At 34.6% G+C, this 57,671-nt stretch carries 55 protein-coding genes, 2 pseudogenes, 2 CRISPR repeat arrays and 1 other annotated feature; of the genes and pseudogenes, 15 read left to right on the top strand and 42 right to left on the bottom strand.

Translation table 11 applies throughout. From position 1 onward, the window contains the following. Nucleotides 1–112: 112 nt before the first annotated feature. Nucleotides 113–331, bottom strand: coding sequence for a hypothetical protein (locus ACVWXS_RS17815; RefSeq protein ID WP_456959448.1), 219 nt, complete (start codon nucleotides 329–331; stop codon nucleotides 113–115). A gap of 350 nt (nucleotides 332–681) precedes the next feature. Here ACVWXS_RS17815 and ACVWXS_RS17820 point away from each other — a divergent pair, with 350 nt between their 5' ends. Then, nucleotides 682–1,587 carry a DUF4261 domain-containing protein gene (locus tag ACVWXS_RS17820; protein WP_456959449.1) on the top strand — a complete coding sequence of 302 codons (906 nt, stop codon included), beginning with the start codon at nucleotides 682–684 and terminating at the stop codon, nucleotides 1,585–1,587. 264 nt (nucleotides 1,588–1,851) lie between these two features. On the opposite strand, the gene ACVWXS_RS17825 is transcribed toward ACVWXS_RS17820, so the two are convergent. The 4 genes from ACVWXS_RS17825 to ACVWXS_RS17840 all read right to left on the bottom strand — a co-directional run bounded on the left by ACVWXS_RS17825 (nucleotide 1,852) and on the right by ACVWXS_RS17840 (nucleotide 4,515). Next, a complete protein-coding gene (locus tag ACVWXS_RS17825; RefSeq protein ID WP_456959451.1) occupies nucleotides 1,852–2,283 on the bottom strand; it encodes a GNAT family N-acetyltransferase in 432 nt (143 codons plus the stop codon). A gap of 181 nt (nucleotides 2,284–2,464) precedes the next feature. Beyond that, entirely contained in the window at nucleotides 2,465–2,605 is a 141-nt protein-coding gene (locus ACVWXS_RS17830) for a hypothetical protein (protein WP_223556757.1), read from the bottom strand. Between the two features lie 130 nt (nucleotides 2,606–2,735). Next, nucleotides 2,736–3,218 (bottom strand): CcdC family protein, encoded by a 483-nt coding sequence (locus tag ACVWXS_RS17835; protein ID WP_456959453.1) that lies wholly within the window; start codon nucleotides 3,216–3,218, stop codon nucleotides 2,736–2,738. Between the two features lie 292 nt (nucleotides 3,219–3,510). Beyond that, complete coding sequence (locus ACVWXS_RS17840; protein ID WP_456959454.1) at nucleotides 3,511–4,515, bottom strand: phosphotransferase enzyme family protein; 1,005 nt, start codon at nucleotides 4,513–4,515, stop codon at nucleotides 3,511–3,513. Between the two features lie 990 nt (nucleotides 4,516–5,505). Here ACVWXS_RS17840 and ACVWXS_RS17845 point away from each other — a divergent pair. After that, a complete protein-coding gene (locus tag ACVWXS_RS17845; protein ID WP_456959455.1) occupies nucleotides 5,506–6,408 on the top strand; it encodes an aminoglycoside phosphotransferase family protein in 903 nt (300 codons plus the stop codon). Nucleotides 6,409–6,543: 135 nt separating this feature from the next. Here ACVWXS_RS17845 and ACVWXS_RS17850 read toward each other — a convergent pair whose 3' ends face one another. The 13 genes and pseudogenes from ACVWXS_RS17850 to cas6 all read right to left on the bottom strand — a co-directional run bounded on the left by ACVWXS_RS17850 (nucleotide 6,544) and on the right by cas6 (nucleotide 20,435). Continuing rightward, nucleotides 6,544–7,104 carry a GNAT family N-acetyltransferase gene (locus ACVWXS_RS17850; RefSeq protein ID WP_223556763.1) on the bottom strand — a complete coding sequence of 187 codons (561 nt, stop codon included), beginning with the start codon at nucleotides 7,102–7,104 and terminating at the stop codon, nucleotides 6,544–6,546. 118 nt (nucleotides 7,105–7,222) lie between these two features. Continuing rightward, on the bottom strand, nucleotides 7,223–8,122 hold the full coding sequence (locus ACVWXS_RS17855) for a DnaD domain protein (protein ID WP_456959457.1): 900 nt from the start codon (nucleotides 8,120–8,122) through the stop codon (nucleotides 7,223–7,225). Nucleotides 8,123–8,371: 249 nt separating this feature from the next. Beyond that, nucleotides 8,372–8,791, bottom strand: coding sequence for a hypothetical protein (locus ACVWXS_RS17860; protein WP_374966849.1), 420 nt, complete (start codon nucleotides 8,789–8,791; stop codon nucleotides 8,372–8,374). A 421-nt stretch (nucleotides 8,792–9,212) separates the two neighbouring features. Continuing rightward, entirely contained in the window at nucleotides 9,213–9,521 is a 309-nt protein-coding gene (locus ACVWXS_RS17865) for a hypothetical protein (protein WP_456959459.1), read from the bottom strand. 529 nt (nucleotides 9,522–10,050) lie between these two features. Next, nucleotides 10,051–10,476: a CRISPR direct-repeat array (repeat unit 29 nt; unit sequence ATTCACATTCCACTTAGTTGATGAAAAAC). Between the two features lie 743 nt (nucleotides 10,477–11,219). Continuing rightward, a CRISPR array of direct repeats spans nucleotides 11,220–12,162; the repeat unit is 29 nt; unit sequence ATTCACATTCCACTTAGTTGATGAAAAAC. Nucleotides 12,163–12,345: 183 nt separating this feature from the next. After that, nucleotides 12,346–12,609, bottom strand: a complete 264-nt coding sequence (cas2, locus tag ACVWXS_RS17870) for a CRISPR-associated endonuclease Cas2 (RefSeq protein ID WP_456959461.1) — start codon at nucleotides 12,607–12,609, stop codon at nucleotides 12,346–12,348. Between the two features lies 1 nt (nucleotide 12,610). Beyond that, nucleotides 12,611–13,463, bottom strand: a pseudogene (gene cas1b / locus ACVWXS_RS17875) (type I-B CRISPR-associated endonuclease Cas1b). 127 nt (nucleotides 13,464–13,590) lie between these two features. After that, nucleotides 13,591–13,857: a Dna2/Cas4 domain-containing protein gene (locus tag ACVWXS_RS17880; RefSeq protein ID WP_456959463.1), complete on the bottom strand. Its 267-nt coding sequence runs from the start codon at nucleotides 13,855–13,857 to the stop codon at nucleotides 13,591–13,593. Then, nucleotides 13,752–14,096, bottom strand: a complete 345-nt coding sequence (locus ACVWXS_RS17885; RefSeq protein WP_456959464.1) for a Dna2/Cas4 domain-containing protein — start codon at nucleotides 14,094–14,096, stop codon at nucleotides 13,752–13,754. The genes ACVWXS_RS17880 and ACVWXS_RS17885 overlap by 106 nt, the downstream gene beginning before the upstream one ends. A 13-nt stretch (nucleotides 14,097–14,109) precedes the next feature. Then, a complete protein-coding gene (cas3, locus tag ACVWXS_RS17890; protein ID WP_456959466.1) occupies nucleotides 14,110–16,329 on the bottom strand; it encodes a CRISPR-associated helicase Cas3' in 2,220 nt (739 codons plus the stop codon). A gap of 43 nt (nucleotides 16,330–16,372) precedes the next feature. Continuing rightward, on the bottom strand, nucleotides 16,373–17,110 hold the full coding sequence (cas5b, locus tag ACVWXS_RS17895) for a type I-B CRISPR-associated protein Cas5b (RefSeq protein ID WP_456959468.1): 738 nt from the start codon (nucleotides 17,108–17,110) through the stop codon (nucleotides 16,373–16,375). Between the two features lie 12 nt (nucleotides 17,111–17,122). Beyond that, a complete protein-coding gene (cas7i, locus tag ACVWXS_RS17900; RefSeq protein WP_456959470.1) occupies nucleotides 17,123–18,001 on the bottom strand; it encodes a type I-B CRISPR-associated protein Cas7/Cst2/DevR in 879 nt (292 codons plus the stop codon). After that, nucleotides 17,994–19,685 carry a type I-B CRISPR-associated protein Cas8b1/Cst1 gene (gene cas8a1, locus ACVWXS_RS17905; RefSeq protein ID WP_456959472.1) on the bottom strand — a complete coding sequence of 564 codons (1,692 nt, stop codon included), beginning with the start codon at nucleotides 19,683–19,685 and terminating at the stop codon, nucleotides 17,994–17,996. The genes cas7i and cas8a1 overlap by 8 nt, the downstream gene beginning before the upstream one ends. A 12-nt stretch (nucleotides 19,686–19,697) precedes the next feature. Then, a complete protein-coding gene (cas6, locus tag ACVWXS_RS17910) occupies nucleotides 19,698–20,435 on the bottom strand; it encodes a CRISPR-associated endoribonuclease Cas6 (RefSeq protein ID WP_456959474.1) in 738 nt (245 codons plus the stop codon). A gap of 646 nt (nucleotides 20,436–21,081) precedes the next feature. Here cas6 and ACVWXS_RS17915 point away from each other — a divergent pair. Beyond that, the gene (locus tag ACVWXS_RS17915; RefSeq protein WP_456959476.1) at nucleotides 21,082–21,258 is read left to right on the top strand and encodes a hypothetical protein; all 177 of its coding nucleotides are present in this window, start codon (nucleotides 21,082–21,084) and stop codon (nucleotides 21,256–21,258) included. 99 nt (nucleotides 21,259–21,357) lie between these two features. Here ACVWXS_RS17915 and ACVWXS_RS17920 read toward each other — a convergent pair whose 3' ends face one another. Beyond that, nucleotides 21,358–23,391, bottom strand: a complete 2,034-nt coding sequence (locus ACVWXS_RS17920) for a YfaP family protein (RefSeq protein WP_456959478.1) — start codon at nucleotides 23,389–23,391, stop codon at nucleotides 21,358–21,360. Between the two features lie 45 nt (nucleotides 23,392–23,436). Here ACVWXS_RS17920 and ACVWXS_RS17925 point away from each other — a divergent pair, with 45 nt between their 5' ends. The 3 genes from ACVWXS_RS17925 to ACVWXS_RS17935 all read left to right on the top strand — a co-directional run bounded on the left by ACVWXS_RS17925 (nucleotide 23,437) and on the right by ACVWXS_RS17935 (nucleotide 25,302). Next, nucleotides 23,437–23,574 (top strand): hypothetical protein, encoded by a 138-nt coding sequence (locus tag ACVWXS_RS17925; RefSeq protein ID WP_456959479.1) that lies wholly within the window; start codon nucleotides 23,437–23,439, stop codon nucleotides 23,572–23,574. A gap of 861 nt (nucleotides 23,575–24,435) precedes the next feature. Next, nucleotides 24,436–24,852 (top strand): YjdF family protein, encoded by a 417-nt coding sequence (locus ACVWXS_RS17930; protein ID WP_374966879.1) that lies wholly within the window; start codon nucleotides 24,436–24,438, stop codon nucleotides 24,850–24,852. A gap of 225 nt (nucleotides 24,853–25,077) precedes the next feature. After that, entirely contained in the window at nucleotides 25,078–25,302 is a 225-nt protein-coding gene (locus tag ACVWXS_RS17935) for a hypothetical protein (protein WP_456959481.1), read from the top strand. A 148-nt stretch (nucleotides 25,303–25,450) separates the two neighbouring features. Here ACVWXS_RS17935 and ACVWXS_RS17940 read toward each other — a convergent pair whose 3' ends face one another. Together ACVWXS_RS17940 and ACVWXS_RS17945 are read right to left on the bottom strand one after the other, a co-directional pair. Then, nucleotides 25,451–25,798 (bottom strand): hypothetical protein, encoded by a 348-nt coding sequence (locus tag ACVWXS_RS17940; RefSeq protein ID WP_456959483.1) that lies wholly within the window; start codon nucleotides 25,796–25,798, stop codon nucleotides 25,451–25,453. A gap of 375 nt (nucleotides 25,799–26,173) precedes the next feature. Beyond that, on the bottom strand, nucleotides 26,174–26,458 hold the full coding sequence (locus ACVWXS_RS17945) for a hypothetical protein (RefSeq protein ID WP_456959485.1): 285 nt from the start codon (nucleotides 26,456–26,458) through the stop codon (nucleotides 26,174–26,176). A 421-nt stretch (nucleotides 26,459–26,879) separates the two neighbouring features. Between ACVWXS_RS17945 and ACVWXS_RS17950 the strand changes: the two genes are divergently transcribed. Beyond that, on the top strand, nucleotides 26,880–27,014 hold the full coding sequence (locus ACVWXS_RS17950; RefSeq protein ID WP_368638657.1) for a YjcZ family sporulation protein: 135 nt from the start codon (nucleotides 26,880–26,882) through the stop codon (nucleotides 27,012–27,014). Between the two features lie 228 nt (nucleotides 27,015–27,242). Here the strand turns inward: ACVWXS_RS17950 and ACVWXS_RS17955 are convergent, their stop codons facing one another. Both ACVWXS_RS17955 and ACVWXS_RS17960 read right to left on the bottom strand, forming a co-directional pair. After that, nucleotides 27,243–27,533, bottom strand: coding sequence for a DUF5316 domain-containing protein (locus ACVWXS_RS17955; RefSeq protein ID WP_368638658.1), 291 nt, complete (start codon nucleotides 27,531–27,533; stop codon nucleotides 27,243–27,245). Between the two features lie 413 nt (nucleotides 27,534–27,946). Further along, nucleotides 27,947–28,927 (bottom strand): ABC transporter substrate-binding protein, encoded by a 981-nt coding sequence (locus ACVWXS_RS17960; RefSeq protein WP_456959486.1) that lies wholly within the window; start codon nucleotides 28,925–28,927, stop codon nucleotides 27,947–27,949. A gap of 156 nt (nucleotides 28,928–29,083) precedes the next feature. Here ACVWXS_RS17960 and ACVWXS_RS17965 point away from each other — a divergent pair, with 156 nt between their 5' ends. Genes ACVWXS_RS17965 through ACVWXS_RS17975 form a run of 3 tightly spaced genes read left to right on the top strand, consistent with a single transcriptional unit; the run spans nucleotide 29,084 to nucleotide 31,952 of the window. Further along, the gene (locus ACVWXS_RS17965) at nucleotides 29,084–30,085 is read left to right on the top strand and encodes a FecCD family ABC transporter permease (RefSeq protein ID WP_456959487.1); all 1,002 of its coding nucleotides are present in this window, start codon (nucleotides 29,084–29,086) and stop codon (nucleotides 30,083–30,085) included. Next, the gene (locus ACVWXS_RS17970) at nucleotides 30,085–31,140 is read left to right on the top strand and encodes a FecCD family ABC transporter permease (RefSeq protein WP_423490013.1); all 1,056 of its coding nucleotides are present in this window, start codon (nucleotides 30,085–30,087) and stop codon (nucleotides 31,138–31,140) included. Before ACVWXS_RS17965 ends, ACVWXS_RS17970 begins: the two co-directional genes overlap by 1 nt. 14 nt (nucleotides 31,141–31,154) lie before the next feature. After that, nucleotides 31,155–31,952: an ABC transporter ATP-binding protein gene (locus ACVWXS_RS17975; RefSeq protein WP_068985468.1), complete on the top strand. Its 798-nt coding sequence runs from the start codon at nucleotides 31,155–31,157 to the stop codon at nucleotides 31,950–31,952. Between the two features lie 57 nt (nucleotides 31,953–32,009). On the opposite strand, the gene ACVWXS_RS17980 is transcribed toward ACVWXS_RS17975, so the two are convergent. From ACVWXS_RS17980 to ACVWXS_RS17990, 3 genes are all read right to left on the bottom strand, one after another. Further along, a complete protein-coding gene (locus tag ACVWXS_RS17980; protein WP_456959488.1) occupies nucleotides 32,010–32,282 on the bottom strand; it encodes a hypothetical protein in 273 nt (90 codons plus the stop codon). A gap of 182 nt (nucleotides 32,283–32,464) precedes the next feature. Next, nucleotides 32,465–33,166 carry a Type 1 glutamine amidotransferase-like domain-containing protein gene (locus tag ACVWXS_RS17985; RefSeq protein ID WP_456959490.1) on the bottom strand — a complete coding sequence of 234 codons (702 nt, stop codon included), beginning with the start codon at nucleotides 33,164–33,166 and terminating at the stop codon, nucleotides 32,465–32,467. A gap of 141 nt (nucleotides 33,167–33,307) precedes the next feature. After that, entirely contained in the window at nucleotides 33,308–34,045 is a 738-nt protein-coding gene (locus tag ACVWXS_RS17990; RefSeq protein ID WP_456959492.1) for a polysaccharide deacetylase family protein, read from the bottom strand. 334 nt (nucleotides 34,046–34,379) lie between these two features. Between ACVWXS_RS17990 and csaA the strand changes: the two genes are divergently transcribed. After that, nucleotides 34,380–34,712 carry a chaperone CsaA gene (gene csaA, locus ACVWXS_RS17995; RefSeq protein WP_423471716.1) on the top strand — a complete coding sequence of 111 codons (333 nt, stop codon included), beginning with the start codon at nucleotides 34,380–34,382 and terminating at the stop codon, nucleotides 34,710–34,712. Nucleotides 34,713–34,905: 193 nt separating this feature from the next. On the opposite strand, the gene ACVWXS_RS18000 is transcribed toward csaA, so the two are convergent. The 7 genes from ACVWXS_RS18000 to ACVWXS_RS18030 all read right to left on the bottom strand — a co-directional run bounded on the left by ACVWXS_RS18000 (nucleotide 34,906) and on the right by ACVWXS_RS18030 (nucleotide 43,363). Continuing rightward, nucleotides 34,906–35,778: a phosphotransferase gene (locus ACVWXS_RS18000; RefSeq protein WP_456959495.1), complete on the bottom strand. Its 873-nt coding sequence runs from the start codon at nucleotides 35,776–35,778 to the stop codon at nucleotides 34,906–34,908. Between the two features lie 334 nt (nucleotides 35,779–36,112). Then, nucleotides 36,113–36,826 (bottom strand): UDP-N-acetylmuramyl pentapeptide phosphotransferase, encoded by a 714-nt coding sequence (locus tag ACVWXS_RS18005; protein WP_456959496.1) that lies wholly within the window; start codon nucleotides 36,824–36,826, stop codon nucleotides 36,113–36,115. Between the two features lie 410 nt (nucleotides 36,827–37,236). Then, nucleotides 37,237–37,752, bottom strand: coding sequence for a DUF6985 domain-containing protein (locus ACVWXS_RS18010; protein ID WP_456959497.1), 516 nt, complete (start codon nucleotides 37,750–37,752; stop codon nucleotides 37,237–37,239). Between the two features lie 285 nt (nucleotides 37,753–38,037). Continuing rightward, entirely contained in the window at nucleotides 38,038–38,412 is a 375-nt protein-coding gene (locus ACVWXS_RS18015; RefSeq protein ID WP_368637757.1) for a DUF1761 domain-containing protein, read from the bottom strand. A gap of 532 nt (nucleotides 38,413–38,944) precedes the next feature. Further along, nucleotides 38,945–39,793 (bottom strand): MBL fold metallo-hydrolase, encoded by an 849-nt coding sequence (locus ACVWXS_RS18020; RefSeq protein ID WP_456959499.1) that lies wholly within the window; start codon nucleotides 39,791–39,793, stop codon nucleotides 38,945–38,947. A gap of 196 nt (nucleotides 39,794–39,989) precedes the next feature. After that, nucleotides 39,990–41,804 carry a methyl-accepting chemotaxis protein gene (locus tag ACVWXS_RS18025; RefSeq protein WP_456959500.1) on the bottom strand — a complete coding sequence of 605 codons (1,815 nt, stop codon included), beginning with the start codon at nucleotides 41,802–41,804 and terminating at the stop codon, nucleotides 39,990–39,992. Between the two features lie 818 nt (nucleotides 41,805–42,622). Further along, nucleotides 42,623–43,363, bottom strand: coding sequence for a YwqG family protein (locus tag ACVWXS_RS18030; protein ID WP_456959501.1), 741 nt, complete (start codon nucleotides 43,361–43,363; stop codon nucleotides 42,623–42,625). Between the two features lie 603 nt (nucleotides 43,364–43,966). Between ACVWXS_RS18030 and ACVWXS_RS18035 the strand changes: the two genes are divergently transcribed. Next, the gene (locus ACVWXS_RS18035; protein ID WP_423490006.1) at nucleotides 43,967–44,140 is read left to right on the top strand and encodes a hypothetical protein; all 174 of its coding nucleotides are present in this window, start codon (nucleotides 43,967–43,969) and stop codon (nucleotides 44,138–44,140) included. Nucleotides 44,141–44,529: 389 nt separating this feature from the next. Then, the gene (locus tag ACVWXS_RS18040; RefSeq protein ID WP_402988059.1) at nucleotides 44,530–45,720 is read left to right on the top strand and encodes a multidrug effflux MFS transporter; all 1,191 of its coding nucleotides are present in this window, start codon (nucleotides 44,530–44,532) and stop codon (nucleotides 45,718–45,720) included. A 313-nt stretch (nucleotides 45,721–46,033) separates the two neighbouring features. Here ACVWXS_RS18040 and ACVWXS_RS18045 read toward each other — a convergent pair whose 3' ends face one another. From ACVWXS_RS18045 to serS, 3 genes are all read right to left on the bottom strand, one after another. After that, on the bottom strand, nucleotides 46,034–46,447 hold the full coding sequence (locus tag ACVWXS_RS18045; protein ID WP_456959504.1) for a hypothetical protein: 414 nt from the start codon (nucleotides 46,445–46,447) through the stop codon (nucleotides 46,034–46,036). Nucleotides 46,448–46,468: 21 nt separating this feature from the next. Continuing rightward, nucleotides 46,469–46,723 (bottom strand): hypothetical protein, encoded by a 255-nt coding sequence (locus ACVWXS_RS18050; RefSeq protein ID WP_456959506.1) that lies wholly within the window; start codon nucleotides 46,721–46,723, stop codon nucleotides 46,469–46,471. Between the two features lie 172 nt (nucleotides 46,724–46,895). Next, nucleotides 46,896–48,176 (bottom strand): serine--tRNA ligase, encoded by a 1,281-nt coding sequence (serS, locus tag ACVWXS_RS18055; RefSeq protein ID WP_456959508.1) that lies wholly within the window; start codon nucleotides 48,174–48,176, stop codon nucleotides 46,896–46,898. 122 nt (nucleotides 48,177–48,298) lie between these two features. Then, nucleotides 48,299–48,513 (bottom strand) — a binding site (T-box leader). A gap of 476 nt (nucleotides 48,514–48,989) precedes the next feature. Between serS and ACVWXS_RS18060 the strand changes: the two genes are divergently transcribed. Beyond that, entirely contained in the window at nucleotides 48,990–49,463 is a 474-nt protein-coding gene (locus ACVWXS_RS18060) for a DUF2975 domain-containing protein (RefSeq protein ID WP_456959509.1), read from the top strand. Nucleotides 49,464–49,665: 202 nt separating this feature from the next. Here the strand turns inward: ACVWXS_RS18060 and ACVWXS_RS18065 are convergent, their stop codons facing one another. The 5 genes from ACVWXS_RS18065 to ACVWXS_RS18085 form a co-directional block, all read right to left on the bottom strand. Further along, the gene (locus tag ACVWXS_RS18065; RefSeq protein ID WP_456959511.1) at nucleotides 49,666–49,950 is read right to left on the bottom strand and encodes a hypothetical protein; all 285 of its coding nucleotides are present in this window, start codon (nucleotides 49,948–49,950) and stop codon (nucleotides 49,666–49,668) included. A 548-nt stretch (nucleotides 49,951–50,498) separates the two neighbouring features. After that, nucleotides 50,499–50,876: a hotdog family protein gene (locus ACVWXS_RS18070; RefSeq protein ID WP_402988045.1), complete on the bottom strand. Its 378-nt coding sequence runs from the start codon at nucleotides 50,874–50,876 to the stop codon at nucleotides 50,499–50,501. Between the two features lie 335 nt (nucleotides 50,877–51,211). After that, nucleotides 51,212–51,580, bottom strand: a complete 369-nt coding sequence (locus ACVWXS_RS18075; protein ID WP_456959513.1) for a hypothetical protein — start codon at nucleotides 51,578–51,580, stop codon at nucleotides 51,212–51,214. Nucleotides 51,581–51,779: 199 nt separating this feature from the next. Then, nucleotides 51,780–52,433 (bottom strand): hypothetical protein, encoded by a 654-nt coding sequence (locus ACVWXS_RS18080; protein ID WP_456959515.1) that lies wholly within the window; start codon nucleotides 52,431–52,433, stop codon nucleotides 51,780–51,782. Nucleotides 52,434–52,547: 114 nt separating this feature from the next. Next, complete coding sequence (locus ACVWXS_RS18085; protein ID WP_456959517.1) at nucleotides 52,548–52,931, bottom strand: hypothetical protein; 384 nt, start codon at nucleotides 52,929–52,931, stop codon at nucleotides 52,548–52,550. A gap of 509 nt (nucleotides 52,932–53,440) precedes the next feature. Between ACVWXS_RS18085 and ACVWXS_RS18090 the strand changes: the two are divergent. Further along, nucleotides 53,441–53,716, top strand: a pseudogene (locus ACVWXS_RS18090) (DnaA N-terminal domain-containing protein); the annotation flags it as partial. Between the two features lie 108 nt (nucleotides 53,717–53,824). Here ACVWXS_RS18090 and ACVWXS_RS18095 read toward each other — a convergent pair. Continuing rightward, nucleotides 53,825–57,604 (bottom strand): S8 family serine peptidase, encoded by a 3,780-nt coding sequence (locus ACVWXS_RS18095; protein WP_456959518.1) that lies wholly within the window; start codon nucleotides 57,602–57,604, stop codon nucleotides 53,825–53,827. Between the last annotated feature and the right edge of the window lie 67 nt (nucleotides 57,605–57,671).

Here is a 57,671-nt window from a genome sequence, read left to right on the forward strand (position 1 = left end):
ATTGACCGGTGTACCCGAGCGATAAAGCTCGACTACTGTTTGTTTGAATTCTTTATTGTACTTTTTTTGACTCATGGTCGGACACGTCCTCTCTTTACTCAATTCTATTGATTTAACCGAGGTGTGTCCACTCATCTATAATACATCCATCTAAATCTTGAAAGTCCCCTGTACAGGTTTCATTTCTTTTTATATCCTCTGGAACAACATTTCTTAACATAAAACCTATCTCTTCAGGGTCATAAATCATACTATTTTTAATTTCGTTTTGAAGCCTATTTGCAATAGTGGTTTTACCCACACCAAATGCTCCATTTATCATGATAATCATTACACGTTCTCCTCTTATTTCTTGTAGATTTACATATCATTTTTACTAATTTATCCTACCTTGTTAGCTTAATCACTGAATAATCAGATGTTTTATTCTAGCATAACACATTTACAAATATTGGTGTTATGTGAATCTGTATGACGACCAACTCCTAAGTGGCCCTAAAAAAGTGATAAATTATTTTATATAAAAAATTGAAGGATGTAAAACATATGGGCACTCACAATTGGTAATGATAGGGAAAAAGTATGATGGGCGGTTGGTAATCTTTCGTGTATTCTTGATGAAGTTGATGAACACATCAATATATGATTAAGAAAACAATATTGAATGAAGGAGAGTGCCTTATGAATGAAATCATAGAGCAGGAGAAAGACTTCGGATTTGCTAGAGTTTATGCTATTGAACTGCTGTTTAAAGAAAAGCCAGTAGTGGACCGCGAACTACTCTACAGCAAGATAGAACAATACATGGGGAAAACAGATCTACCACAAAATGAAAAGAGTGGTTCGCTGGCAGTATGGGAGCCCTATGAGGAACATGAGAAAGGCGAAATGCTTCACTTCTTTCATTTGAATTATATGGTGAAATATGCGGAAGGAGAATTGCCTGCACAAACAACGCTTACTGGCATGAAGGTAGGTCCGATTTCTGATTACGAAGCCGCTTTGCAGCAAAGTTGGCATTGGAATGAAGCACGCCAAACGTTGCAAGAGTGTAGTCACGCGTTGTTACTTGTCGATATGATGGCATCTGGACTGGAGCCCCAAAAAAGATTGGAGCTACATACGAATGTTCTTCGTGCAATAGTGGAAACGGTCCCTTGTGCTGCGATTTATTTTAGAGAAAGCAATAAGTTGGTCGAGCCATCCGTGTTTTTGGCTGCTATTGATGAGGGCGAAATGTTGTATGGAGCAATGAACATTCGATTCTACAATGTTGAGGGTACTGGCAGTGAACGCCAGGAAGGTCTCATGGATTCCATTGGGCTTGCGGCACTAGGCATTCCTGATTTGCAATGCCACTTCTATGATATGGAAACCAATGAGGTTGCAGACTGCTTGACTAACTTTGCTTATTATTTGTTTAATCAAGGCGATATTATTACAGATGGAGAAACGATCGGTTTTACAGAGGAGATGCGTTGGCGCTGCGAGCATCAATATGCATTGGCTGTTCCGCACCGCATAGTCATTGATCTTGATCCCGGTGAGGCCAACTATGCAGGTCACCAGGGTGGGTCTGAAAAATAGTTGCTCCTTTGGGTATGTAGTGATGTAGGTCCTTTCAATACAGCCAAAAGTGCGGAGCCTAATTTCAATGGTTTTAAACCTTGAGTACTAGTTTTATCAAAATTTGTTTCTAATGCTTAGATTTTATTAATGAGGCCCTTAGATCATCGTGGTTATCATATGTTATCAAGATCTAAATCGAAAAAAATCAGGGATGCTACATATTTATACATGGCTAATATGTAGCATCCCTTTTCCTAACATTTCCCTTCCTATTCTATTAGATTAACATTTATTTAAATCTTTTTTTAAATAGTAATGCTTATAATCTCTACCGACGTTATCTAAACTCCCAAACACTTTATATCCATTTTTTTCGTAAAAACCTAACGCTTGAAAACTTAACGTATCTACCTTTATGAAATCACATTCTTTTTCTAAAGCTATCTTTTCAAGCTCTTTTAATAATCTCGTTCCAGTTCCCGATTTTCGTAAATCTTCATCTATGATAAAGGTGTGAATTTCTAACCAATTCCAACACACTTCAGCAAGTATACCGCCACGTACAATGCTGTTTTCGTCTTTAATAATTAAATTGATTTCTTCGTATCGACCTCTTAAATCTACTGCAAAATGTTTTAAATTAAACCTATAAAGCTCATCATTAATTTTCCGTTTATCCTCTTTATTTATTTCTTTCGTAATATACAAACTCACTATTCATTTCTCCTTTTTTATTATTCTTTTTATAAGTGTTGATTTGATTATAAGCGGATTACCTTACTTGAAAAAACCTCATAGTTGTTTCATAAAAGAAAATAAGCCAATGCGGTAAAAAACCACATTGGTTTATTTCAATGTGTTTCCAAACTTTCACATTCGGGAACGTTTATTATGTTTATTTTGTATACGTTATAAATACTTGTTGCATTAAATCCTCCATTAAATTAAAGAAGAAAAGTGAAGATGACGATACACCGTCGTCATCTTCGGAAATTGGTGGATTAAACATTTCGTTCCTCGCACGAGAAAACTTCATGGAGAAATCCCTTATACAGGATATCTTCTTCGAGGCATTTTATGCTATATGACAACTCCTCATCGCACTTCAGCTCTTCTAAACTTATACTCCTTATTTCATTTTGGTGGTATTAGAGATATACGAAGTTCTACAAACTGATCACATTTTTTTGTTTAAGAACCTTTTTATATTTTATATAGCAAGCTATTCTCCAAGGAATTAAATAACAAATAATAAGTAAGTAAATTAGCATATTGAGTGTCCCTGGTTCGATAGAAGAAATATGTTGTCGAAAATAATAACGTAAAGCAATCATAATGGAGAAAGTAATGATAAAAGCAGAACTTTTCTTAGCATAAATTAAACCATCATTTCGTATTTCATAATCTGACCATAAAATAAGAGGAATCGAAAAACCCACTCCTAAAAAAATTGCTATAGATAATTGAAGGTATGTGACATGCCCAGAAGCGTTCAGAAAAAGTGAAAACCCTGGGGTTAAAAATAGAAGAGGAAAAATTAATCGCCCTCCTCTGCCTTTGGTTGGTTTGTACATAGAACGGATTCTACGAACTAAAATGAACAATCCAATAATTAGAAACATAGAAGTATCTGGTATTGCAGTTTGCATAAAAACCTCCCTGAATTACGTTTTTTTAATATTTCTATTATTGCATAAATTTAAACAAAAACCATGTTTTTCCTTTTATAACTAAACTGCGCCGTTTGGTGAAAAAAAATAAGAGCTGTCTAAAAAGCTCAATATTCTTCAAGTACAGCACCTGTTAGTTTAAGTACATTTTTTCACTATCCCTATAATAAAATTAACATCATTGTCTAAATAAAATAATTCTACTTTATTATTCATTTATTTATGAGATAAAAGTAAAAGCCACTCCAAAAGTTTGGAATGGCTTATTAATTTATTTCACTTTATCTTGTTGCCATGGTTTTTGAAAGCTTCGTCTTAATTCCTCTGCAACACGAACTAATTTATCCCTCAATCCAACAAACCAAGATGGCGTTTCATTTATTTCACCATAATCCAAAGACTTTAATATTCTGGAGAACTTATATAAGTTTGCATATCTTTGAAACTGCGGAAATTGAGCCACTACATCATTTTCTAAATCCATTTTGGAACGATATCCGTTCAAAAAAGATTGAATCAGTAATTTTGAATGAGGATTGTCATCTTCAATAAAATCATCAAGTGCTGTTACAATATCAAGTGCATACCAATGATATATTGCATCATCAAAGTCGATTATATTGAAACTATGATCCTTATCCTCTTCCAAAAAGATATTATCCAATTGAAAATCATAGTGTATCAATCCGAACACATTTTTGTTAGTAGGTAACGATTGAAGCCAATTTGACACCCTACTTAGCTCTTGAAGGGCTATTTGTTCTCCTGGATGCTTTTTAAATACACTTTCCATGAATTGTACTGTGTCCAGCCAACTTTTTCTTCTTTCTGTCACAGGCTCAAAAGTTTTTGACAAAAAATGAAGTGAGGCAAGTGATCTTCCCCATTTCTCCATCTGTTTTGCAGTAATAGTATCGGCATCCAAATTGATTCCGTTTGCTGCACTAAAGACAACGGCAATATACGTTCCTTCTGGTGTTTTTAGTGTTTCAATTAGTTCTCCACTTATTGATTGAATTGGTGTTACCGATGGAAATCCATTTAATCGTAAATATTGCATAAACTCTAACTCAGCTTTTATTTGTTCAATAGATTGATCCTGCTCAAAACTAACTCTCAAAAAATATTGAACTTGATTACGTTCAAAAGCGTACACAAAGTTTGAACTTGCACGCCACAACTCCAAAGTGCCCTCGTCATATCCCCAGAATTGAACGAGACTCTGAGCAACAGCATCAGAAGCTACTCCTCTTACCATGTTTCCTAAATTCATCATCTTTTATTTTTCCTCCCATTACCTTTGAGAGGATTAAACCTTAGTTAAGAAGTAATGCCTCTCATTAGCATGCTTTTTTGAAATTCTATCATTTTCAATATGTCACCCCTTCCTTAAGTTTCGGCTATAAAAACTAAATAGCCCCATATATACTAATTATACATAAAATAACAAATACCTCTTTTGTAATTTCTGCCCTACTAGATCAATAAGACTTACTTCAATAAGAAAAAGAGCTGCTGTATCATGTTTGTTCAGCAACTCTTGCACCGGTTGTTTAGAATGATAAACCCTACATTCTTTCAATGTATATTTTATGCGTCACAACGTAGTGTTTGACTAACCTGCTCCGTTAGCCATCCATGTAGCGCAAAATACAGCGCTACATCACAGAAAATGAAAGATGATCAAGTTCTTTCGTGGGAGTTGAATAGGAAATTATTGTTTATATTTACTCATTCATCGTCCTTATTCCACTTATACGGAATTTCTGCCCATTTATATAACAGAATAAACAAGAACATTATAAAACTGGACATTATGTTTTCAAATCAATTAACCTCTTTGTTAGAAATAAACTTTAACGCGGTTAATACTACAAAATATATTAATGGCAATCTGATACTTTGCTTAAACATACGATCACCGACTTTATTGGAGTAGAAAAACAGGGGGTACAAACGCAAAAGCGATTGAATACAAAAATGATGCAAATTTATCTGTCATGTTACTAAGTTACATTGAAGGAACTCCTGCAGATGAGCTCATTAATAATCTTTCAGATATGGAGCAATTTACTATTGACCTCGCTGCCGGCAAAGAATGAAGAAAAATTCACAAAATACAAGCCCCACCTCCGATGAAACGGGAATCTTCACAAAGAAATTCAACTTAACCATTCCTTCAATTTACAATACAAGAAAATAATTGACAACTACTTCTACGCATAGTATCATTCACCTTCTGAATTGTGAAAGCGAGGAAGTAATAATGATAATTGAAGATGTTATAAACAACATATCGAGTCTTAAAGGTTATTCATTGCTAGAGAAAATTGATAAAGGCTATTCACCAGATGAAAAATACATAGTAACAATTGGTCAAACCAAGTATTTTATACGCTTATCGGACATGAAATATCATGAAAAGAGAAAAATAGAATTCTCATTGCTTAGAGAGTTAGAAAAACAAGGTGTACAAACGCATAAAGCGATTGAATACAAAACTGATGCAAATTTATCTGTCATGTTGCTAAGTTACATTGAAGGAACTCCTGCAGATGAAATCATAAAGAATCTTTCAGATATGGAGCAATTTACGATTGGCCTTGCTGCCGGCAAAGAATTAAGAAAAATTCACCAATTACAAGCCCCACACCCTTTGAGTTGGGAAGCTGCACAACGAAAGAAATTCAACTATTATTTAAGTGAATATCAAAAGGATCGCTTTAAAATTCCACAGGAGCAGAAAATACTCGATTTTATTAACCATAATTTTCACCTGCTAAAAGATAGACCTGTAACCTTACTCCATGATGATTTTCATCTCGGACATATCATCATATTCAATCGTGATTTCAATGGAGTAATTGATTTTAATGGGTATGATTTTGGAGATCCCTATCATGATTTTTATAATCTTTCCTTGTTTAGCAGAAGACTTAGTATTCCTTATTGTATTGGACAAATTAATGGTTATTTCTCAATGTCACCTGATGATACTTTTTGGCGGATATATGCCTTATATGCAGCCATGAATATATTTTCCACTATCGTGTGGACTAAACATTACGACCCTTCATCTTTTGATGATGCTTTAGAAAGAATTCATTTGATTATCCAAGATCATGATGATTTCAATTCCGCTAAACCTTTATGGTATAAAGCTCTTTAATTATTCAATTATCCTATTGCTCAGATAATTTGGATGTCAGAAAGTGATGGTATAATTTTTTCAACCTCAAGGATCGTAGTACTATTCTTGAGGGTTTATATTCAAAAAACCACACCTTCTGACAGAGAGAACATATTATAGATATTCCCTTTTCAATTTTGAGAAAATAACAAGATCAACATACTGACCTTTCTCAAATTCATGCTCTCGTAAAATACCTTCTTGTTGAAAATTTAATTTTTCCAACAATCTTAGCGATGATGTATTTTCTGGTTCAACTTTTGCTTCTATTTTATTAATGTTCATCTTTGTAAAAGCAAAATGTATGATACTTTCTAAGGTCTCTTTCATAATGCCCTTACCCCAATAAGTAGGCATTAAATCATAACCAATTTCTATACGATTATGGGCCTTTTCATAATGTAAAAATCCACATGTTCCAATTACTTTTTTAGTCATAGGATCTTCAATTACCCACCTTAACCCAATCTGTTCTTTAAAAATTTTTTCATACCAATTCATTTCATGTTTTGCATCCTCAATTGACTTAAACGGTGCCAATGGTATGTATTTCACAACACTTTCATCGGAGTAAAGCTCAAAAAGGTCAAAACAATCATTTTCCTGTGCTTTTCGAACAATAAAACGTGCCGTTTCGAATTCAGGAAAAGTTGTAAAAGTAAAATTTGTGCTCATTAATGTGCCCCTTTGCTTTATAGTAAACTTCCATTTTATAGTATCATATCATGCATAAGTCGGTATATTTCCTACATTGATACAAAAGCTTTTGCTTTGGGATTGAATTGAAAATATCTCACCTTTTACTCCTTTTAGCCTCCCTTAAAGTTGCCAAAATTTTTTGACGTTCAGCTTCAAAATCAATAGCTTTGCCCGCTTCCGTATCATTGTTATCCTCATGACGTTGATGGAACCATTCAGGAACAATTTCTTGACGCCCTTGTTGATTGGATCGGATTGAATGATGTCGTTGTTTTTTTTGAGCGGTATATCGAAGTCGGTGCGCTTCTACCTCCTCAATCGTTCTAAATTTTTTGTTAGTCCAATCGTGTAGAATTTTCTCAACGTAATTCCAACGAAGTATATTGTTTTCTACTGCTAGTTTCATAGCATGAATAACAAGCTCTTCCGAAAGGTCATCAATCCAGTGACCGATTTTGTATGCAACATGAGCAGCTAAAGCGCCAAAGCCATTTTGCTCATAAAACTGGAAGGCTGTTTGTATTTTTGAAAGATTTTCTGTTGACAAATGGCTCCTATCTTCATTGTTATTTTTATTTAGTAAATTATTATTTAGTAAATTATTATTTAGTGATTTATTAATTAGTAGTGACGGATTTTCCGTCAGTGGACTTTCCGTCAACGGGTTTTCCGTTACCTGATTTTCAGTAAACGGTGCAGCTTGCGGTGCTTCGAACACTAAGAGATCCATTTTGCCAAACTTCCCTATATTTGTTCTGCCCTGCTCCTTGTGAATATAGCCAGCATTCGTTAGCTCCTTGATAATGTTAGCCGTTGTATCACGACCACACTTACTTCGAATGGCTAAATCAGAAATAGAAAATAACCAATCATTTGGCAATGACAACATGTAAGCAAGTAAACCTTTTGCTCTCCAACTTAAACGATTGTCATTCAAAAATCCTTTATCCAACACGACATAATTATCTTTTTTTTGAACTCTAAATATGACCATGATGCCCCTCCTTTTGTCTTTGAGATCTATGGACAATTGCGTTTCAACCAATCACACTTCATCGCAATTCCGCTTTATTAACTTATATACAGGTTTTGACAACAATAAGGGACAAAGCTTTACTATTTTTTTTTGCAAGATGAACTACTTTGCTTTAGAAAGCAAAAAAAATTAGGACATGCTTCAGGGGCATGTCCTAAACCTTTGCAATTAAATGCAACGTTGCTTTTTTTTCAGTCTATAAACGTTCTATTGATATAACTCTTTATAAACAATTACTTTTAGTGCCATAATTTCTTCTTCAGTTAATTTACCTTCCATTTCTTGAATGACCTGTTCTTTTGTCATCGAACCGTTTTGTACTTTAACTCTTATATTATTAAGCTCCGAAATACCAACTTTTTGAATTAATACTTTTGTAGCTTCTTCTTTAGTCGTAAACGGCAATTTGCTGCTATCTGCAGTTTTAGCCTCTTCCATATATGTTTTTAGTTGTGGGTCACTTTCAATCACATTCTTAATTTCATCTTTTTGTCCGCTGTTCTCTAATTCTGTTGTTACTGTATCTGCTATCTTATCAGATGCAATTTTTGTACCATAATGATAAACCCCATAACCAATAACACCTAGGAAAATTAAAATGATCAGAAGGAATTTCATGAATCTCATATTCTCACACTCCTTAATTCTACACTTTATCAGGTACGTATTATCCTCCCTAATTAAATAAAAGGCTCTGAATTCCGCTACGGGCTACTCGCTTTCCTGCGGGAAGTTTTGCTCTGCGATAAAAGCGAAGCGACAGGATCAACACGCCTGAAACTTTATAATACTATATAGTGTAGATAAATGAGAAATGATAACCTTGCATATATCATTCCTCATTTATAAATCCAAGCTCATCAAGTTTTCACTTCTTTTGGCAGCAATCAAACACGAATGAAGACAAAATGAAAAGGACTAAGTTCAAGACGATACTGAACTCAATCCTTACAAAATGTTTACCTTTTTGGGTTTATAACCTTTACTATGCAAAGAGAACTTGAGCTAAAATTAATCCTCTACTATTTCTTTTACCCGGGAGCTTTTTTTATTTTACATACTTCAAATACGCTTTAACAAAATCTACAACGTAATGCACTTCTTCATCTGTCATTTTTAATAACTTGCTAACTTTTTGTATTTTTGCTGGTGATTTCAAATGTTCACGCACTTGATCAATCCACATATATTTACACTTTCGGGGATTTACACTATTTCTAATCTGTTTGTAGCGACGATAAGCATAGCGAGCAAATGCATTTAACATTTCTCGGTCCTGCTCATCTCTTACTATCTTATTTGCGACCTTATCGATCACTTCTGTATCAAAAGTCCATGCACCGTCTGTTATTTGCATAGTACCACCTCTTCTGTTCCGTAAAGTTGATAACAAACATGACTGCAGTATTCGAATGCCCTCATTCTATTCACTCTCTATTAGATGCATAAGAAAAAGCCACACCTAGTTAGATGTGACCTCTTTTTGTATTTTTGTTAGGTTTGTTCATCCTCAATCATCAACTTTACAACAGCTGTAATCCGTTTAACTTTTAGCTTCCGCTTCTTTACATGATTTTTGTGTACTACCCTTTTCTTGGCTTTACTAATTAAAATACCCCTATTAATTCCCAGAAAGAAACCGTTTCGCTAACCGTGAAGCCCTACATAATATTCTTTCTTCTTTCTTTTCTCCACTCCCCATCGATTTTTATTGCTTATTCCCATATGTACCCAAAAACAACAGATTATGAATAGCTATTTCAAAAATGTGTTATTAATATAAGCTAGTTTTCGCTTCAAATTGAAATAATCCTGTTGCACACTTTTCATTAAACTTAGTTGTTGAAAAACTGAACAGAATCATTACGTTGGCCATTTTCGTCACGATTCACATTCCACTTAGTTGATGTAAAACAAAACCGTGCAATAGTGTCGTTCGGTATTTTACTAACATTCACATTCCACTTAGTTGATGAAAAAATAAATGATTTAACATTTGAAAACTATGCTTTACCAAGATTCACATTCCACTTAGTTGATGAAAAACTTGCTTCTAATAAAGATTCTTTTGCTTCTTCTGACATATTCACTTTCCACTTAGTTAATGAAAAACAAATGCGTCAAAAATGGAGAGTGTAGCACCTATAACATTCACATTCCACTTAGTTAATGAAAAACTCAATATCGGTAAGGACATTGTTCAAGAGTTAATAAAATTCACATTCCACTTAGTTGATGAAAAACGTAAACGATAGTCAGCGTGCTATGTCGTACCATAAGCCATTCACATTCCACTTAGTTGATGAAAAACTCACCCTAAAAGGATTTTAAAAAACCTTTATTACCAAGGGTTCATAGAGTCTTTTTTATTATATCATTTATCATTTTTGCAGTACATCGCTGATGATCATTTTCAAATCAGTGAAAAAACAACTACAAACTTTGGTATATAAGGCTTTAATCAAATTATATATAAATAGATTCACTGCAATTTATAAAAACATGCTTTCAAAATCTTTCTCAATACCGTAAATTACCTTTTTAAGTAACCCTTGAAGTCACTCCAGTTTTGAGTGCACATAATCCAGTAGGAAGAGCATTAATTTTTCATGATTCCCAAAAAAATAATAAAAATCCAATTGTAATTAAGAAAAAAGTACTTTTAAAGTGCCATCTATAGCTACTTTACTTCCAATGATAGCATTTGCAAATGTTCTCGCCCTACTATTTCTGCAACATCTCAAAATTCTCATAGTCGAAATTTTGACAGTGAAACATCTATTCTTTTGGTGGCGAAGTTTATACTAAAGGGATGCGTAAAGATGCATAGATCCGACTATAAACCGATTTCCGCATCCGGAGAAACCGCAATTACTAAGTACTGAAAGACAAAATACTGGTTAGATCTACGGACAGTTATCTGTGATAGAATCTCACAGAGTAGTTTTTTATAGGTTATTAAACTAAAGCGCCATTTAGCTTAATAAGACTTAGCTATCCTCTAAAATAGAAGTGAAAAACGAAACTATAAAATCAAACAATACTGCTTTACAAAATTCACATTCCGCTTAGTTGATGATAAACGTTGTGTCACTATCGTTAAAGACATTGACCACATTGTTATTCACATTCCACTTAGTTGATGAAAAACAAGAACAAAAAACACTACTACAACAACCTACTCAAAATTCACATTCCACTTAGTTGATGAAAAACACAGGTGTTTGGTCCAATCATTATCAGTATCTACAAAATTCACATTCCACTTAGTTGATGAAAAACAGTAAGACATTTAATTTTTCTCTTTCCTTTTCATATATTCACATTCCACTTAGTTGATGAAAAACCTAAACTACCTTTATTCACACCTAATGATATAAGTAAATTCACATTCCACTTAGTTGATGAAAAACTTTATACGTTGATGAAGATGGTCAAGAAGTACCCGAGATTCACATTCCACTTAGTTGATGAAAAACCAGAATCATTGAGTAAAATCGGCATCCCACACAGATTCACATTCCACTTAGTTGATGAAAAACAAGTTACCATCTTCATCGAATCTTAATCCTTCTTTTAAATTCATATTCCACTTAGTTGATGAAAAACCGGTGCTTATCATCGCTATAGTAAAGACAAGAAAAATTCACATTCCACTTAGTTGATGAAAAACCCATTCGGTATTACTGACGTAGCAGTGACGCATATATTCACATTCCACTTAGTTGATGAAAAACGGATTCCGTCAAATCCTTGCTACACAATATCCAACATTCACATTCCACTTAGTTGATGAAAAACTGCGTCCCATATTAAAAACGTAGCTGACGGATATTAATTCACATTCCACTTAGTTGATGAAAAACTTCATGTGGATATTGATATAGTAGATTTTCGTATGACTATTCACATTCCACTTAGTTGATGAAAAACTGTAAGCGATGTTAAGCAAGTCTTAGAGTTAATGCAATTCACATTCCACTTAGTTGATGAAAAACCCACCCTAAAGGCATTTTAAAAAACCTTTATTACCAAGGGTTCAGAGAGTCTTATTTATTATATCATTTATCATTTTTGCAGTACACCGCTAATGATCATTTTCAAATTAATGAAAAAACAACTACAAACATTGGTATATAAGGCTTTAATCCAATTTTATATAAAAAATGATTCACTGCAATTTATAAAAACATACTTTCAAAATCTTTCTCGATTCCATAAATCACCTTTTTGATATGCTTAGGATTTGCAATTCGATAGACATAAATAGAATCAACAGATGGGTTTGCTTTTGATGCAATTTCAGCCATGCATTGCTTTAATAAGCCTTCTGTAATTTCACCTTCAAACAATGAATTTTGTGTCCAAGTTAAATATTTCTTTAATACTTTATGCACTTTGGCGACACGCTTTGCATCCACATCATACGCAACTAATACATACATCCTACCACCATGCCTTCAAAGCTTTATAATCTTCATCTCCAATTAAATGCTTGATGAGCTTATAACACTCTAAACGAATTAAAAATCGATAGGATGTTTGACGATTTAGTTTACGATGTTTTATGGTTGTACGCATACGATTTTCAAATTCTGTTATAAAAATTTTGCGTCCTGTAGCATTTAAAAAGCAAATGTTTTCTTCCACATATTCAAAATGTTCAAGACGTATCATCTTCTTATTAATTAATGTGAAGATTAGATTATCCATCAGCAAAGGTTTGAAAATTTCAGCTAAATCTAAAGATAATGAAAATCGCCGCGAGCCTGGTTCATGTAAATAACTTATCGTTGGATTTAATTGTGTTTTATACATCTCTGACAATACGGCTGTGTACATCAAACTATTCCCATACGAAATTAACGCATTAATCGGATCTGTCGGTGGCCGCTTCTCTCGTTTTCTAAAATTAAAATCCGGATTTTTAATAATATGATTAAAACTTCGGTAATACGTATAACGCCCTTTCCCTCAATGCCCATTAAAGTTTGTATATCTTGTGCATCAGCAACCTTTTCCTTCAAGGCAATAATCTCCGAAATCAATTCCCCGACTTCTTCTTTGTAACGTCGCATATTCCGGAGCATATGGTGGATAGCACTATAGACAAATTGTTGTACGATATATAACCTTTTATTTAAATCAAGTACATGTGCTGCTTGATTGACATCGACAAAACCAGATACCTTTTTTCGACGCGGTATATACTGCCAGAATAGTAACCATAATAATTATAGAAATGTAGACTAACATCTTTTTGATTTAGTAAATTAATAAAAGATGTATTAAAGTCCATTTCCGCAAAGATATGTAAATTTTCTACTTGTTCAATGGGTACAGTTTTTTTGTACCATCCTCCAATACTAAATAAATCGTAGAATCTTTGCGTTGCACTCTTCCATTATTGAATAAATATAAATCTTTCATCCTTCTTCACCTACCCAGCAAAAAGAGTAGTATGCACATTTCGTGCAATACTTAAGTTTTTTCTTTATCGGTGGCTTCTCTAGTTGAATGATTTTTTGAATTTGTGCAAGCCATTTAGGGATTTCTTGCTTATCCTGCTCTGTTAATTCAAGTTCATCTACACGCTTCTCCTTTGGATAATGTATTTTACCCTTTCGTTGGATGCCCATTTGATCCAGTACAAATAAATAGTACAATAACTGCGCTTGGTCAGCCCCCACCATCTCGATTTCACTTTCCCAACATAATCCCCATCCAACAGATCTATTCGAATTAAATTATCGATTAGAACTTCCTTCGATTTTTTACGCTGATACGATGTTTCATGTAATACTTTCCCTTGTTGTACTTTGTCATATTCATCTTCAAAGCCAATTTGATGAGCATGTAGCCATAGCTTTCGTTCACATACTTTTAAATATTGCACTTGTAAACCTGTTACTTTCAAATCACCCCACTGCATTATGTCATCCCCCTTATAAGAAATTAGCACCTTCCTCTATTTCATAAATAAGACCCTTTTCTTTTGTATATCGAAAAGCATTTATCGGATAGTTTGTATATTTATCAATTGCAATAGCATCATACTTAAATTCTTTTTCAGCCATTTTATACGCCCATTTTGGAATAGATATTGTATACTCTTGCAACTGATTAAGAAGCGTTATTCGTTGTTGCAAATTCGGCTTCTCCTTCAACTCCTTTTGTATTTTCTGTATTTCCTCTTTCTTTTCTTGATATACCGCAAGAGGAATAATCGTTTGATTTTCAATATCACGTAATGTTGGCTTCTCTTTTTCTTCATACGGTAAAACATTTCCAAGCTGTGTTAGCGTTATATCAAATACCCTTAAATAGCTGCAATTATCACCAAGCGCTTCTCTACTATATATTTGATTGATAATATCCATTTTTGTTTTTTCTTTTAGAAGTTGATTGTTGTATTGCAGTAACACTTCTCTTGATTTTTGATAAATCGTATAATCTACAACGGATCGCTTATCACTCTCTGATACCCCAGATGGCAATTCATGACCAGTAAATACATAAACATTCGGTGTTGTACCGTTATAGTCGCGTCCACGATAGACACGCCCCATCCGTTGAAACAGCCCTGTCGCTTCCGATAATTCCGTAAATAAAATATCAAAATCAATGTCTACACTTGCTTCTACTAATTGAGTAGTAATCCAAATACCTGTCTCATCACAATCTCTTTTACCTAATTTCTTGATAGACTTTTCCTTTTCGGATCTATCATTATTGATGAATCGACTATGAAGTAAATTCACTTCACAATCCGCATCAATAAATGCATCATATAATTCTTGTGCTTTCTTAACTGTATTGACGATAATTAGCACTTTTTGATTTAGCGAATGTGCAGCTACTTCTTCAACTGTTAAATCTCGTTCCATTATTCGTATAACATGACGATTCATCACTTTTCCATGTTCATTCAACTTTAAAAATGGATTATCAGGTTGCTTAAAAGGGATTTTTAATTTATTCATCGCCTCAACAAACAATGGAGGCAAAGTTGCTGTCATAATTAAAAATTTCCCACCCATATCTGTAATGTACTTTAACCCCATTAAAATGAATGCAACTAGACGAGGGCTATACATTTGTATTTCATCAATAATGAACTTGCTGTATGAAAAAATGGCTAATTTCAATTCAAATCCTGGATATAATCCGACAAAGTCAATCACTTGGTCAATTGTTGTAATGGTTAACGGCTGTGCCAATTGTTTCGTATGATTGATTGCAAATAAATCTAAATCTTGATCCCCTGCTCGTTTTGCATATTCCGAGCGCATATCGCTATGGAGTAATCCTACTTGCTCATAGCCGAAATCCTTATAAATTCGATCATATATCGCATTTATCGAAACCTTTAATGGCAGTGTAAAAATACCTTTATCTTGTCCTAACCAATAAAGAGCCCCTTCTGTTTTTCCTATCCCCGTTGACGCAATGACCACATGATTATCATTTTGATATTGGAATAAATACTCTTGCAAATCGTTTTTTCTATAGCCTAATGATTTAAAATACTTATCCACTTTACCGAATACGTCCCCTGGCGCGATTTCTACATCAAGATGACCACTAGCAGCATAATCCAACTTATTTAACAATCCTTTGATACGAACAAAGTGATATAAATTTTCGCGCACCCGTAAAAATTCTTTATCAGTGAACTTCCCAAAATTATGTTTAGGTATTTCATTTACATTAAATCCTTCGTCTGCTAATGCGGAAACATAGTTTATCAAATCTTGTTCAATTACTTTTTTACAATCTTCTAATCTCTCTTCACTCCTTTCATGATGATAGTATACGGCTAACATCAAAATATGAACTTGTTCTTTACCATATCGTTTTAACATTTCCCTCAACGGCATATATGCACAACTTAAATAGGCATGAGGTATTTCTTCTATACCTTCTAATAAATCCAATTGTTTATTCTCTATTTTTCGTACCTTATTTTGAAATTTGGTATTTGCTTTCCCAACATCATGATATTCGGCCGCTTCTGCTAAAAGTGCCCAATCTTCTTTACTCAATGCATGCGGATATATTTCTTGAAATTTACTATGTCTGTCTAATAAATTGTCAGTATGCTCTCTAATGGTCTCCGCTACACTTTTATCTGCCCCTGATTTAGCCAACAGTTCCGTAAACATTTCTCTCATCTCCTTTAAAAAAAGAATGGGATAGCTCCCATTCTTAAGCTAAAAACAATACATAACCATCTGCGTCAAAGTAAATGTCACTCCAAGCACATAGCTGGTTCGTTTCCGATGCAGGCACATGAAAAACATTCACCTTTTGCCATTGTCGAATTTTCTTCCCCTTAGAAATTTCCAATTGCTCATATACTTTATTCAAGCGATAAGTAGTACCTAGTTTTCTATATATTTTCTCATCATTAGTCAAATGTTGAGGTAAGTAAATATCATATAAAACTCCTGTGTCAGAATCTGTGAATTCCTCTACGATCTCTACTTCCTTCACCACATTAATTTGTAATAAGTCCTCACGCCGACCAAGTGATAGATATTCTACCGGCGATTTCAATGCATCAACAATAATCGGAATATAACTTTCATCCTCTGGAACTATATGCAAAACAAGTTCTACATCTACCAACAATTCTGTTGTTGAAACACCCCTAGTAATACCATGTGCTTTACCCTCTGTCAGTTCTACTTTCAGCTGATGTCGCCCTTCCTCAAAGGTACTCCCAGCAAACTCATAGCGTGTCCATAAATCATTGACTTTCGAGTGGTATTTGCCTTGAATACTCACTTGCATGGGTACATAACTTGTAAAACCACATGCTGCATGAATCATACCAATCACCGTTGAATATGGTGGTAGCGGATAAGATTCCTTCAATTGAAAACTTGTCGGCTTGCGATAATTCACCAAATTTTGATAGGCCTCAATACGAATTCCTTTCATATCCTCACCCTCTTATTGATAGTAGTTTATAACTGCCGCTTCAAGTTCTTTGAAAAATTCAGCCATCGACTTAGCTTGAAGTACTTGCTCGATTTCTTCATCATTTGCTAAAAGGCCTTTTACTAAACCGACGCGTGTTTCTTTCTGTACATGTTCATCAAGCGCTAATACACCTTCGATTGTAGCCACAGCCAGTTTATTTTCTTTTAATTTTAAACGATTTTCAAAAAACGGATTTTTATAATCATAGACACCACCGATGGCAAATATCGGGGATAAATTTTCACGACGACCTTTAATGTCACGATATAAAAACTTTAATGATTGTAATAATGCCGTTACACGCTCAGCACGTTCAGCCAGTGGGATTTCAATATTATCATTCGCATCTATGCCCACTTTGTCTAAGTCAATTGTTACTGTGTACGCATAGAAGGACTTATGAATTTCACTTTGTGCAATATTTCCACCTTTTAATTTGTCATCATTTGTCGCCGCTTTATAACGATCAAATAACCCTTTGTTCGTTAAAAATTCAAGATCTGTATTATAGCTTTCAAGTGCTACAGCATTTGATAGCCTTACCACAGCTGCACGTGTTTTAGTAGGCTTGACCGTTTTCATATAACCAAACAAATCAATCTCAGCATAATCTGCAATTGTTGCTTCTGGATGGAATTGAATTACACTGCCATCTACTCCTAATGGCGTATTATTAACCTCCATTTGATCGACGATGTTATAGCGAAGCGCTTGACGAGAAAGGTATGTATACATTTCATGGTCTCCACGTGAAATCTTTTTGAGCGAAGTGACGTTACCTACACCCTCACCATAATTCGCGCTCTCTGCTTCAAAAATGATACTTAATGTTAATCCTTTTTTATTCATTTGTTGTATCCTCCTTCTCATCTTCTGATTTTTCATAGCCGTTTAGACCTATCAAAAATGCATAACCAATCGTTTGGAATTTTTCAATATCATTTAACGCTTGAATAAAGAATGTTGGTATTGCTAATTTTTCATTCTTTTTATAGCTATATGCTTGGAAAATTGTATCCATAAATTTATTAGGATTTTTTACTTTCAGCGCATTTAATAGTTGATATGAAATTGCATTTAGCTTTGCTTCCTGCCCTCGATACGCCTGCTTTAGGTAATAACCACTAATACGAATTTTACGTAACTCTTCCTGTGTCATAAAATGCGCCCTCCCTTTAAATCTATTATTTGAAATATTCAGTATTTTATAGATAGAAGCCATTCCTTTAAAATCATCATCTATAACTAGACGCATTAATCGGTATAGTAAATCTGCAAAACCTTGTCCATTGTAAAAGCGTCGTAGCACTTCCTGATAAAGACTTAAATACTCTCCATTTTCCTTGACAAATTTCCCTACTAAGAACTGAAAATCTTTCCGACTATCATACATTTGTTGTGCCTTTTCACGTGATAACATATTAAATGTATATGGTCTCGACTCTGAATTCCGATCATATTTAACAATTTGAATATTATCAATTTCTAATAACTTTTGGTTTTCTGCTTGTTGCCCCATTAAATCTAAAAGTTGATAATACGCCATTGATTCTAAATCGTCTCTTGACACTTCCACTTTTCCAGCCTTTAACGATATAGAATTGACTGAAATTAAATCGTCCACAGAACGGTTGTTATTTATAAACAATCCAGCCCCTCGTGCCAAAGTAAATCCTAGTGGTATACAACTATACACAATATTACAAATTGGACAGATAAAGATATCTCGTTGGTGATCCCAATAATGTGAGGATTTTCTCGAAGCATCTACCCCTACTTTTTGTACCCATGTTAAATCAAACGCTTCTGTTGCCGACTTCAATTTATTATCACAACAGGCACAAGTTAATTTATTTTTCGCATATTTCTTTTCATCATTTTTCGTTTCCAGATAGTTCTCAGCTGCTTGGATAAAGTAATTGCCATATTCTACATACAAATCTTTTTTACTAGCATTACTATTTAGCAGCGATACATTTGACCAAAAACCTTGAATTACTTGATAACTGAGAATACGTGGTACAATATAGCGTTTAGCTTGCTCATGTTCTAAAAATGATAGGCACTCTAATAATTCTCGTGCCATTTCAGTGACTTGTGGTTGTACATCTTTGAGCGTTTCTTTTTTCTTCTTATTTACTTTCTTAAACGTCTTTGCTGAAGCTTCAAAATCATAGGGAATTTCCGTTAGAAAGGGATATACATTTTTATAACTATTTGAAGTGAGCCATCTTTTCATGTTGTCTATAAGTGTATTAAATTGTTCTAGTTCCTTTTCTTCGGTTATCCCATTTATACATTTTTTAACAAACTGTTTACTGTAGGTATTTATCATTTTATAATAATTAGTTTCAGAACCATAAAGGTCCACAAGCGTTTCAAAATAATGCTCTTCAAAGTTGCTCAAGTTACTTTCAGCAAATGTAACGGTTTGTCCGTTTTTTTCGAACGGTAGATTTACAGAGTCAAATATTCTGCAAAGACCCAATATTCCGCTGTTGTAAAGTACGTCGTCTAACTGCAATTCAATCATATCTCTCACCTCCTATTCATTGATCATTTCGATATGTCCAAAGAATAAAGCTCTTCTGAATCCCAATCCAGCCTGTATAAGAATAGATAAATCTTCAGGATGCCCTTCTAAAATAAAGTTACCTTCATAGGCATTCATATATAAAATTCCCTTATCATTTAACTTTACGAACTTATCGTGCTTTAATTGCACAACTTTTTTACGCATTGTAATCGGTGTAAAAGTTATTGGTTCATATAATGATCGGCCCTTGATGGATTTCATACATTCATTTGCAGCATAATTTAATTCTGTTACATATGATGAATCGTCTATCTCTAGATATTTCCCTAAAGAATTTTTCACGATAATCGGTGAATTCGTTTTCATTAGGACTCTATTTGACTTTGGTAGATTTTGTGGAAGTATTTGAATTTTCTCTAAAGTTAATTCGTAAGATTGATATTTAAAACGTTGTTGTTGAACAAACCCGTTATAAATATAAATCATGAATTCTGCATCTGGAGAGGAAATTGTAAGGCGCACATCCCCTTGAATTGAGAATTCTCCTTTCTCTAAAATATACTTATTCAAATAAATAGCTCCTGTAAATGGACGCATCATTTTATTGGCTTGGTTCTCCGAATATTGATACATCTTTTTCTGCATTTCAGGATTTGAATTTGATAAAGCCGACTTTACAACACTCGCAAATAAAAATTGATGATGTCTCGGCAATTTTTTTGTTTTAAAAACTACTAATAGTTCCATTTTTTCACCCCTTCCTTTATATGTTAATTACACTATATTCTATATGGTAGAAATTTGCAAATTTAATTTATTAATTACATAATATTAAGTAAGGATTGAAAATTAAACTCTTTTTTATTCAATCATTATTTATGTTATATTTATAAGGTCTTCAACAATGTGGAATGTAAATTACTTTATATTAGTACTTTTAATTAACTACGTGGAAACAAAATAAGATGAGATATCCCCCACTCGTATACGTATGAGTGGTTTTTACTTGGATACAATTCATACCCCTATTATACTGACCCTATTGGACTCTTAATGTCCATCAAAATGAAAAGCATTGGAAAATTAAATTATTATTTCTACAAAAAACAACTAACCTTATTGTCTTTCACACAGTCAGTTTGCTACACCATGTTTTCTACTTCTGTTAAACTGACGTGGTTACCAAATAAGAAAATTAATGATTATGGTAAAGTAACAAGTGTACATGGCGTTTGATTCTATAAAGGGAATGTTTTTGCTAGTCCATGTAAGTGGCCGAGGATTTAGTTTTATTGGGGGTCATATCAACTATATTGGAACAATAGAAGTCAGTCACGAAGAGAATCCTTTATCACTGCTGATGATGGTAAGTATCCTTTTAGGAGGTTAGTTCATGAGATTGTTAATAGGCTTTTTCGGTGTTTTAATTATTTTATTTGGAAGTTTGTTAATGAGCATCACAAACGAAACCTTTTTAATAAGAAATATTCTTTATAAACTTTCTGGAGCAATTATTTTTGTTGTAGGAATTTGGGTTTTACAGAAGCAAATTCATCGCAAAAAACAATAAAAAAACGGTTATGCGATAAACTTGCCACTGAAAATCCTATAAGATAACTCTCCCAGTCGCAATTTTTGACTGGGAGCTTTTTTTACTTTCTTCCCACTTTTAATCCCATCTATCAATCTTAATGACCCTAGTAGCATTATTTGTTGTTACTTTAACCGTTAAATTCCATTCATGATCTTTCGAATATCCCACACCACAAGCTGTTGCATGCTCGGTACCTTCAATTGGTGTACTAGCAGTATAGGCTTCTAGCGTTTTTCTAATTTGTCTTAAGTCAGCTTTAAGCGTTTCATTAAAGAATCCTCTACCTTTTCCTTCCGAAGTGTCCTTCACGCCGTCCAATAGAAAGAAAATATGACTTCCAGAATGAGAAATCTGCTCTTCACCCCATAAATTTGGCGAAGTTGTAATACAGTTTACCTTCACAAAATTATTTACTTGAACATTCCATGAATCATCACTAGCATATGAATGGCTTCTAATATTCGGCTGACGCCCTTTGGCATAATCAAATTCAAATACATCCGTTACATAACCAGTCCCACCAGCAACACCGATAAATGAGTAGGTTTTCCCGTTTACTTCAAGTTCAACTTTGAACGGCGTACTTCCATTTCCTCTTTCACAATAATTATGAACATAAAATCTATAATGACCACCCGACGCATTTTCACTCCACCTGATATTTTCTACAGGAGAAGGATTTCTATGATGGCCACCATTCATATCAATATCTAAAAATCCACCAAATTTATCACTTTTATCTCCATAGTAGATGTGGTCCCCTTTTGGTGTTAGGCAATGTAGATCTAAGTCGGTATAGCCTTCCCATATTAATGAAGCTCGAATCTCATTATTCTCATATCTTCCACCCGCGCTTTCTACTCTCCTTTTAATTTCGCCATCTATTCCTCCGTGGTAATACCAACTAAATGTATTGTTCCATTGTAAAATATTTGGCGCCGCTTCATCAGACGCAGTTACTACTGCCATAAAACGACTAGGATTATCGATTAATACTTCCATATTTTCAGCCGTTGGTAAAATAGTTCGTTGGAATTTTTCCCACGTCATTACGGAACTCGGAAGAGATACTTTTGATGAGGCTTTTCCCTTAGGAAGAATGTTTGAAAATATGCCCTTCTTTTGTTCAACAACTTTAGGTTCAGTTTGATTTTTCCACAAAAATGACGGAATCTCTTCAAAAGTGGCATATCTTCTTCGCAAAGAATTGGCAATTCCTAATTTTTCAACTATTTTTTCTGCTTCTACAATTGCATTTTGCGTTGGAGCAGCTTGTGAGCGCATGTAATTCGCTGGATTCATCTTCTCTGCAAAACGACGAGCAACCGATTCAACGGACATACCTGAAGCTATGTCATCTAATAATGTGCCAATCATCGAACTTCTTACATGACAGAATCCAGCAGGAGCTGTCGCAACTGCTAACCAAACAAGATTTGTTTTCTGATTATTGTTTCCTATGCTATTTCGTTTGTCATGTAATGTTTTAAACCATTCTGCAATCCCTAATACTCTATCTGCACGGTATAATGCTTCTGATTGTAATAAAACTACTGCTTGTTCCACTGTCTCGATTGTATAATCAAGCAATGCATTTGATAGCATCTTGAATTCTTCTAATTTCTCAGCCATCACTTGTCCCGCAGTTTGTAATCTAGAGTGGTTCACCATTTCTTCAGGAACTATAACGGATAAATGATTCCACTTTCCAGTACAAGGCTTTCCTAATACTGGTGAGTTTGAAATAAATACACCCATCACTTTTGAGTTTAAAACTTCTGCTTTCATTGCTAAAACAGCAGCTTTAAAAAATGGAGGAGCCATATCCTCATCCCATATAGCGGATGCCATAATGCCATTTTCATCAATCGTTACAAGACCACCAAATCGCTCAATAAAATGTCTACAAGCGCTACAAGTATAATGTTGTCTAGCTGCTACTGGTAAATTATCTATATACAAATCAAACAGACCTTGAACATTTGTTTTAAATAATTTTTTACTACTAATCGCTTTATCAAAATAACTTTTTAAATTTTTCTCGAATTCAGGATATCTATCATTCTCATTATTATAAACATTATTTGCTATGTTTAAATTCTCTTTCAATTTTCAACATCTCCTTTGTGTATTCAACTATGACGCGGCAGCAGCATGTTTTTTTTGCGCGAAAGCGAAGCGACAGCAGCATGTTTTTTTTGCGCGAAAGCGAAGCGACAGCAGCATGATGGTTTTTTAGAGACTTCTGTATCTGACGTTTCACTTACGTTACAAAAATATTTACTAAAATAATCTAAATTTCCTTCATATGTAATTTATTCTATTATACATATAAAATGTCTAGGATAGTAATTGAAATTGGTTTATATGATGGCAGTAATCTCTTGCAAATTTGTACGGTACTTCGAAGCGAATTAAAAAGAAATTTTTATTTATGAGGAAGAGAACCTTGTTTGTCCAGGAAAGTTTTTACATTCCTTTTATTCGAATGGATGAAGTAGCAATACAAGTTTTTAGGTCACGGGTATCACTAGGTTGTTGACTACTTAAATCATCTTAAAATAATAAGAAGAGCATATAGATGTAATTTACACAAAATCTATAAAGATACAGTAGTCCCTTTTAACTTTAATTTTTTCAATCAAATTCACAGGCATTTCACTATACAAACATAGCTACTAAATCATATTAATAGTAGTGTAAAGCTAACTTAGCTTTGCCCTCCTAGTTTGTGGTTTAGGGTCACTTTGGTTCGAGTGACCCTTTTTTTACGTCTCTCTCATGGTTATCCGAATTCATCTATTTTTTCGTGCCAAGACTGCGAATTTAGGTGGCGATTAAGATTTTGCATTAACTTCGATTCTCTTCTTCTTAAATTCTATATAATTGAATGACTTTACATTTTCAACTGTATAAACATAAATTGTTGTTGGTTCGTCAAACATTGGTGTCCATTCTTTTTTGTCTACACTAATTTTCCAAGGTACGTTAGGGAAATTTTTTACAAAAAATATGAAATCGTTTATAATACATAGTTGAATGAAAAAACACGATTCGGTTGGTAGTCCGAATGCATCACAATTTTGATGTCAGTAACCTTCCCCTCCTCGGGATGTCCATCATTCGAGTTTAATTTATGAGGAGGGACCTACTATGAAACTAACCATTTGTTATGATGGACAATTTTATATAGGGCTAATAGAAAACATTTCTGAAAACAAATACAAAGCGTACAAGTATATCTTCGGAAATGAACCTAAAGATCAAGAAGTCTTTGATTTTGTAAACATGAACTTGTTGGATTTCATCAAAAATAATGAAAAACATGATGGAATACCTATCCAACAAAAGAAAGTTAAAAAAATCAACCCTAAAAGACTTCAAAGAAAAGTAGCAAAAGAACTTAAAAAACCTAGTATTTCTTCTAAGGCCGAAGAGGCGATTAAAGCTGAAATTGAACTTAGAAAAAAAGAAAAATCAGTTACCTGCAAACGACTTAAAGAAGAACGAAAAAATTATATTAGAAATATTAAAGTTCAAAAGTCTAAAAATAAACATAGAGGTAGGTAATATCATTTTTTTACTGATAACATTAGTTGTCAGTTTTTTTATTGATTACTGTGCATTTCCTTTAGATTGTTCAGTTCTCATCAGTATTAATGTTTTTTATTCAACTAACGAAGCAGAAAGTTGAAAAAGGAATGTAAAATATTCGAAACAAATGTATGGATAATATATATTAATATAGTTATTAAATACATAATTATCAGTTAAATAGTTTCAAGGAGGTTATTTATGAAAATAACAGAAGACTACGGGAAAGTGATGATAGATGACTTTGAATTTTATGGAGAAATTAAACAAGAAAAATGTTCTAAATGCAAGTTTAATTTAGTATATTACGATGATTTTGATTCTTATTTTTGTCCTAAATGTAATAGTTGGATTGAATCAAAATGTAGTGACCCTACTTGCAAATATTGCTCTAATCGACCAGAAACACCTTTAACTCACAAATAGCGAAATTAAACTCCCATGAAAGAAATTAATCATCTTTCATTTTCTGTGGTGACGTGCTGATTTTGCCCTTCATGGATGAGCTAACGGATGCTTTAGTGAAACATTACATATAGGGGTGCTTTAATTGACTGCATTCGGAACACTACATTTAAAAAACGACATCGATTGTGCATACGTGTGGTAGCTTTTCTTTTTCAGCATAAATGTTGACGTAAAATGTAATTTTTGCGTTGCCAAAAGTATGTGTTTCTTCTTTATCCGCATACACTTCAAAAAAATCGACCGTGTAATACTTATATCCGTCGTTTTCCATGTAGCACCAAACTTCATTCGCTTTTCGTGGATCGAGGCCTTTAGTATGCAAAAACTCGACAAGCGCATCATTTTTCATAATTTGCTCCACATAAAAAACACAATCTTCACATATGCAATGATCGTCAGTACCAACAAGTTCTCTCTTCGAATAAAATTGCTCATTTAATTGTTTCGTGTTCATTATGTCCTCCAATAGATTGATAGTTTAATATTTTATCAATAATTCACGTATACTCAGATAAAATTTTACACGTGCGGTATTTCTTTTAAAAACTATTTATACAACATTTATACAAATAGTGTAAATCGCAGATATACCAATATTTTCACTCGATAGACTTGTTCTTCCTTTTGCATAAAATCACGTATTTTTCTTAGCGTTATAGATTCGCATTATTAAGACGAACCCCCGAAATAACGGTGAAACTTAACAGATCAGGTTCCCCTAATTATTGATTTAAAAACCAACAATTAAATTTAACAGAGCCTTAATAAAAACAAAAAATCCCCATTAAATAGATATGTTTATTTAATGGGGATAACTTGTCCTAAAGTCTCATCTAAATGATACTTTTCTTTTATCATTTCGTACAATTAAAAACATATATAGGTTATAGAACAAAATGATTGAGATGATTACTGCTAAATAATATGTATCTTGAATCTTAAAGAAGAAAAAATTTATGGAATTTAATAACCCAATTGATACTAAGAATACCCAATAGTTATTTTTTCTTTTTCTACGATCACCATCACCTAAATAGCTAGCAGAAACCCAGATAAAAAATGGTATGTAAAAAACAATTGAAAAAGTTAGAATTGCCCATCCAATAAATGGCATAACATCAACACCTCCTTGAACCCTTCCCTAATTTATACGGTTGAAATTTGTAATGGTTTCAATTTTATTATTCAACAAGATGAATTAGGGTGCACGTATGCAACCGTAAGAACGTTAGCAACAATATTTTCTTCAAGTTGTTTCTTCATTTCGGAATTGATTTTCCCAATAAAATTTTTTGACAGGCAATTCACTATAGAAAAAAAGCAATTCATCATAATAATAGTAGTGTAAAGCTAATTTAGCTTTGCTCCTCCTAAACTTGTTACTAAGGGTCATTTTTGTAAGTGACCCTTTTTAAATTTATAACTTGAATACAATTTTCAAATTTTATTACCAAATGGAAATAATACTTAGATGATTACCACCCCTCCTTCCTACACTTATACATATTATAGATTGTAGAAAGGAGGGATGCTCTATGGGATACTGGCAAGGTGGAAATGTTGGTAGCTACAATTGCAATGGCGGAGGCTATGGCGGCGGTTCAACATTTGTATTAATTGTTGTTCTGTTCATTCTATTAATTATTGTCGGTGCAACATTCTTGTATTAATTGGTAATTTATTCTTATGATTACGTATTCAATTATTCATGAAGAAGTTAATGCTATTTATCATTGTCACAATTAATTATTTCCAAAATCGCTGTTGCTAAATATCACACCATAGTAATAGTAGGATCATGCACCAGCCTTACACACTACAGTTATACAAAAAGGTCACTATTGTCCGGGTGACCTTTTATTATTTTTGTTAGAAGTTCCAAAAACGTTCAAAAAGTTCTATTTACTTAAATAGTAAAATAAAATCGCTACAAAAATATTTGGTAAAGCAATTAGTAATGCATTTACAGTAATTTTGTTGCGTTCGTCCCTCTCATCAGTTGTCTCGGTTGCGAAGTTTGCTCTCATCCTATCCCCACTTACCATGGAACCTGAAATAATCATGGATATGCCAAGAAAGATACACCCGACCGTCCCTGTAACTAAATAGACTTTTTCCATTCCCCAAAAAATCATGGATATTAAAACACCGAATAGTGATAAGAAAACACCCATTAATAAATACCTCAACTCAACCCCCCCCTACTTATTTTACGTTAAATCACCATTTTTTGTTCAAATTGGCTAATCACAATAACGTGTGGTTGATTTCCGTTCCGACTGAGGGCGTCCGATGAGCCGCTGATCCCCAAGGAGTCGCCCAGTCGGAACGAAGATCAACTTAATACAAGACATACGTTTTCATCCACAACTTTTGGTGACTCCCCTTTAAATTGAAGTAAAATTTTCCATGGGGAATGTGAGTGACAGAGAATTTAATATTCCGGGTATTATATAGAAGAAAGTGAAACTCTCGAAAAAGCGTCCATCGAAAAGTACTTGATGAAATTTAGTTACTTTTAACGCAAAAAAAAAACGCTATACAATCATCTTATGTCGATGAGAGTATAGCGATTTCTTAATTAGTATTCTGGATATCGATGTTATTTAACAAAGATTTCTTCAATTTGGTCAAGCATAATATCAGCTGCAAGAATACCGCCTGCTGTGTTCCAAATGACATCGTCAACTTTATGGACATTGCCTTTTTGTACGGCACTTAAGTTTTTCCAAAGTGGATCTTCTGTCCATTCTTTTTCAGTAGCTAATCCTGTTTCATCACTTGTTGGCATGTAAGTGAAGTAGAAAAGTACATCTCCGTCCATTTTAGGGATTGCTTCTTTACCTACCTCAACAGCTAAATTACCTAATTTCGCATTATCTTTAAATAGTTCTGCTTGCTCTGGTACACGTTTGAATCCTAAAGAATCAAAAATAACGCCTGAGAATGAATCTGTATAGTAGATTCGAGATTTATCGGCCATAAAGCGTACGAATGAAACCTCTTGGTTTGTTTTATCGCCAAGCTTATCTTTAAGAGCTAGAACTTTATCTTCGTATGCTGTTAAAACTTCCTTGCCTTTAGCTTCTTGATTTACCGCTTTTGAATAAAGTGTAAAGTTTTCTTTCCAATCACCGCGTAATGTTTCTGAGAAAACTGTAGGTGCAATTTTGCTTAATTTTTCATAGTCTTTTTCTTGTCTTAATTTATTCCCAATGATTAAATCAGGTTTTAAAGAAGCGATTTTTTCAAGGTTAATTTCACTTTCAAACCCAACAACTTCTACGCCTTCTAACTTATCTGTTAAATGATTATACCAAGGGTTACCTGAAAATGCTTGTACAGCCCCTACCGGCTTAATACCTAAAGCTAATAGTGCTTCTGTTCCTTCATTTGTTAAAACAACAACACGTTTTGGCGTGTCTTTTATTTCAGTTGTCCCCATTGCATGTTCTACAGTGTAAGATGTGCTCTTAGTTGCACTTTCTTCTTTCTTGTTTTCCTTGTCATTGCCACATGCCGCTAAAGCAAATACAGCGACAACTGCAAGCATAACTAGTAGTTTTTTAAATGCCTTTTGCATCTTTTCTTCCTCCAATGTATATGATAGAATATTTAAGCAGATTAAACGATAATGAGAATCACTTTCAACTACTTAAGAACGAAATTAATCATATTGTAAGAATCTATTACTGTCAATATTTTTTTATAAATATGCAAAGAAAGAGTATGAATTTATATGATTTTTAAAAAAAATTTTTCAAAAACAATTGCACTAATAGTAGGAACACTACTCCTACTCCTTTGTATGGGAATCAGTATTGTATGCGGCTATGCAGATACGTCCATTCAAACGACTATTGAATCTTTTACACAGTTTAATAATTCTAACGAGCATATTATTATTCAAAATGTTCGCATTCCAAGAGCACTAATCGCTACTTGTGTGGGTGCTTCCCTAGCTATTACAGGCGTGCTCATGCAGACATTAACGAAAAATCCTTTAGCATCACCAGGCATATTAGGAATTAATGCGGGAGCTGGTTTCGCGGTCGTTTTTTCTATGATTTTCTTCAATGTTACAAGTTTGCAAGCATTTGCATGGATTGCATTTTTAGGTGCTACAATAGCTGCTCTATCTGTTTATGGTATTAGCGCAGCTGGACGAGACGCGATCACGCCAGTCAAAATAACTTTAGCAGGTTCCGCTATCGGTGCATTATTTGCTTCCTTTACGCAAGGATTACTTGCAACAAACGAAGCAGCACTCGAACAAGTATTATTTTGGTTAGCTGGTTCCGTACAAGGTCGAAAGATTGAAATTCTTTTATCTGTATTACCTTATTTTATCATTGGATGGATTGGCGCTCTGTTGATCTCTACTAAAATGAATATTCTTGCTCTTGGGGACGATGTAGCAAGAGGCCTAGGATTACCCCTTGGATTCATGAAGTTGATGGTAGGTATTATTGTCATTTTATTAGCGGGTGGTTCAGTTGCAGTAGCTGGCCCAATAGGGTTTGTTGGAATTGTGGTACCCCATTTTGCGCGAAAGTTTGTTGGCACAGATCATCGTTGGCTCATTCCAATGGCCGCACTATTAGGTGGCATTCTTTTACTGATAGCCGATGTAGCAGCACGGTATATCATTATGCCTCAAGAAGTTCCAGTAGGAGTAATGACAGCCATGATTGGTACGCCATTCTTTATTTACCTTGCGCGAAAAGGTGGAAAAAAATAATGAAACAGTTAAAAACAATACGTTTACTACAAAATAAAATCTCGTTTTTACTAGATGTCAAAGCTTCTAAAAAACTTACCTTTATTAGCATCATGACACTAGCCGTCTTTTTCTTTAGTGCATCATTTGGGGATTCATTTATAAATCCTTTAACGGTGATCCAAACCTTATTCGGCAAAGGCTCTGAGTTTGATCAATTAATTATTGTGGATTTCCGAATGCCTAGAATTTTTCTTGCCGCTTTTGCTGGGATGGCTTTAGCAGTGGCAGGTGCTATATTGCAAGGAATTATTAAAAACCCATTAGCCTCCCCTGATATTATCGGTATTTCTGCCGGTGGTGGAGCAGCGGTCGTTGGTTTTTTAGCCATCTTTAGTGATTCCAATCATTCTTTAACAGTTAGTATTGAATGGTTACCCCTTGCAGGTTTTATCGGAGCAACTTTCGTTGGTGTCATTGTTTACATATTTGCTTGGAAAGATGGTGTAACACCCACTCGACTTGTATTAATCGGTATCGGCGTTTCTGCATTTATGCAAGCCATTACGACGATGTTAATGATTATCGGGCCTATTTATCAAGCCAGTGAAGCAAATAAGTGGATTACAGGGAGCGTCAAAAGTGCTGATTGGGATCAAATCCAAATTATCGTTCCCGTGATCATAGTTCTTCTACTTATAACATTTTTTATTACTCGACAGCTAAATGTCCAAGAATTGGGTGATGATACAGCTGCTAGTTTAGGACAATCTGTACAAAAAACTCGTTTATTCTTATTACTCTTGAGTTCAAGTCTAGTAGCTAGTGCTATTTGTTTTGCAGGAGCGATCGGTTTTGTCGGCTTAATGGCACCACATATTGCAAGACGCATTGTAGGACCGTCATACGGTGTTCTCATTCCGACATCTGCTGCAATTGGCGCTTTACTAGTAATGGTTGCAGATATTATTGGACGAACTGCATTTAGCCCTTTAGAAGTACCAGCTGGTGTGTTTACAGCTGCCATTGGTGCTCCTTATTTCATCTATTTATTATTTAGAAACCCTAGAAAATAAAGGAGTCAAATGTCATGACTATTACGTTAGAAACTAAATCACTTACACTAAATTATGGTGATTCCAATATCATTGAAAATCTAAATTTATCTATTCCAATGAATGAAATTACTGTGCTCATTGGCGCCAACGGTTGTGGAAAATCCACACTTTTACGCTCAATTGCTCGATTATTAAAGCCTAAAAATGGCTCTGTATTATTAGATGGACAAGATATTTTTAAATTATCCACTAAACAAGTAGCAAAAAAACTTTCTATTCTTCCGCAGTCACCAGTAGCACCAGAAGGATTAACAGTTTTACAACTTGTTAAACAAGGTCGTTACCCTCATCAAAGCTGGCGCAAACAGTGGACAGAGAAAGATGAAGAAGTAGTGTTAAACGCCTTAAAGGCAACGGGCGTTGATCATTTACGAGATAAACCGGTCGACGAACTTTCAGGTGGTCAACGTCAACGTGCCTGGATTGCCATGACACTTGCCCAGGATACAGATATTATTCTATTAGATGAACCTACTACCTACTTAGATCTAACCCATCAAATTGAAGTTCTCGATTTACTATTTGAATTGAATCAACAGCAAAAACGGACAATTATTATGGTGCTACACGATATAAACTTGGCCTGTCGGTATGCTGATCATATAATTACTGTTCGAGATCGCGGCGTCTTTGAAGAAGGAAGACCTGAAGAAATCATGACCACTACGTTAGTAAAACATGTCTTTGATCTAGATTGTAAAATGACGGCTGATCCTATTTTTGGCACACCATTATGTATTCCTTTTGGTAAAGGACGAATTATTTCTTAACTTTAAAATTTAGAATGAAAACACGTAACCCCTATCTTTGCAACATTAGGCTCGTCACTATGACGTGTGGTTGATTTCCGTTCCGACTGGGCGCTTTGCCGCTGACGCTTCGCTTTCGCGCAGAGCAGAGCTTCCTGGGGGCGTCCGATGAGCCGCTTTTGTTGCTGCCGCTACGTTAGTACTACGCTTTCGCACAGAAAACATCCGCTTCGCTGCAGGGTCTCGGGCCAACACGATGTTGGTCACGAAGGCGTTATCACAGGACGTGATGCTCTTAGCCTTCGTTCCCCTATCGCTGATCCCCAAGGAGTCACCCAGTCTCCACTCCAATCAAATAAAATACATGGTATACGTTTTTACAAATATCATACTGACTTTCGGTGATGAATCTAACATTAGTAAAGATAGGGGTTATATAGAATTTTATATTTATACATAATTAATGAAGTTGTTTTCTTCAAAATGTAAATAAGCCTATTCAACCACATGAGTAGGCTTATACTTTATAGTTTTTACATACTTCCTAAATACTCTACAAATAATTCTTGCTCATTCACCTCCTCATCAAGAGAGACTCTATATGCTTTCCCGTTAGGCTTTGAACTAACAATTTTATGGACTTCTTGATCGATAAAATGAACGGCTACTCCATCATCAACGGCAAGGCCAGATGAGAGCTTTTTAGCTCGGACCAAATCATGATAAGCTGGTTTTCGATTGATTTCTCCATCATAATGAGGGCAATTACTTCCTGGAAGAAACCCTAAACAGTTTATCGGCTGTAAATTTCCACCGCCATATGAATCTGTTATTCCTTCTTCAAACCAACAAATTGAGCCCGCGCTAATGCCTGTCAAAAGGATTCCTTCATGCCAAGCTGTCTTAAAAATGCGATCTAACGACCATTCTTTCCATAAAGCTAAAAGGTTTTTAGTATTTCCTCCGCCAACATAAATTATATCCTTGTCCAAAATAAAACTTTCCAAATCTTGAGTAGGTGGAGAAAAAAGTGATAAGTGGGACGGAATACATTGATGTGAGTCAAAAAAAGAATAAAATCTCGAAATATAATTTTCCGAGTCCCCGCTTGCAGTCGGAACAAAGCAAATTTTAGGATTAGCTTTGTTAGATTGCTGTAAAATATATGTATCTAATAATGGATTGTGAGGCTCCATAGAAAAGCCCCCTCCCCCTAATGCAATAATTTGTTTCATTTTATGCTCCTTCCATTCTATTGATTTTTTGTAAATACCAAACTTTTCTTAATTATACAACAATTTCAACCGATTTCAAAAACAAGGCTTAGTTTTCATTAGAAACTAAGCCCTGCACTATTTACGCTTTCTAATCATTAGTTATTTGCCTTCTTTATAACTGAATTTTTGGATTTCCAGCAGCTCAGAAATCGTTACAAATTTATATCCTTGCTCTTCAAGTTCTGGTAAGATTTTTTTCAATGCTCTCACGGTTTGCGCACGATTCCCTCCACCGTCATGAAATAACACTACACTCCCGGGCTTAGCACCTTTTAAAACAGTGTTAACAATCCTCTTTTCTCCAGGATTTTTCCAATCGAATGTATCTAAATGCCATGACCACATGACAACTTTATACCCTTCTTGGATAATTGCATCAATCATGGCATCCGTATATTGACCTTCAACTGGTCTGAATAAAACAGGCGAATATCCAGTAATTCCAAATATCGTTGCATGTGATTGTTTTATTTCTTTCATTAATTTGAAAACGTTCGTTCTTAAAGGATGTGTATATGTGTGAATGGCTAGTTCGTGTCCTTCTTCGTGCACACGTAAAGCAAGCTCAGGATTTTTTTCTGCATTTTCCCCTACAATAAAGAAAGTTGCCTTTGCATTATATTTGGATAATATATCCAAAATTTCAGGGGTATACTTTTTATGAGGACCATCATCAAAAGTTAAGGCAATAACTTTTTCATCCGTATTGATATCCCACAAAATTTGTCCGGCTTCTTCGTAATATTTTCTTCCTTTGTCGGCAAAAGATTTTTCACTTACAAAAAATACAAAGATCCCAAGAATGCAAAGTGCGATCAACAGATAATACTTCCTCAAGTTTTCACCTCCTGCAAATAATTATTTCTAATCATTATTATTTGAAGTTTAAACTAAAAAATGCTTGTATTTTTGTATTATTAACTGTATATAAAACCAATTACAATCCAAAATGAATGTAATGATGTATTTTTCTCAGGTATCAAAAAACCTGCAAATGCCAATTCCAAATGTTATATTATTAAAAAGGAGTATAGTTATTTTTTATAATAATGGTAAATTCTATCACTTTTAAGAGGTACATATCTCCTGAATTTCATTTAATAAACGCAAATACTTTCATTTTTTGAATTTGGTCATTATACAAAATTACATTCACTTAAGGGGTACTTTTATGGCAACTATAGAAGACTTTGTTAATCTTGATATTAGAATTGGGACAGTTATCCAAGCTGAAGAACTTCAGAAAGCAAGAATTCCTGCTATTAAAATGGAAATTGACTTTGGTGAAGATATTGGAATTAAACAATCCTCTGCTCAAATTACCAAACGCTATACGCCAGAAGGCATTATAGGCAAGCAAGTAGTAGCTATTGTTAATTTCCCTCCTCGTCGAGTGGCAGGCTTTAAATCTGAAGTTTTAGTTATTGGTGGAGTGCCCGTAGATGGTGATGTGATTCTACTAACACCTGAACAACATGTGCCAAATGGAACTAAAATTAGTTAAAGATAGGTAAGCCTCTTTGCGAAAAGGTTTTTGTGATAGTTGAGTTTATTGAAAATCATTCTAAACTCTTGATTTCACTGTATTTAAAAAGCCAACATTTTGAATAAAGTTTTGATCAAAACGTTGGCTTTCCTTTATTTTTTTTATAAAAAAATTGATTATTTTGATTCTGCTTACTCCACCAAAGTAACTATTAGTTAGAGGGAAGATACTTCCTCCATTGCTTCCAAGCCTCCATATAACCATTTAGGTCGTGCGGATGAACTTCAATACACACTCCAATACGTGTATATAATTGAAAAACAACTTCATCCAAAAGTCGTTCCTTAGTAAAGGCTGCATTCCCGTTCCACAAAGAAAACGATGAAAAAAGTGTATTTACATCTAGACTATCTGGTGAAGAACAAAAAGCATAGGTAAAATCGTAAACTTTGGGACCGATTAATGGTGATGGGTCAATAACTCCTTTTAACTGATTACAAGCGTATACAAAATTATGAACACCAGTATCTCCATGAAGATAGTACTTCTCCTCTTGATCGTGATAAGTTTTTAATATATTTACCAACAACTCTACTCTTTTATGGTCCTCGCTCGGTAAAAGCTTACCTATGTTTATTTTGGCAAACTCAAAACTACTTTGGTTAAAGTCTGACCAGGAGTTTCTATGAATCCCATTTATTCTTCCCCAAGGAATGTCTTTGTCCACCTTTTCATAATTATTAAACAAATCTTTAGTTAAAATTTTCATCCATTCTAATTTCGATCCCCGATTATAGTGAGTTTCTCCAGGTATATAAGCGTAAATAATAAATTCTTTTTTATTATCCGTGTAAAGAACATCAGGCAACAATTTCACATTTTTATATGCAAGTAGGAATTCCTCAGTGGCAGTTATTACCTTAGGATAGTCTATCTTTACCACATAAGTTGGCATATTTTTCAACAAGATAATATATAAAATACCATCAGTTGTACCACTTTTTAACTTCTGCCATTCTAGATGATCATTTTTTATAAAACCTTTATTAGTGAGTAACTCAATAATTTCATCTATTTTTTCCATTTTTTAATCCTTTTTGGTCGAATTAGTTAACTACCCAATTTGATAAGTTCGATAACTTTTTCAACTATCCTTCCCCGTTATATGCAAAGTTGCCTTTGACTTCAGTAGCATGATCTTAAACTCTTGCCCCCGTACCATCGTTTTCTTTAATCAAATTCAGGTCTTTTAATTTCGATAATGGTTCAGAAATTTCTAAATCACGTGCTTTACAATTCAGTTTCAACTTGTCGTTTCCTCCTTATATATATGTTCCAGTCCATGTTAGTCTAAAAAGAAAATGGCTCTACCTCTTATTGAAGTAAAGCCTCCGATAGTTGAACAAGAACTTTAGTTTCTAAATAAAGCGATATTTACGTGAAAATTGCGTGATAACCAAAATAAGCGTTAACCCAACAACGAGATACCACATAAAATGAAAAGGAACTATGTACATTAATACACCAAATAATATAGCTGTTAAAGTGCTAACTGTAATTGAATGTACACTCGTAAATTTATCTTGAATAAAATAATTTAAAGTGAATGGTAGTGCTAAAGTAAATATTGGAATATAAATTGTTACAATAGATGTTTTTATGAGGGCTATTGAAAGCACGGCTATTATGAAACCTATTAACGTAGTAAGCGTTCTTCCTACAAATACTTTACCAGTAAAATAGCCGTATAGCAGAATAAACATAAGCGTTAAACTGGAACAAATCCCCGTTATTAAAACAAATGAATGACCTATGAAGAAAGCTGCAATTGAGAAACAAACTAAAGAAACGAATGGCAACAGCAATATTGAAGGATTTTGCACTTTTTCTATATTCATTACATTTGTAAAACCTACAAGAAGTAATAAAGTAAATGGAATTGTCAAATATCCTAATTCGAAGTGCTTACCTAGATGAATATAACTAACCTCGAGGTTTCCGACCATTATGATTACAAGTGACACACAAATTTGACCAATCAATACCCAAATGCTTGATAATTTAAATGCTTGAGTAAGCTTATTCGCAACAACAATTGAAACGATACCAATGAATAAAGCTAAATATAACAAGATTTCCCCTCCAAAAATAATTCTTTAAAAATACTCAAAGTTAAATATCCCTATCCAAAATTATACAGTATATGTGAAAAATAAACGAATACAATGGTAATTTCTTAATGAACTAAACTCCGTTAGTCCAATAAAGAAAAAAGAGCTGCATTATGCAACTCAATGATCTTCAAGTAAAGCCTTCGTTAGTTGAATAAGAAAAGTGAAGTTTATTCGACAATTGCGTATATGTAAATCTCCTTATCAGATGTTCTGATAAAGATATCCCTATTCCAGCGAAAGACTTTTCCTATTACTCTTTCTATTTCTGTATAATGTAAATTTATAAGATGATTCAAAACATTTATTATATAGTTTCTGTGATATAAGCTAGAATTTATAAACTTCGTATTATGCTCATCATCTCCAAATTAAACTGTAATATTTTCATCTGTCACATAAATCACTTTTTCATTCGCCAAAGCAACACTTAAGATGCGATAATCATCATTTACCCATTTTGCTTCAAACAATAGCACTACGTATCTTTCTTCTTCCGTGCCATTTAGTTCTTCTTTCATTACTTTATGATAGAGGTTTGAGTCCGTAACTACTCCATGAAGTTCGGTTTGAAGAGCAATTTCGAAAAGTTCGGTATTTTCTAAGAGATCATTAGTATTTTCAAAATATTTAAAACTCACTGTATAGTCAGTGTAATCATGACATTCATTCTGATATTCAATGATAGACTGTATTATATCCGGAGTTATTCTATCTAAATTTTCTATAAAAGATTGATATGTTTGACAATGTTCTTCGTTGATTTCATCATCAAAAGTTATTTTCACTTCTTTTTCTAATCCTGAAAACTTTATAAGTCTAATTGCTTCGTATTCTCCAAATTCATTTAACTCTAACTCTCCGAATATAGGGTGCAATAAATCCATAATTAAATTTCCTCCTTATTATATATATAATCTTATCTAATCATACATTATCTATTTCCCTGTAAACATGCTATATTTCGCTGTGTGGTACGGTCTATGGTTCTTTAATTCAACCTTTTATCCATCCCACCACTACTAACCACCTTTACATTAAATCTAAAAAAGGGTCGCATTTATTTGTGATACGGTTCACCGTAACACCTCTAAATGAGGAATAAAAAATGGATCTCCATATGTATGAGAGATCCTTCTTTTTACTCGTTTCAATCTATAAAATTGATACGATTAGACAAATAGACCATGGAGTGCTCCTAGTAAGGTAAAAATGATAAAATGGTCACCAATCGCAATTAAAAAATTTCTCTTATTTACGAGTCCAAATAATGAATTTTTCAAATAAACAATTGAAATAAGAATGCCAATAATACCTCCTATAGCAGCACCTTCTAACAAACTATTTGAACTAGTCGCTTGGACGAGAATTGCAATAAAAATGGAACTAATAAAGGCAACAATTACTGAAATCACATACTTTAATGCACCTTTGCTTTGATTTTCCTTCCCTACTAATAGGGAGTAATAGATCGCCCCATAAATCATATACAAGATTCCACCAATAAGAATAGCAAGATAATTTAACGCACCTAAATCAATTGACATACATTTACCCCCGATTTATTTAGGCTCTATGGCTAAAGCGATTGCACTGATTCTGCAATTAAGATTGAGTGCACCACTCTCTTCGTCAATGTGCACAAGTTCAATTGGATTCCCCAAATATTTGTTCCCACTAATCGGTAACCAGAAGCTATACAATTCTGAGTAACATTCGACCAACATACTTCTTTCACCATACTCAACAGGTTCATCAAAAGAATATAATACATATTTACCACCATTAAAAGTATAGGTCATTTCGTAGTCAGTCTTATCTCTGTATGATTAGAAATAGCTATGCGGCAATCATAGCGACTTTTTTCTGGCAGCTTGATGATGGGTTGCTCCTCGGAACACCGAACTCCATTGTAGCCTGTTCGACTAGCCCCATTGCATACAAATGCCCCTATAAAACCGACACTTATTTCAGCTATCAACCGTCGTTTGCCTATGACATATACCATGAATGATTTACTAGACTAATGGAATGGTGCTGTTACAATATGCATTGGTAATTACACAAAAGTACATTACTTTAATAACCATTAGCAAATTCATCTATTACTACCAATTCGTCATCAGTCGGTTCCCTTTTTACGTATTTCTTATAATTTTCTATTATTTTTTGTTTTTCACCTTTAAAAATATCTGTATATGTTGCAATGGTTCTAAGCATTGTAATTTCCTGATTAAATTCCTCTTTTGAAATCGGTTTCCAATGAGAGAGAATATATATTTCTGCATCAAATGTTTCTAGTTTATCTAAAAGTTGAAGAGTTTCGTTTACTTTGTAATTCCTCTTTTCGGAAAAAATATCACAATAAATACAATCTCCTAAAAATAGAATCTTTTCTTCTTTGATGTACACAACTACAGAATCTGAAGCATGACTTCCTCCCACATGTTGTATGACACAAGTCACCTCCCCAAGATCTACTTCCAGTTGTTTTTCAAAGATTAAATCTGGTAATACAATCGTGATATTCCTTTGACTAGGGAATTCTTTTTTTATTGCATTTGCACAAAATTCAATCTCCGTTCCTTCTTTAACTCGAGAATCCAATGCCTCATCCGACCACGACAGATGCTTTAACTTTTCTATTTCCGTTTTTGTTTCTATTGAGGAAATTGATAATGCATTTGTTAGAGTAGAGAGACCAAAAATATGATCCCAGTGCCAATGGGTAAGGACAACCATATCTGGATTTGAAACGTTTCTTTTTAATAGTTCATCCAGAAAATACTTGGCATGTTTTTCCGAGTTACCTGCATCAATCATTAATGTCTTATCCCTACCAACAACCATTCCAAGTATTGGACGGTCGGTCTCCGATACTGGTGTGATATACCAAAAACACTTACCTATTTGCTTGATCGAATGCATGTAAAACCCCCTCCTTAACCTTAATTATTAACTGACTTGCTCAGATTTTACTGTAAGAACAGAATATAATAAAAGCAAACGACATTAAATCCTTAATAGATAAATTTTATAAAAGACAATTTTAAATACTGAAAAACCTCACTTATTTATGGTACAGTTCTCCGTAACTAGTCTAAGTGCGGTTTTAACTAGTAACCTACTTTACACGGAAACGGTCAACACTCTGTTTCAATTCATCCGCCAGCCCATAAAGCATAGCTGCAAAACTGGCTACCTCTTGCATGGCTGCAAGTTGTTCTTCTGATGAAGCGGCGATGTGAGCGGAATCGGCTGAAGATGAATCTGCGATACCCTCCAGCACTGTTAGTGAAGCCGCAACTAACTCACTTCCTGATGACAGTTGTTCCGAAGCAGCAGATACTTCGTCAATCTGATCGGACACTTTCTGAATCGACTCCACGATCGAACTAAATGTTTGCCCTGCCTTATTCGCAATATGTGTACCTGCCTGGGCTTCTGTCATTGATTTATCCAAAGAAACCACTGTTTTACTCGTGTGATCGCTGATGCCTTGGAGTATGTCAGTTATTTTCTCCGAAGAGATTTTGGACCGTTCAGCGAGTATACGAATTTCTTGAGCCACAACGGCAAAACCTTTACCATGCTCACCTGCTCGCGATGCCTCAATCGATGCGTTAAGTGCAAGCAAATTGGTCTGATTAGCAATGCTACCTATTAATGTAACCATTTCATTAACTTGATCGCTTAATTTCTTCAGTCCATGGATTGCTTCGACCGATGTTTTCAAGTTTTGTTCAATTGTGCTCATTTGAGCAACTGTTGTTTCTATATCCTTCATTCCTGCATTTGCGCTATCTGCTGTAACCGAAGCCAATTCTGAAACGACGGAGGATGCATCTACGATTCTATGAATACCCATTCCCATTTCCTTCATTGATTGTTGACACTCATTAGTATGACGAAGTTGTTCATCGAGCCCAACAGCAATGTTTTGAATGGCACCTGTGATTTCTTGTGTAGCTGCTTCGGTCTGGGCAGCGCTTTCTTGTAATTGAGAAGAAGATACAGCAACTTCATTCGAAGAATTTTGTATGTTATGGGTCAATACCCGAAGTCCGCTAATCATCTGATTAAATGAACTTGCAGCCTTACCAATCTCATTATGGTTCAGTACAGGAATTTCAACGGTTAAATCGCCTTTCGAAGCATGTTCAGACACTTCAGCTAAACGTGCAAGCGGGCGCAACATTTTACGAAGAATGAATACAACCAACCCGATTAACATAAGTACAAAAAAAATACCAACCGTGATATTCGTCCATAGAATCCGTTGAAGTTCCTTTTTAACAATCCCGTAATCGAAATCGACACCGAACAACGCAACGGGTTTCCCGCTTCCGTCATTAATCGGCGCTAAATACGAGATGAAAGTTCCACCTTCATCAGTGTAAACATCAGTTAATGTGCTACCGTTTCTCATTGCATCTTCGTAACTTTTAAGAAATTCCGAATCTATTTCATATAACGTACCTAACTCTTCAGCATATTCACCTGGATCCCGACCATATTCTGAGTTATATAAGTATTCTTTGCCATCCTTCCTGATAATGTCCGGTGTTAATAAATAGACATCCACTACCATATGATTGGATTTCATAGAATTCAAAATATTGGGGAGTTCCTCGAATGGTTTTCCCTCCAATGGTTGATGCTCAAGAATTGTCTTCGTTGCTTCGCCAACAAGAGGTTCATTTTGTTGAGTTATGTATTTGAATACTTTTCCATATTCATCAAATTGGCGAAAGTACGCCCCACGTTGATCGCGTATGGACAGGGAAATCATTAATCCGATAACGATAATTATGAGGGCGGAGAGAAATAACGAGCTCGTAAATACTAAACTTCTAGATTTTGCTTTTTTAGAGCGCTTAGTTGTCCTCCTGGTATTTAATAATTTTTTTCTTCCAATCAAGGGAAAACCCATTTTCATTACACCTTCTATTTTAGCTTTTATCTATAATAATACACATAGTTGCGATTAGATCCCCGATTCACGCAAATATTGTAATCCTTTTTATTGTGGTTGAGGGCTTAATATTCATAGTAATACACTGTTTCAAATCAACCAGTTATGCATAAGTAATACGTAAATTATACAATTATAAAATATTTGGAGCAAAGTTTATTTTAGTTCTCCCTTTATCCCTCGTATGTTCATCAAAGTTAGCAGCAAAGGTATTGAGCTATATTAGAAAATAATTTAAATTTTCTTTACTTGAATTTTCGCTGTCAGGAAAGAGCCAGGGTTTTCTATAACAATTTCAATCGGATAAAATTTAATAATAATTGGGGATGTATTTTCATAATCTCTATATGTCATAGCAAAAGAAAATAAAAACAGCCCAACTAATCTCTTAGTTAGACTGTCATCTCACAGCTATTTTCAACTTTATTAACAATTAATCTTCAGTAAAGTAGAAAAACTCACTTACTTATGGTACGGTTCACCGAAACTACTATTAAATTTCGTTATAAAAATAGATTTCCTTATTGGACTAACCTGCTTCCTTAGTTGAATAAGAAAAAAGAATAACCCCAAAAAATAAAAATAAATAACCACAAATATTAGAAAAACATATAGTGGTTCTCTTCTAAATTTATCCTTTTTCTGAACAAAACGCCGGGTCATGCCTCGTTTATCAAAAGAGTTCTCACTGATAAATATTGATTTAACCTTCATTTGTAACATGGTATTTACGCTCATTTAGTTTAGCGTAACGATTCATCTTCTACACTATATATTGCTCTTTAACCTGCATCAGACCTTAATCTACTAAAGTCCATATTTTTCAGCCGTTCTGTTTCAATAAATATCATTAATTTATCGCCGTCATGCCAACACCACTCAAGACTATCATCCGAATCAACTGTTAACAGTGAGATCCATTCTGCTCCAGGCGTTGGATCATACGCTAGTGAATAATGAGAAGGATAGCCAAGAAGATAGTCCGAACTTTTATGTAGAGAATCTCGGATTTCTGTGTATATGTCGCTCTGAACTTCATCGAAAAGCCAGTCCTTTAACTGGTACTCGTCATAAGGAATATCACTTGTCGGGAAAAATTCAATCACTGTCGTCTTGCCAATATCTGAATGGGGCGGCATTATCGTCTCTAGATTCGTCGTTTCAGGAATATAGATACCATGAATATATCCGTCCTCAAACACCTCTAGATAATCATCATCATCATAATTATCATCTGCTACAAAGAGACTTAGGAGCCCTTTCGATGGCAGACCTCTTTCAGTTGAAGCGATTTCTGTGAAATTGATCTGGCCAAGGAAGCGATACGGCTTCTTCTCATACGTTGGCCATTCGCTACCAATTGGTAAATCAGGTGCTCCTCCAAAACGACTACAGCCTAATCGTGGTTCGGCATTTTTATTCTTAAGAATATCAATTGCTGGCCTCAACACTTGAGATAAATACTCTTTATGATTTGCAATATTTGATTGTTCAATCATCTCTAAAAAATTATTCCTATTCATTCCATCCTCCGTCGTGTGTTTTTTTAAAACGAGATTTGAATTTTCCTCATATTTAATTATACTTCATCGTGGTTGCGAGAAAAATGATTATACTAATAATGGAAAAAAACTATATTTCTTTGTTTTTTGTTAATACCACTTTTCAACTAAACTGCTCCGTTAGCCAGTCATGTAGCGCAAAAACCAGCGCTATCCCACTGAGAATGAAGAAAATTACGTTCTATCATGAGAGTTCAATAAAGAAAAAAGAGCTGCCTATGCAACTCAATGATCTTCAAGTAATGCACCCCGTTAGCCATCCATGTCGCGTAAAATCAACGCTACACCACAGAAAATGAAAGATTATTACGTTCTTTCATGGGAGTTGAATAGCATTTTTCTTCTATTACAAATTTTGGTCGAAACATTCACCACTCATAAAAAAATTATCTTTACCACTAAAAGTCCACTTACCGTTTTTATATGTTATCTACCTAATTTGTTCCGCAATATGTCCGCATGAACTATCAATTCCTATTTTCAATCGACAAGAAATAGATTGCTTTTAATTTATCCATATTAACCATATAATTAAGAAACTAATTAAAAAAGAGGTTAAAAAAAATGAAACAAAATCCTTTGCACCAATGGCAAAAAGAACATAATAAACGGGTAAAAGATTTCCATAAAAATCACGCGTTAAAAATAGAACGTAGTGAGAATGGAAACGGGTTGTTAGCTAAATGGGAAAGATTTGTCTACAATAAAGGAAAAGCTCTTTCCAAAGGTTTCAGATAAAATTTTATAAATTAACTGTTCCTTTGGGACAGTTTTTTTTGATTATTAATGTATTCATTGTTACACGCTTTGTTTCAACTGCGACATAAAAAGAATGGAATTTCCATATCTCTTGTTCAAAAAAACTGCCCCATTAGTTCAATAAGCAAAAAGAGCTGCCTATGCAACTGTTGGTTTGAAATAAAGTTCGATCGTTTGTAAAAAAGATTAACCGTTAATAAAAAAGTTGGACCATTTTATCCCTTTGGATGGTATAATTTTTTACGTATTTTTAATTAGAAGGAAGTGAATTCATGAGTGATTTAGAAAAAATTAAACTCGTGAAGCCACCATTTCCCAAGCTACGATGTTTTTCTTTCAAACCTATAATTATCTAGGAGAGGATTATTTTGAAGAAAAACATCGGAAACAAAACACCTAGCTTATTATTACTGATTGTATTAGTAGGCTTCCCACAAATTAGTGAAACTATTTTTAGCCCATCATTACCTTCTATCGCAGAAGCATTTGAAACTTCTATGAGTGATGCACAGCTTACGATGAGTGTGTACTTTATCGCTTTTGCCTTCGGAGTATTTTTCTTTGGTCGTTTATCCGATAAAATAGGTCGTCGCAAGGCAATGCTTTATGGGCTGTTTTTATATTTTGTTGGTAACATACTTTGTTTAGTAGCAAATGAAATGGCGGTTTTATTAGTCGCACGCTTTATTCAAGCGTTTGGTGCAAGTGTTGGCTCTGTCGTAACACAAACGATTTTACGCGAAAGTTTTTCTGGTGTTGAGCGTCATAAATTGTTTGCTCAAATTTCAGCTGCCCTTGCCTTCACACCTGCCATTGGCCCGTTAATCGGTGGCTTTACCGATTATTATTTTGGCTTTAAAGTCGTATTTTTGGTGTTAGTTGCTATGAGCGTTATTGTATTTTGCTTTGCGTTTTTACGCTTACCTGAAACAGCGCTTACTACAATCGAAATGAAACCTATACTACCAATAGTGATGCGCATGATTACAAATACGCGTCTATGGCGCTACGGCGTATTAATTGGCGGTATTAACGGTGTATTATTTAGCTATTATACCGAAGCGCCATTTATTTTTACGCAATACTTTACACTATCAAGTGCGATGTATGGTTTTTTAGGCATTATCGTAGCGCTCGCTTCTATCGCAGGTGCGATGCTATCTAAACGACTCGTTAACCACACAAAACCGGAGATGATTATCGTACGCGGGTTAGCCATTATGCTCATCGGTACATTACTCGCTACATCGGTACATTTTTTACAGGTTTCATTACAAATGCCAACCATGATTGTTAGTGTGTTCATTATTTTATTTGGTACAGGTACCGCTTTACCAAACTGTTTAAGCTTAGCGCTGATTGACTTTCAAGATGTCATTGGTTCTGCGGGTGCGATATTTAGTTTAGGTTATTATCTACTCGTCAGCGCTACAATCTATGGTATGAGCGTTTTCCATAACGGAACAGTCCTTGCGATGCCACTATATTTTTTAGCACTAGGGATTGTTATGCTTTTAATAAGCTTACCGTTACTTTATAAAAAAGATGCGATGTTTTGAATAAAGTCGCGATTCTTTAAAAAAGTTGCACCATTTTAAAAAAGATAAATGCTTGACCTTCACGCTACGTAATAGGAGTCACTATATCATTTATAAGCCAAGTCGAAAATAAACTATAGGCCCTCGAAAGTGATTAAACTTTATTATAAAAACTAAACTTAAATCTGCTGGGTAAGAATCCATTTTGATCAATCTTTTTTCAAAATGGATTCTATTTATTTTTCGTAAAATCTGGGTTATCGTGATATTTTTGATCAAGCTTTATTTTAGAGCTACAGCAACTCAATGATCTTCAAGTAATGCACCAGTTAGCTTAATAACGAATTGCCTTCTTTTTGTTTTTGATTAGAAGCAAAACCCACCAAACAAGTAAATATAAGAAACCTATGATTGCATAAATAGACCAGGGAGAGCCTTGTTGTAAATGAGTAACTAAATGTTCAAACTCATCCACTCCTTTCTCTCTCCCAATGCTGTTTATAATATTACTTATCGGAATAGTTATTGTAAGAACTATAGTAATAGTAGATAAAATTATCATTTTCTTTTGAATAATACTAAATATTGCAAATCCCAATGTTGCTATTATAAAAAAGTAATATATTATCCAAACCCAATCAGGAAGAGTCTCCCAATACATTTCTTCACCTCGTTTAATCTTTAAGTAAACTGCACCGTACGCACATAAAGCGACTGTTCTAATTAAACAATCGCACCCGTTAGCCATCCATGTCGCGTAAAATCAACGCTACACCACAGAAAATGAATAATTATTACGTTCTTTCATGGGAGTTGAATAAGAACAGAGACGCTTATTAAACAATCGCGCCTGATTCTTGAACAGTGTAAAACCGTTGATTTCCGTTCCAGAGGGCGTGCGGTGAACCAACCCGTTTGCTTCGCTTCCATTGGTTGTTTCACCTGTCCCGCCGATCCTCCCGTAGTCGCCGTCTTCCACTCCAATCAACTTTGAATCTGCTTCTTCATTTTGTTGGATATTCATATTCTTTTGGTTGCCTGCATGACTTCTTTAACATGGGCAATACTGCCCCAAAACTTTGATAATTAATTCCACGGCGTTTACACCACCCGATACTATTAAAAGCATCTGTAAATCGATAAAAAGGCAATACAATTACCTGTTAAAGGATATCTATAATAGCTTTTCCCGTTATTTATTTTGATGCAATTATTTCTTTACCACCCATGTATGGTCTTAAAACTTCAGGAATTACTACGTTTCCATCAGCTTGTTGATAGTTTTCTAGGATAGCGGCAACTGTACGACCAATGGCAAGGCCTGAACCGTTTAATGTATGAACATATTCTGGTTTTGCATTTGGCTCACGACGGAAGCGGATATTCGCTCGTCGTGCTTGGAAATCCTCAAAGTTAGAACAAGAAGAAATTTCACGGTACATGTTTTGTGCAGGAATCCAAACTTCTAAATCATATTTCTTCGCTGCAGTAAAACCTAAATCAGCTGTACACATTTTTAGCTTACGATATGGTAAGCCTAGTAATTGCAATACTTTTTCCGCATGATTTGTTAATAGCTCTAATTGTTCGTATGATTCCTCTGGTTTTACAAAGCGAACTAGTTCTACTTTGTTGAACTGATGTTGACGGATTAAACCACGTGTATCACGACCCGCAGAGCCTGCTTCTGATCTAAAGCACGCACTATAGGAAGCAAAGCCTTGTGGTAAAGCCTCAGCCAGTAAAATTTCATCACGATAGAAGTTTGTTACAGGTACCTCTGCCGTTGGAATCATGAAATAATCTGTTTCCTCTAATTTAAATACATCTTCTTCAAATTTAGGAAGATTTCCAGTACCCGTCAAGCTATCACGATTAACAATGACAGGTGGTAGCATTTCCTCATAACCATGCTCCTCTGCATGTAAATCCATCATATATGTCATTAATGCACGTTCTAAACGAGCTCCAAGCCCGCGGTAGAATAAGAAACGGCTACCTGTTACTTTTGTACCTCGTTCAAAGTCAACAATCTTCAAATCTGTAGCAAGATCCCAGTGTGCTTTAATGTCAAAATCAAATGTTGGAATTTCACCCCAAGTATATTCTTCTACATTGTCGTCTTCTGTTGTCCCTACTGGTACAGATTCGTGTGGAATGTTTGGCAAGTGCATCATCATATCTTTAAAGCGCTCTTCAACATCATTTAGTTGAACATCTAGCTCTTTAATTTCATCGCCTACTTGACGCATACGAGCAATAACTTCATCTGCATTTTCCTTGTTGCGTTTCATAATTGAAATTTGTTCAGATACTTTATTTCGTTCTGCTTTTAATTCTTCTGTTTTAGCAATTAACTCACGACGCTTTGCATCTAAATCCTCAAAGTCATCTAAGTTGCCTAAATCTTCATTACGTGTTAATAGCATTTCTTTAATTTCCGCGAAATTATCGCGTACGCGTTTAATATCTAACATAGTCATACCTCCAGTAGTTTAATGACACTGCATCCATTAAGTCTTGGTGTAATTGCGTTGCAAGCTAAACTCAAATAGCTCCGCTTTGAATCAAAATAAACACAAAAAAGCCCCCATCCCTAAAAAGGGACGAGAGCTACCCGCGTTGCCACCCTAATTGATTAGGTATATACCTAATCCACTTATTTCATAACGGCATTTCAACCGGCTACAGCCTACTTTATTACTTCGACTGTGCAACTCCAGGACGGATTCACAAGTGCTTCTATCAGCTTCCACCAACCGCTGACTCTCTAAAAAAAACGTGCTTGCTACTACTTCCCATCATCGTGTTCAGTTATTTAAATTTTAACCATACTGTACTATATGAAAACATATTTTGCAAGTTATACCATAGGATACAAAATATTCTAGAATTCTTGAATCACGGTTAATTCCGGATGAAATGCACAACCCAATAAATGACCATTTCGCGCTAAGATAATTTCCCCTCATACTAAGCGAATTTCAACATTTTTACCGACTGCTTTAATAGCCATACATGTGTATTTCTCCTTCTATTTATCAGAAACCTTTTTCGATTTCCAATCTAACCTTTTCAAATAGAAAAAGCACAATTCTTGCTGCAGAATTGCGCACGATTGTTAGGTTACTTCATCATAAAATTTACAAAAATTCAATTACGATTCCCACATAACAATCAAACCAACATTTAAAACAATAAAAATATAATAAAAAACAAAATAATTTTATTGATAATCGATAAATACTGTATTACAATTATCTAATCATTAAATCAGTGAGGTGCTTTAAATGAATGGTAAACTAGGTTCAACTTTTTTCTTAAAGGTTGTTGCTTTTCTTATTGGAACTGCGGTACTTGCCGTGTGTATATTTTTGTTGCCTGAAGCAGCCAGAAGAGATGCTATAGTGCGTCCAGGAGATTACTCGATATATCCGTTGTTAATATGCGCGTATGGAGTATGTATTACGTTTTCTGTAGCTTTGTATCAAGCATATAAACTATTGAGTGATATCGATCGTAACAACGCTTTTTCCGAGTTATCCCTTAAATCCTTGAAGGTTATAAAAAAATGCGCTTTTACAATTATTTTCTTTATTTTATTAGTAATAGTTTACTTAAGAGTGTATGCCATGTTCACGGGTGATGACCCAGCAGGTCCAATAGCACTTGGACTAATAGGGATATTAGCAACAGCTATCATCGCTGCCATTATGGACGTACTTCAAAAGCCATTAAAAAATATTCTAGAAAAAAAGAAATAAAAATGTAGATGTTTATTTTGCAGGTATAATATCTTCTTTCCCTATTAAATTAAATGGCTCTTAAATGAAAAATTGGCGCCTATTCTTTTTCAAGAATTGCGCCCGATTGTGGAAGATCGTTATTTAACTGAAGCCCTTGTTAGTTATACAAACAGACTTACACAATAATTGCATATTATATAAATGGTGTGACAATAAGTAATTATCTCTTACCTTTTAGTTCTAAAAGTATAGGTGTTATATTTAGTAAGATAGAAACAATTGTCAAAAACCATAATGCCTTTTCCATACTAGGTACTACATCCAAAAGAGCTGCCCAATCTTCCACTTTTACCCACCCAGATACAAGACTGTAATCTGAACAAAGTGTTAATGCTGTAAATGATAATCCCATCGCCATAGCAAGCTTATAATCCTTTCCTGCTACATACATATAAAGATTTATAAGAGTTGCTACTATTGCAATAATCCCTAATATTATCCACATAACTATACCTCCATATATTTTTTTTATCTTTCATTTCAATATAATCCATTCCTGTTGGTACTTCGTTTAATTTCTCACTCACAATTAACCCTACAAAATAATGACCGATCCTATGCTTCTCATCCTTTTTAGGCTCAAATAATGCAATTTCGGTCTCAGTCGGATTTAGGATTTCGTTTGAGCGACTTAATAGTTGCTTTGCAAGCAAGGGTACTTCATTACCAAAGTTAATAAACTCTCCACTACCTTTTAATCCAACAAGTTTAAATTCTTTTTAACCATCATAATCGACATATTAACCTCTCCTATTCACATAAAATTTTATAAAATTCTAATTTTTTATCCAACAAAAAAATCCTTACCTCCTGCATTGAAGTAAAGATTTCATATTGACTTATGTAACTGTTCTTCAACTGCTCCGTTAATTCAATAAAGAAAAAGAGAGTTGCCTATGCAACTCAATGGTTTTACATGTATTAACTCTGTTTAATTATTACAGGGATGCTGTCCCGTAAATTTTGATATTGCGCCCGATATTATAATAAAGTTTAAAGAATTACGCCTGATACATCTCCTTTCATTACTTCTTTTTCATTCTGATTTTTACATAAAAAGGATGCAACAAACGCTGTTCTATTATTTTCTTGCCTTTCGTATTTCTCAATTTTAACTATACAAACTATTGTATCGCCTGTAAAAACAGGTCTTAAAAACTCAAAACTCGTACTACGGGCCAGGACGTTATTATCTCCTGCTATTTTTGTTGGCAGAGTTGCCGTTAGTAAGCCTTGAATGACAAGTCTTCCTTGTTCATCTGGGGTTATATGATGTATCCCTTCATCCCCTGAAATCTCAGTAAATAATTCAACATCCCTGACTGTAAAAGTTCGTTCAAACGTAATTATGTCCCCTGCTTTTAATGACATTTTAAACTCCTCCCACTGTCTGGTTAATCAAAATGTAAATATTACATCAATTCCAGACTGTTTAAGGTAATATATGGTAATATATTCTACAAAAATCAAAAAAACCCTTCTCCTACTAATCTGCACCGTTAGCCATCCATGTAGCGCAAAAACCAGCGCTACATCACAGAAAATGAAAGATGATTAAGTTCTTTCATGGGAGTTTAAGTACATTCTTTCACAAACTTTATTGATTTAGCAACATTAAACAGTTTATATATTACAGAAATACTACTCCGTTAGCAGCTATGAAAAAGCAATCCATAAACGAAGAATTACTTCTTTTCGTTTCATATTTACTTATTACTTTGGCTGTTCGTATGACCTTGCTTGCTAAATAATCTTATAATTAATTGCCCTAAAATATAAATAATTGAAACAAATATAATGGCGGCATCTCTGCCAAAAGGTTTAAACCAACCTCCATCATCAACTATAAAAAAATAACCAAATATCAAAGAAATAACAGTCATGATAAAATTCAAACCAAAGAACAAAGGAAATTTAATGTTTCTCGATGAAATACCTACAACAATTATTAACACTAGAAATACCGGAAACAAAAAATCAGCGTGTTGCCTAGCAAGATGACTATTATATTCGTAATAATGAAATAAGAAAGGAACTGGAAATAAAGACAAAATACTTCTAATAAAAATCTTCAATTTATATATACCCCCATATTAAATTAATAAAGAAAAACCACCTTGTAGTGTAATTTTACACTATAAGGTGGTTTTTTCAATATGCTGTAGTTTTTTTATTTCTAATTCTTATTTAACTAATCTGCACCGTTAGTGAAAAAGCAACTGCCCTATTGAACAATTGCACTCCGTTAGTTCAACAATTACTGTATTATCTTTCTCACTTTAAAGTCCCTATCCAAACATCTCCTTTGTCGAGACTATATTGTAAGAAACCCCCAAATTCATTTTCAAATTTAATGGTTTCAAAGGCTTTTCCCTTAATTTTTGATACTTCTTTTTCAGTTAAACTTCCTTCTTCTAACCATTCATTCAAGTCGTTTTCATCGTAAAAATCAATCTCTATGTGCAAATCCCATTGGAATTGTTCTAACTTGTCCCTCAAGGAATGAAATTTATTGAAAGGGAATTCCTTGTTTTCTTCCCTTATTTTGAAGGTTTTATTATAGAAATCAAGACAATCTCTATATGCAACGACAATTTGTGAATTGATAAAATTAGGGTCATAAAGCCAGATTTTTAAATAAAACTCTTCATTTTCATCCATCATTTTTCGATGCCACTCCAGGTAAACTTCAATCATTGCATCAAGTAAAAGTCGATTATACCAATTGGGAGGGTTTTTTCGTACCCATGCATAAAAGGGATGAATCCATAATTTTTCGTATTGTCTTTGGTAATTCTTTAAATAGTCCATATCTAAATTTATTGCGTTTTGCTTCCATCTTTCAATTTTTCTCCTATGTCTTTTCCAACCTCGTATTTTCTTCTTTTTTGAGTAATAAAACACTTGTACACTTCCTTTGTAGTTCATATAACTCAATAATATCTTATATTCTTGCTGAACTAACCTGCACCGTTAGTCTAAGAAGAAAATGCTCTACCCTTATTGAAGTAAAACCCCAGTTAGTTCAGTTAGTATAATTAATTATTCAAAACTATTTTCATAAATATCCAAGAATTTCGCTATCATTACACCTTGTTGAACAACGGTTTCATCTTTAGTTTCAAGTTGCCAAGCATAGGTCATATAATTTTTATAATTTTTTTGGCTAATAGGCTTCAAATTATATACTTTGGCAGTGGCAGCAAACCCTTTTTTATAATCAATTTGAGCTTGTTGTAATGCTTTCTGATGATTTTTAAAAACGGGCATTCCATCAGCATTAGCTCCTATTTCATAAGCTTCATCGTCACCAAAATCAGCATTTAATTGGCTTGTATCATAGTCATCAACTACTTTTGAAGAGGAATTACAGGCTGTTAAAAGCATAAGTAAAACTATACTAATAATGATCAATGTTTTTTTCATTTTTCTCCTCCTAAGAACATAGCTTTTATATGTTATTATTCTTTTTTTTGATTTAATGTCCTTCTAGCCCCGTTAGCCATCTATGAAGCGCAATAAACAGCACTTCACCACAGAAAATGAAAGATGATTAAGTTCTTTCATGGGAGTGAAGTATTTTTTCTATGTATACTCTTTCTAGCAAATTGGAAATAACTTCACTATAAATAATATTTTTGGAGGAATGCATTTTGTTCATGTCAAAAGCATGAGAAAAGAGAATTGAAGGTTTTTCCTTACAAACTTTAAAAGCAGATCATCTTCAGGCGATATTACTTACTCGCTATTTTGAAGATGTTGATATTGAGACACTTACGACTTTTCAACTAAAAGAGTACTTAGCAAAATCTAATGTGTATCTTAAACCCTCTAGTCTTGCTCACCGAATTCGTTTTATGTAATCATTGTTCCGTTGGCCACATGAACAAATGCCAGATGAAATCTTAAAGAACTCAGTACAAGAGACTGGCCGCTTGGAACATTTAGAAGAACTTTGGAAAAATGTCCTGGTTCGGGTTAGACAAGAAATTTCTAAACCAAGCTTCGAAACGTGGATAAAGTCTACAAAATTACTGTCATACAATAGTAGTGACTCAACTGTGACGATTTCTGCGCCAAATTCGTTTGCTCGAGCCTGGCTTGAAAATCAATATATGCATTTGATTAAATGTATATTAACGGATCTTACAGGTGAAGAGTTGCTTATTAACTTTGTTAATCAAAAAACCAGGACTGATTTCGATTTACCTAAGACGAACTAACCAAGCAAAGCCAAAAAGAGAAATTGCACTGTGCAATTTCTCTTTTTGCTTGAACTGAAATTAATTATAACTCATCCTCGGTAACTTCATTATTATTTAATTACCGTTACCATTACCATTACCATTACCATTACCATTACCGTTGCCATTGCCATTGCCATTGCCATTGCCATTGCCATTTCCATTGCCGTTGCCATTTCCATTGCCATTGCCGTTGCCATTTCCATTGCCATTGCCGTTGCCGTTGCCGTTACCATTGTCATTCCCTGGCTTTACAACCAACACATCAAATGTTAGTGTATGCTCACCATACGTTACCGTAACCGTCGTATTACCTTGACCTTTTCCTTTTACAGCCCCTGCTTTTACAGTAGCTATTTTATCATTCGCTACTTCGTAGGTTGCAAGATTTGTAACATCTTTTTCTGTTGTTTTACCATCAAAAGTAGTTACTTCAGTAATCTTAACTGTAACTTCTTTACCTATTCTAGTTTCAACCTGAGATTGGTCAATTTCTAGTGTTACTATTGGTTGTTCTACATCAGGTGCTTTAACTGTAACATTTATAGTAACTTCATTATCACCGTATGAAATAGTAATTGTAGTCTTGCCCTCACCTACTGCAGTTACTAATCCATTTACTATTGTTGCAACATTTTCATCTCCAACAACATAAGTTGCTTTTGAAGTTACGTCTTCCTTTGTTGCATCACCTTCTACAGGCGTTGACGTTTCTGTTACCGTAAGTTGTGCAGTTTCTCCAGCTGTTAGGGCTAGCTCAGTTGGATTTACAGAAAGTGTTACTACTGGTTCTACTACTTCTTTTTCATATATCTTCGCTTCACCAACATTCCCAGCAGCGTCTTTAATTATTACTGATACAGCATTTGTTTCTGCTGTTACTGGGAATGTGAAGCTACCATCTTGATTTAATTCAAAAGCAACTGGAGCTTGTACTTCGCCATTCACCGTCGAAATATAGGAAGCTTTTAATTTATCATTTAAATTGTAATTTAAACCATATAAATATAACTCTTCATTGTAGTCGATATACTTATCTGTTACCTGTCCTGTAGCGACACCTTCCGCTACTTTACCAGTAATTTCTGGTTTAGTCGTTTTCACGATAATTGGTCCAACATAATCGGAAACTGCTCCTGATGCTGCAAGGCCGCTGAAGTCAATTGTATACAGACCATCTGGAATCTTTGTAGCAGGTGCTGTTCCCCATGGTTTGTACTGCCCACCAATCTTCAGCGTATAAGAGCCTTTTCCTAGTGCAGTACCTGCATGTAGATAACCAATGTAGCCATCTCCGTATTCTCCACCTTCAGGATTCATAATATCCCAAAGCTCGATAAAGTTAGTTGTTACATCTCCAGTTAATGTGAATGAAAGTACAGCTGAGTCTTTTACTCCATCTCCGTTAAAGGATAGGTCTGTTTCTGTAATCTTAAAATCTTTAATTTCAGTTGCTGCCGCGCCGCCAAAGTCGGCTGCGAATGGCAATGAAATTTCTGTATCTCCACCGCTGATGTTAATATACCCTAGTATTTCAGAGCCGTTTGGTGCCGTAGCTTGTGAAGCAGTTAATGTAATATTTAAAAGTTGCTCACCATCTAGATTAAATGTCGGCTGATCTACTGTAACCGTTGCATCACCAAATGTTTTTGTTACATCAATTGATACGTTATAATTGCCGCCGTTCCCTTTAAGATCTTTTACTAAAACTTGTTTCGTTACAGAAATATCTCGGTCTTTAAGTGATTGTGGACCGAAAGTAACTGTACCTTTCAAGTTTTCTGTAACTGCACCAGTTCCATCTAAAATTGCGCTATCAAGTGCATAGGCAAGAATTTCCGGATGAGCTGCTGCATAAGCATCTACACGCCCTGCACCCTGAGAAAACACATCGTATTTTGTTTTATCTATAACCTTTGCTGTATTAGAAAGCGCCACTTTTACATCGAACGCGTTCCAATCCGGATTTGCTTGTTTAACTAATGCAGCAATACCTGCAATATGCGGTGTTGCCATAGAAGTTCCTGTTTTACGACCATATGCTTCCCCATAATCTGCATTAGGGAAATCTTTTTTATACATTGGAATCGTTGACATAATGTTTGTTCCAGGTGCACTTACATCTGGTTTGATATCAAAGTTTGGTGTAGATGGTCCACGTGAACTTGAAGAGTTTACATCATCTCCCAGTGTCTTTGTGGAAGCAAATTTACTAAAGCTTACTTTTCCGGTTCCGCTTGCTAATGCAGCGCGAATTGCATCGCCATCCGTTTGGGACATATCAAATGTTGGCAGAAATTCAAATGAATCACCAAGGAATGTACCTGAAATGTTCGGTGCATTCGTTCCACCTGCAAAGTTATGAATAATTGTTGCGACTGCTCCATTTGCCTTTGCATTCGCAATTTTATCAACGAATGCGATACTGCCACGAGAAATCAATGCCACTTTACCTTTTACATCAATTCCTGCATAGTCTTTTACTTCCCCGTTTCCAGGAACAGCAACTAGGTCAAATTCTCCTTGAAGCTGTGTTTCTAAATTTTTCGCAAAAGTCGTTCCCATTAATGGAAGCTGCTTTGTTAAGTTGTAGTTGCCAACTGTAACATTCACTTCACCGTTATACATTGTTTCAGGATTTGTTGTGTTACCAACAGCAATTCCTAAACGAGCGGTTGCAGGCGTGCCCATTGTTCCGCGATTTGGACCATCATTCCCTGTTGCAATTACTCCAATTGTTCCAGCCATCATTGCATTATTAATAGCAAATGAACCAGCATCCGTTTCAGAGTTAGCTCCCCCGCCAAGTGAAAGGTTGATAATGTCCATTTTTTCGTTTACAGCAGTTTCAATTGCTTTAATAATACCAGATGTAGATCCACTTCCGTATGCCCCAAGAACACGGTAAGCATAAAGGTCTACTTTTGGAGCAATTCCTTTAATACCAAATTCGTTAGCTCCGATTGCTGCAATTGTTCCAGCAACATGTGTACCGTGAGAAGTATAGAACGCGCTTCCTTTTTCATTAAATTCAGGTGTCCCGATTGGACGCTCCGAAGGCAATGTTTCCGATGCATCGTCATCTGCCCGAGGCTTCGTGTAAGTTGCTGAATTCGGAATGAAGTTTTTTCCACCTTTATAAATTCCGGCAAACTCAGGGTGATCTGCATCAATACCCGTATCTAATACTGCTACTTTTATCCCTTGTCCTTCAAGTCCTTCCTTCCAAAGCTGTTCGATGCCAAGGAAAGAATTACTTGTATTCATTTGAGCTTCTAATTGATCGTCCTTAATAAGTTCCGATGATTTCATCTTATTATCTTCTGATGCGTAAACAATTGCATCAGGTTCGATTAATGTAATTCCTTCTACTGTAAGCAGTTTCGGGAGATCATTTGCTTTCACAGTTGCCGCAAAACCGTTTAAAACAGTATCAAATGTGTATCCTTGAGTCATCTGAACTTTTTTAGCAGCTAACTCTTGTTTAACCTCTGCTTGTTGTGCTTTTACATTTGAACGAACTTCATTTGCTCGGGCATTAGAGAATTTTTTGCCTTTGACCTGGCTCATTCCTTGCTCTAGTGCCACAGGCTTTTCAGATAAATGAATGATGACTGCAACATCTTGATTGCCTGATACATTTTGTAAGCTTTCGTGAAGAGTTGGACCATCTTTAGACAAGCTTAGCTGTTCAGCGATAGCCGCCTTTTGTTGAATTATACTTTCACTTTGACTATCCTGCTTGAATGGTTTCGATTCTTCAGCACTAGCGCTCGACAATGGAACCAATAGAGAAAGCACCATAACGAAAGCTAGAATACTACTTAAGAACTTCGTAAACTTAAACTTTTTCAAATCTCATTTCCCCCTTCTGCTTTTAGTTGTCACACTTTTCAGTTTAGTGCGATATTTCAAATTTATC

The organism is Lysinibacillus sp. TE18511 (assembly GCF_054062295.1).

What these genes read in the sequence shown, in the direction of transcription:
- ACVWXS_RS17815 (WP_456959448.1), bottom strand. Translation starts at nt 331, where the DNA reads ATGATTATCATGATAAATGGAGCATTTGGTGTGGGTAAAACCACTATT.
- ACVWXS_RS17820 (WP_456959449.1), top strand. Translation starts at nt 682, where the DNA reads ATGAATGAAATCATAGAGCAGGAGAAAGACTTCGGATTTGCTAGAGTT.
- ACVWXS_RS17830 (WP_223556757.1), bottom strand. Translation starts at nt 2,605, where the DNA reads ATGAAGTTTTCTCGTGCGAGGAACGAAATGTTTAATCCACCAATTTCC.
- ACVWXS_RS17835 (WP_456959453.1), bottom strand. Translation starts at nt 3,218, where the DNA reads ATGCAAACTGCAATACCAGATACTTCTATGTTTCTAATTATTGGATTG.
- ACVWXS_RS17840 (WP_456959454.1), bottom strand. Translation starts at nt 4,515, where the DNA reads ATGATGAATTTAGGAAACATGGTAAGAGGAGTAGCTTCTGATGCTGTT.
- ACVWXS_RS17845 (WP_456959455.1), top strand. Translation starts at nt 5,506, where the DNA reads ATGATAATTGAAGATGTTATAAACAACATATCGAGTCTTAAAGGTTAT.
- ACVWXS_RS17850 (WP_223556763.1), bottom strand. Translation starts at nt 7,104, where the DNA reads ATGAGCACAAATTTTACTTTTACAACTTTTCCTGAATTCGAAACGGCA.
- ACVWXS_RS17855 (WP_456959457.1), bottom strand. Translation starts at nt 8,122, where the DNA reads ATGGTCATATTTAGAGTTCAAAAAAAAGATAATTATGTCGTGTTGGAT.
- ACVWXS_RS17860 (WP_374966849.1), bottom strand. Translation starts at nt 8,791, where the DNA reads ATGAGATTCATGAAATTCCTTCTGATCATTTTAATTTTCCTAGGTGTT.
- ACVWXS_RS17865 (WP_456959459.1), bottom strand. Translation starts at nt 9,521, where the DNA reads ATGCAAATAACAGACGGTGCATGGACTTTTGATACAGAAGTGATCGAT.
- cas2 (WP_456959461.1), bottom strand. Translation starts at nt 12,609, where the DNA reads ATGTATGTATTAGTTGCGTATGATGTGGATGCAAAGCGTGTCGCCAAA.
- ACVWXS_RS17880 (WP_456959463.1), bottom strand. Translation starts at nt 13,857, where the DNA reads ATGGTGGGGGCTGACCAAGCGCAGTTATTGTACTATTTATTTGTACTG.
- ACVWXS_RS17885 (WP_456959464.1), bottom strand. Translation starts at nt 14,096, where the DNA reads ATGCAGTGGGGTGATTTGAAAGTAACAGGTTTACAAGTGCAATATTTA.
- cas3 (WP_456959466.1), bottom strand. Translation starts at nt 16,329, where the DNA reads ATGTTTACGGAACTGTTGGCTAAATCAGGGGCAGATAAAAGTGTAGCG.
- cas5b (WP_456959468.1), bottom strand. Translation starts at nt 17,110, where the DNA reads ATGAAAGGAATTCGTATTGAGGCCTATCAAAATTTGGTGAATTATCGC.
- cas7i (WP_456959470.1), bottom strand. Translation starts at nt 18,001, where the DNA reads ATGAATAAAAAAGGATTAACATTAAGTATCATTTTTGAAGCAGAGAGC.
- cas8a1 (WP_456959472.1), bottom strand. Translation starts at nt 19,685, where the DNA reads ATGATTGAATTGCAGTTAGACGACGTACTTTACAACAGCGGAATATTG.
- cas6 (WP_456959474.1), bottom strand. Translation starts at nt 20,435, where the DNA reads ATGGAACTATTAGTAGTTTTTAAAACAAAAAAATTGCCGAGACATCAT.
- ACVWXS_RS17915 (WP_456959476.1), top strand. Translation starts at nt 21,082, where the DNA reads ATGAGATTGTTAATAGGCTTTTTCGGTGTTTTAATTATTTTATTTGGA.
- ACVWXS_RS17925 (WP_456959479.1), top strand. Translation starts at nt 23,437, where the DNA reads ATGTTTTTTTTGCGCGAAAGCGAAGCGACAGCAGCATGTTTTTTTTGC.
- ACVWXS_RS17930 (WP_374966879.1), top strand. Translation starts at nt 24,436, where the DNA reads ATGAAACTAACCATTTGTTATGATGGACAATTTTATATAGGGCTAATA.
- ACVWXS_RS17935 (WP_456959481.1), top strand. Translation starts at nt 25,078, where the DNA reads ATGAAAATAACAGAAGACTACGGGAAAGTGATGATAGATGACTTTGAA.
- ACVWXS_RS17940 (WP_456959483.1), bottom strand. Translation starts at nt 25,798, where the DNA reads ATGAACACGAAACAATTAAATGAGCAATTTTATTCGAAGAGAGAACTT.
- ACVWXS_RS17945 (WP_456959485.1), bottom strand. Translation starts at nt 26,458, where the DNA reads ATGCCATTTATTGGATGGGCAATTCTAACTTTTTCAATTGTTTTTTAC.
- ACVWXS_RS17950 (WP_368638657.1), top strand. Translation starts at nt 26,880, where the DNA reads ATGGGATACTGGCAAGGTGGAAATGTTGGTAGCTACAATTGCAATGGC.
- ACVWXS_RS17960 (WP_456959486.1), bottom strand. Translation starts at nt 28,927, where the DNA reads ATGCAAAAGGCATTTAAAAAACTACTAGTTATGCTTGCAGTTGTCGCT.
- ACVWXS_RS17965 (WP_456959487.1), top strand. Translation starts at nt 29,084, where the DNA reads ATGATTTTTAAAAAAAATTTTTCAAAAACAATTGCACTAATAGTAGGA.
- ACVWXS_RS17970 (WP_423490013.1), top strand. Translation starts at nt 30,085, where the DNA reads ATGAAACAGTTAAAAACAATACGTTTACTACAAAATAAAATCTCGTTT.
- ACVWXS_RS17975 (WP_068985468.1), top strand. Translation starts at nt 31,155, where the DNA reads ATGACTATTACGTTAGAAACTAAATCACTTACACTAAATTATGGTGAT.
- ACVWXS_RS17985 (WP_456959490.1), bottom strand. Translation starts at nt 33,166, where the DNA reads ATGAAACAAATTATTGCATTAGGGGGAGGGGGCTTTTCTATGGAGCCT.
- csaA (WP_423471716.1), top strand. Translation starts at nt 34,380, where the DNA reads ATGGCAACTATAGAAGACTTTGTTAATCTTGATATTAGAATTGGGACA.
- ACVWXS_RS18000 (WP_456959495.1), bottom strand. Translation starts at nt 35,778, where the DNA reads ATGGAAAAAATAGATGAAATTATTGAGTTACTCACTAATAAAGGTTTT.
- ACVWXS_RS18010 (WP_456959497.1), bottom strand. Translation starts at nt 37,752, where the DNA reads ATGGATTTATTGCACCCTATATTCGGAGAGTTAGAGTTAAATGAATTT.
- ACVWXS_RS18015 (WP_368637757.1), bottom strand. Translation starts at nt 38,412, where the DNA reads ATGTCAATTGATTTAGGTGCGTTAAATTATCTTGCTATTCTTATTGGT.
- ACVWXS_RS18020 (WP_456959499.1), bottom strand. Translation starts at nt 39,793, where the DNA reads ATGCATTCGATCAAGCAAATAGGTAAGTGTTTTTGGTATATCACACCA.
- ACVWXS_RS18025 (WP_456959500.1), bottom strand. Translation starts at nt 41,804, where the DNA reads ATGAAAATGGGTTTTCCCTTGATTGGAAGAAAAAAATTATTAAATACC.
- ACVWXS_RS18030 (WP_456959501.1), bottom strand. Translation starts at nt 43,363, where the DNA reads ATGAATAGGAATAATTTTTTAGAGATGATTGAACAATCAAATATTGCA.
- ACVWXS_RS18035 (WP_423490006.1), top strand. Translation starts at nt 43,967, where the DNA reads ATGAAACAAAATCCTTTGCACCAATGGCAAAAAGAACATAATAAACGG.
- ACVWXS_RS18045 (WP_456959504.1), bottom strand. Translation starts at nt 46,447, where the DNA reads ATGGCTAACGGGTGCGATTGTTTAATTAGAACAGTCGCTTTATGTGCG.
- ACVWXS_RS18050 (WP_456959506.1), bottom strand. Translation starts at nt 46,723, where the DNA reads ATGAATATCCAACAAAATGAAGAAGCAGATTCAAAGTTGATTGGAGTG.
- serS (WP_456959508.1), bottom strand. Translation starts at nt 48,176, where the DNA reads ATGTTAGATATTAAACGCGTACGCGATAATTTCGCGGAAATTAAAGAA.
- ACVWXS_RS18060 (WP_456959509.1), top strand. Translation starts at nt 48,990, where the DNA reads ATGAATGGTAAACTAGGTTCAACTTTTTTCTTAAAGGTTGTTGCTTTT.
- ACVWXS_RS18065 (WP_456959511.1), bottom strand. Translation starts at nt 49,950, where the DNA reads ATGTGGATAATATTAGGGATTATTGCAATAGTAGCAACTCTTATAAAT.
- ACVWXS_RS18070 (WP_402988045.1), bottom strand. Translation starts at nt 50,876, where the DNA reads ATGTCATTAAAAGCAGGGGACATAATTACGTTTGAACGAACTTTTACA.
- ACVWXS_RS18080 (WP_456959515.1), bottom strand. Translation starts at nt 52,433, where the DNA reads ATGAACTACAAAGGAAGTGTACAAGTGTTTTATTACTCAAAAAAGAAG.
- ACVWXS_RS18085 (WP_456959517.1), bottom strand. Translation starts at nt 52,931, where the DNA reads ATGAAAAAAACATTGATCATTATTAGTATAGTTTTACTTATGCTTTTA.